This is a genomic window from Arthrobacter sp. 10N43, from assembly GCF_056394525.1.
This window is the reverse complement of the sequence record NZ_JBFTIA010000011.1, coordinates 56,483-109,699: the sequence shown is the minus strand read 5'-3', so window position 1 is coordinate 109,699 and position 53,217 is coordinate 56,483. Positions and strand designations below refer to the sequence as shown.

Here is a 53,217-nt window from a genome sequence, read left to right as displayed (position 1 = left end):
CCGCCGTGCGCCCTATACACACGACGGAAGGAGCCTAAGCCGGGTGGCCCCCAAGCACGCCACTACCGGCACCCAAGACCGCTAATGCGGGCTCTGCCCACCGGCCCCCAAACACACGACAGATGGACCCCAAAAAGGCGAATATTCATACGAACGCCAGCACCGGAGTCCCAGAGTTAGAGGCCACGCCGGCGGACACAATCAGCCCCACCATCAGGCCGATGAGAATCACGCGCTTATCCTGCTGACGAAGACTCATGACACGCACCTCATCGGGTAGCTGAACAGGTAATTGGGATAGTTTCTCAGCCTGTCCAGGCAGAGACCGTTGGCGGCGATGTAGAACGCAGCAGCTCCCACGACAGCCGAGGCAATGGGGCAGGCCCAGCCAGTCGTTCCGATACGGATTCCGGACACCACCCCGCCGGACATGCCAGACGCCACAGCTCCCTGGTCAGTTCGGTCGAGATCCACATACGGCTCGTACGCCCAGTTCTCGTCGTACCAGCCACTGGAAACAGCACTGGCGGCGCTGATATCGCCTAGCGCCAGTCCCCGGGCGAGGGCTAAAGCAACCAAAAGCTTTCTCATATATCGAGCGTGAGGCACGGGGGAGCGGCGGGGCAATTAAACAAATCAGGCCACGAATCGATTTAGATTCCGGGCCTGATTCTGTCCTTAAAAAAACCAAGGGTCGCTATATTCTGTGACCAGCCGGTGTCAGTCGGTTGGAGACTCTCTCTCCTGGCTGGCACCGGCCTTTAGTGTGCGGCCAGGTATTTCTCTACTACGTCAGCCTGGAGACGGCCACGAGTATTGACCTGGATACCGTTGTCAGCCGCCCAGAGCCGGACAGCCTTGGTATCGACACCACTAGTGGACTTGCCCTGGCGCTTAGTTGTGCCGCCTTCTTTTCGAGCGGCATCCTGGAAGCGACTCAGGAAGTCACGGAGTTCGGAAGCGTGGCCGGAATTGAGGTCAATCGCATAGGTGACGCCGTCGATACCAAAGCGGATAGTTTCATCGGCGTCGGAACCATCGAGGTCATCGAGAAGCCGGGTGTAAGTTTTGGTTGCCATATAAAAAGGCTATCACCGGATATGGCACGATAGGAGCATGAACGATCTGCCCATTATGTTTTTCCAGGTTGCAGCATCAGCTATCCCCACTCTTCTCATCGCTGTAGCCGTGGGCATCAAGCAGGGTGCAACCTATGCGAAGCAATACGGGCAGTTAGCGGCACGTGGGTTCAAGTTCAAGGCTATGGTATTGGGAATTACGGTGGCAATCGGACTGGCCATTGCCATGGGTGAGTTCGCCGCCTTGAGGGCCATAGCCAGGGGATCGGGCAACAGTGCAGAAGTCGAACTCGTTCTTACAGCCATCTTCATCTGCTTCCTGCTCATCGTTTTGGAGATGCTAGCGCCCTTTGCCGAGAGCATGACTCCCCAAAACCATATTCGGCTACTCACGGGAGTCTCTGGTATCTGGGTACTGTTCGCCGGGTACTATTTGTTGATTTCCAATGGCATCATCCCTCTCTAGGCTTGCCTGTTCACACTACTATTGATGTTAGTAGCGAGACACATACACCGGCTTGGCCGCAGCTTCACTAATCTCGCCAGCCAAGTCGGTGCTCAACCTGTAGCCGTCGGCCTTTTCCTTTAGGAACTCAGCGGCAGCTGCCTTGCGCTGGATTTGGGTGTAGTCCCGCTGCCAGGCTGGATAGGTTCTCAGTTCGTCGGCCAGCTCCGTCTTGCGGGCACGGAAGTCCTGCTCGTATTCGTAGACCTTTTCACCGATGATCCTGTTGGCCTCAGGCTGAACCTGCCGGGTCATAAAAACCTCGGGCATTTCCTCTACCCCCGCCTCAGCGAGAATCGACTTCACGAGGTGACGACGCTTCCCGATAGGCTCACCACGGTATTTGGGAGAGTTGAGCAGGGCTGAAAGCGAAGCTCGATAGGCAGCGCGGTACTGTTCGCGGTGCTCCTCTCGTTCAGCCTCGGATTCCACCTCAGCGTTTTCAAGCACGGCGTTTATCTTCTCCATCAGTTCGCCGGCCCAGTCGCAGCGGGCGCACCACTCATACGCTAAGCCTTGAGCTAGCCAGTTCACCGTGAGGGACATCATCGTGCCATCGTGCTTGTCGGCAGCCTTTAGAATCCGTTCTGCTGTCGGCGGCAATTCTTCGCCGTGTTCTGTTTCAAAGTAGATCCTGGTCATGTCGACCGAGAACGGCGTGGTCGAGACGCTAATGAAAGGAGCGCCCACTAGGACGGCTAGCTTGAGGGCGGCCTCGATATCGGCCACTTCGCTGTCCACCTCCACGTCTATTTCCTTTTTGACTTCGACGCCAGGAACGATTAAAAGGTCAGCGCTTGCCGCACGCCCGGGAATCGTGGTGTCGATTTTCGCCAGGTCGGCTGAGGTATAGGTGAAGGACATGGTTCAAATACTAGAGTGTGGTTCCGACAACTATTGGCAGCACTAGGGGATTGGCTCATAATGAGGGCAAATAACTGGGAACGCCATAGATGGCCGACAACACTCGAATCGACAATGGAACCACCGGCGACAATATAGCCACGGATGATGTTGGCGGCGTAACGCACCAACGGATGAAAGTCGAGTTCGGGGATGACGGTTCGGCGACCGACGTATCGGCCACCAACTTGCGCTGGTCGTTCGACCCTGTAAAGGGCTTCCCCTGGAATGGTTACTATCTATTCCGCCGCCCGTCGCGGCGCGGCGACGAGGATCGGATCTGCGTCAGCCGCTACCTGACGCAATATCGCGCTGGCGAGATAGGTGCGATGCAAGTGCAGCTGGGCCCTGGTGTACTCAGCAGCAATCAGCAACAGGTGTTCATCGACGATTTCGCGCCCGGGGGCGCGCCTGAAGTGGATCTCGACGACCGCGCGTCCATGCTTTATACGCTGCCCGCAGCAGACATCGCACAGTGCGTGGAGGCGACGATCGGCTTCCGCAAGACGCGGGGGCACGGCGAGCGCGTCTGCGTAGACTTCGACCGCGAGCAGCCGGGAACGGTCCCCAACCCTTTCGAGCGTGACGGAGCAACGTTTTGTGTCCACCAACTTCGACGGCTCGAAGCCACCCGACGGCCACCTGATGGCCCTTGGTGGAGCGGTCGGTTGGAACGTCGGCTTCCGTGGGCAGATCGATCTGCCATGCGAAGCGAGCACGGTGCAGGTTGTGATCGCGCACAGCGCGCGTGGCGCGCGACGATCTTAACTACGACGCCGAGACCAATACTGTTATCGCGCCGGAAGCTGTCCGCCCACAGCGCCGGCTGAAGAGTCCTGGACTGTCTTCCGCACACATGGTGCCTGGCAGCCATCCTGGCAGCCAGGCACCAGGCCAGCCACCACCCATTAGAGAGCCAACGCGACCCCTATCCGGAGCCTCACCCAGCGCGTACCCTGATGCCCATCAGAGTTGGTAGCTCGCCCTGGCCAGGCGCACGAAAATGGTGGGAGAGGTCATGGAATCGTATGTGAAGATCATCGGCGAACTCGTTCAGGGCATACAACGGGAGGGCTACAGCGGTCTCGTGCGGGCTGTGGCTCTCGACAACGACCCCGACCCGAACAGTCCAAACGCGGATTGTATTTCGGCTGCCGATGACGGCTTGAACTCAGCCTCAAGCCCGGAGGATTTCTGGGGTGCAGCCTTGGAAATGGCTAACTGCCTGAGAAGCACTCCTCCCGTCCTCGCCCCGGTAGACCCGGGCGAGCCGGAAGACCCGGAGCCTCCAGACCCGCCTGAGCCCCCAGATCAGCCTGGGCTTCCAGAGCCGCCGGCAAAGCCATCGCTTGGAGATTTAGTACTCGCCGCCCTCATAGCCCACCTTCGCGGAGGTAGCGAGAAGAGCTGACGGCAGTCGTTACGGTGAGGCGCGCCGCCGGGTCCGGACCATGGGGACCTGAGAACCCTTGATCGCAATTTCCTGGCCGCCCACCCGGCCGGCTTCGACGAGCTCATGCCCAAAACCCGAGCCACGGCCACCGTTGACCGGCTCCTGCACCACACCCAATCCCGCAGGCCAACCCATCTCTGGAGTCACTGCACGTCTGGTGCTCTTTCCGTCTTAAGAGGGTGTTCGCTGGTGGAGTCATGTCGCTGCCCCTCCGTAGCTCCCATGAACCCGTGAGCTCATCTGCTCACTCCATGGAATACGACGGACGGAGCACTAATGTTTTTCGCAGCGGTGGACCCGGGGATCACCCCGAACGCGAGCTTTCCCTTCCTGGAATCGCTCAAACAGATCGGCGGCGGCATCCTCGTCGGCGCTTTTATCGTCATTGCCATCGTGGCCATCATCGGTGCCGCGATGCTTCTGGCCGGCAAACTAAGCCAGTCCTCACGCCTTGCCTCCGGCGGCGGCGTGATCCTCCTGTGGACGGGGCCCGTTGCTGCCATCCTCGGCGGCATCAACGGCTACATCCTCTGGTCGCAGACCGCCTTCCCGCTCGGGTTTTAGCCCATGCCCGCTGAGTGCGATCTCAATGGATGGTGGCCGCCCGGCTGCGGTTTGGTCTCACAGGCCAACGACAACGCCATGGGTGCAGTCACGTCGCTCTTTGCGAACATCCTTCAGAACATGGCGTCATGGCTTTGGGCCTTCATCACCGGCGCCTTCACCGTGTCAGACGTCGACGACTCCCAATGGCTCTCCATCCGGGGGCTCACGAACTGGTGGGTCGTTGTCATGTTGACACCTCTCGTCGTCGTGATGATCCTTCAGGTACTGTCCGGCCTGGTTAGCCAGCAGCCGAGACGGATCGGACGGGCGATGCTCGGCGGAGCTGCTGCCATTCCGCTCGTTGGGGCGGCTGTGTATCTCGTCCGGCAACTGACGCGGGCGAGCGACTTAGCCTCGGCCGCGCTCCTCGAATCGATTGGCTCCGATCCCTACCTGGTGTTCATGAGACTCTTTGGCTTCGAGCGGGCACCAGAAGGAACAGGGCGAGAATGGAACCTAATCTCGCTGGCACCGGGGAACACCGGGGGCGCCCCTGGTGCCGTCGTCGTGACGGTGATGGCAGTCATAGTCGTCTGGATCCTTGCCTTCATCCTGATGTGCTCGATGATCTTCCGCTCCTTCGCGCTCGTCGTGTTGGCCGCCGTCGCCCCCGTTGCGCTCATGCTGCTTCCCTGGGACAAGACAAAATCCTGGGCGCGGCGATGGTGCGAGGTCGTCATTGCCTTGGTTCTGGCCAAGCCGTTGGCCGGAACAGTCTTGGCAGTCGCGGTGAAGCTCTTTGCCGAGTCCAAGTCCTTCGCAGGATTGGCAGCCGGCACAGTCGGCATGGTCCTCGCCTGCGGTGCACCAATGATGGCCCTGCGGCTGGTGAGCTTCGCCGGCGGGGAGCTCGCGGCCGCCGCCCAAACCGCAGGAGGCGGCCACATCCTGTCCAGGAGCAGCAATGTTGCGGCCCGCCAAATAAGCAGGCAGACGGGTGGCCGCATGACACTCGCGAGCCTGGTAAGTCGCTCCGCAATGACTCGGCCGATCAGCTCAAGCCGTAGCGCTTTCCCCACACAAGTGTTGGCATCCACTGTCCGCTCCGGAGCGTCTTCACCTGGCAGCGACGGGACTCGACTGGCTCTGAGCAGCGGAACCTCCGTTGGCGCTCCGACCGCCCCGCACCCCTCGGAGTCCCTGGGCTCAATGCGCGGCCATCCCCGTAGGCAAAACGGCACGGCCTCAGAATCTCCTCGGCAGGCACCTCTGAAAGAGGCCGAACGGAGAGCGCAGCCGAACGCCAGCGCACCAGCCCCAGCAAGAGTCCAACCTCCGAAACCCCAGCACCCAAGAATCGACCCTCCGAAGGGAGGTACTCCTCATGTCTGAGGATTCGCGCGTCCTTGAGGCCGTCAAGTTTCCAAGATACGAGCGCCGGGGATTCTTCCTCGGGCTCAAGTGGTACCAATTGCTGATCATCGCAGGGGGAGCGTCAGTCGCCATCGTGGCATCAGCCAGCGCTGGGCCGGCAGGCCTATTCCTCTCCGGACCTATGTGGCTCGGGCTCATGCTGCTCGGACTTCTCCAGTACTCCCGCATCCCTTACCCCGTGTGGGCGAAACAGATCGCTTTGTACTTTTACCGTGCGGCGACAGGCCAGACCCGTTTCCTCGCAAAGCCCGCAACGCCACAACTTGCTGGGCGGCTCGCCCTTCCGGGCGGTCTAGGCAATTTGGAGATCCGAACAACGGCCGGCGCCGAATGCTTTATCGTCGACCGCCACGGAAAGGAGGCGATCGCTCTGCTGCGATGCAGTACGCGATCGTTTGCGCTCCTGGACGCGGATGACAAGGCATGGGCCGTCCAGGCCTGGTCACGTGTCCAGGCCGGCATGGCCCAACGTCAGGGCGTGGCCCGGATCGCCATCCAGGATTACACCGTGCCCTACCCATCGTCGGCCCTCTGGGATTACTACAGAGGCAACGCCGAGCAGGCCGGAGCTGGCGGCGGGAAGCTCACGTGGGGGCAACGTGCATACGAGGACTTGCTGGGTGCTGCCGGGTCAACTATGAGCCATGAGCTTCTCGTGGTGGTGGTTTTGGACACCAGCAAGGCTCGACGGCGGATCAAGGAGTCAGGCGGGGGACTCACAGGCCTCGAAACCGTGTTGCGGCTTGAAGTCGAGGCCATACAAACGTCGCTGGGGACTCACAATGTCATGGTAGAGGAATGGGTCGGCGAAGCGGGGTTGCTGGGCATCATTCGTGGTGCATTCGATCCTGCGACCTTGCCGTCGGCGAGAGTGCCGGTGGCGACAACCCCGCCGCTGGACGAACCGGCAGGTAAGGCGACTGCTAACCTCGACCGGCATCGTCCGATGGCCGTGGAGGAACACTGGACGTACCTACGGACCGACACAGGGTTCCACCAGACTTTTTGGATCGCTGAATGGCCGCGACAAAAGGTCTTCCCGGGGTTCCTGCATCCCCTGATTTATGTCGGCGAGTTCCGCCACACCTTCACGGAAGTCATCCGGGCTGTACCCACGGCTGAAGCCCTGCGTGACATCCGGTCCGCGCAGGAGGCACATGAAACCCGCCGCCGCATCAACGCCCGCTTCGACAGGCCACTCACCCGTGAGCAAAAAGCCGAGGAGGAAGAAGTGATCCAGAGGGAGGAAGAGATCGTCGCCGGCCATGGTGATGTGCGCCCGGCGGCCTACATGACCGTCACGGCGACCTCGCTCGAGGACTTGGCGCGGCACCGCCAGGAACTTGAATCCGCCGCTGCTGGCGCATTCGTCGAGCTGCGGCTCCTATACGGACAGCAGTGGGCTGCGTTTGTCGCCGGCGGGCTGCCGCTTGGGAGGGGATTGCGTTGAAGCAGGAAACGAAGAGCCTTGAGTACGTCCCGTCGGGGAAGAACCGAAGCGAACGGAAGGCACGACGGCGGATCTCACCTCCCGGGGCAGCATGGGCGAGCGCAGCCGCAGAGGACAAGCAGAAGGATTTCCAGGCGTTTCGCTTCACAGGTGACTGGGGGAGCAAGGAGCAAAACTCGCTGCGTGGTCCGCACCGACTGCGTCCTGCGCCGCACCGTGCTTCGACGATGACATTTGCCGCCGCATATCCGTTCCTTACGGAGTCGGGCCTGGGGCACGAAGGGACTTACATTGGCACCGACGTGTTCGGGTCCGGGGCCTTCTCCTACGATCCGTGGATTCTGTATGACAAGGGGATCATCAGCGGCCCGTCCATCGTGGTGATCGGAACCGTCGGCACCGGCAAGTCCATGTGCGGCAAGTCGTTGGTGACGCGGTCCATCACCTTGGGGCGGAAGGCCGCCGTCGCGTCTGATCCCAAAGGCGAGTGGGTCGGCGTCGCCAAGACCGTGGGCGGCAAGGTGATCTCCGTTGGTCCCGGCCGACCTGCGAGGGTGAATCCCCTCGACGCCGGGCCCCGCCCGAGCGCCCTCACCGAGGCTCAATGGCAGGCGGTGGTGAGGCAACGGCGCCGCTATCTGCTGGTGGCCTTGGTCTCCCTCATGCGGCAGGGCACACCGCTCCGCCCCGTAGAGCACACGGCCTTGGACATCGCCCTCATGGAAACCATGGCCGAGAACTCAAACCCCACCTTGCCTATGGTGCTGGACCACTTGCTCAAACCCTCGAAAGAGATGACGGCCCTGGTCGGCGTCGAGGGAGGAACCGCCGTCAGCCACTCGTTGCGACGCACGGTATCCGGAGATCTCGAAGGTATGTTCGATGCCCCGTCCACTGTGGCCTTCGACGCGGACGCACCGATGATGGTGATGGATACGTCGGCGCTGATCGGGGCATCGGAGCAGGCCCTTTCGCTGGCGGCCGCCTGTGGCGCCACCTGGTTGGAAGCTGCCATTACAAATCCCGACGGCGGCAAACGGCTTGTGGTGTACGACGAGGGGTGGCGAATGCTCGCCGATCCGTACATGTTGGCCAAGATGAGCGAGCAGTGGCGGCTGGCCAGAACCTATGGGATCGCGAACCTGTTGATCATGCACAAGGTGGCGGACCTCAACGAGATCGGGGACAGTACCAGTGGGCATCGCCAGAAAGCCCTTGGCCTGCTGACCGAGGCAGACACCAGGATCATTTACAGGCAGAAGCATGACGCGATGCGCCTGACCAAGGAAGCGCTCGGCCTCACCGAAGCTGAATGCGAGCACGTGGAGAACCTTCCCAAAGGGGTCGGGCTCTGGAAGGTGGGAAACCGCTCTTTCATCGTTGCCAACCGGGTGACAACTGACGAGCTGGCTGTTTTCTCAACCGACGACAGGATGCTGTGAGAGCCCGCGGCAGCTCGCGGGCTGCGAGTGACAATCCGCTGGTCACCGCGGGTCTTGTTGCGGCGGCAGCCTACGTCTGTGTCTGTGCAGTGGTTCAAGCTGCAGCTCACGTAGCCGGCACTATGCGTTGCGGCAGTATGCCGCCGTCGCCCTTTAACCCGGCGGCCGCCGTCGGACTTCTCACCAACAGGATGGAATGGATACTTGTGCGCCCATCTGACTGTGAAGTCGGCGCAGACAGTGTCTGGTGGGTGCTGGCCCCGGCGCTACTCGTGGTCGGCGCGCTCGCGGTCGGGGGACTGGTCGCGTGGCGGCGATGGAAGCAATCAGGCGGGTGGCTGCGCCAGGACATCCTCAACCGCGACGGCGTAGCCCGCCGCGCCGAGGTTCTTCACGACTTCGGGGCGAGGGCTGTGCGCAAGAGAGGGAAGTTCACACGCCCAGGAGTCGTGAACCCCTCCGTGCAGGACCTGTCGTGGACGCTGGGCCGCTCCCGCGGGGTCACGGTCCACGTCTCCACGGAAGAGTCATTGGTGATTCAAGGCGCACCGAGATCCGGTAAGGGTCTGTACGTTGTCATCAACGCCATACTTGATGCGCCCGGCGCCGTCGTCACGACTTCCACGCGCGCGGACAACCTGGTTGTGACGTTGAAGGCCCGGGCGTCCGGCGGACGACCCGTGACAGTCTTTGATCCGCAAGGTATGTCCGGAATTCCATCGTCACTTCGCTGGTCGCCCGTGCGCGGGTGCGAGGACCCGGACATGGCTACCCGTCGTGGGCTAGTTATCACAGCGGACACTGAGATGAAGGGCGAGAACGCAGCATGGCAGAAGCGCTCGCTGATAGTCCTTCAGTGCCTGCTCCATGCTGCCGCGCTGTGCGGCGAGGGAGTGACGGCATTTCGACGCTGGTCTTCCAGCCCGGTACTCGCAAGGGAAGCACTCGAGGTGCTGGGCCGGCCCGGGGCCGCGCTGGGATGGCAAGCGGACTTGATGGGGATACTGGAAGACGACCCGCGGAACACGTCCAACTCGTGGATTGGGGTATCGGCGGCGGTGGCACCACTGTCGTCACCGAAAGTGCTGGCCGCCCTAAACCCACAGGACGAGTCCGAAGAGTTCGATCCGAAAGCCTTCATACGGGACCGGGGAACTCTTTATCTCATCGGCACCCGCGCTGGGGCGGCCGCTGCAGGGCCGTACCTGTCCGCACTGATCGATGACATCGACAATGCAGCGAGGGAGATGGCGTTCGTATCACCGGGAGGCCGGTTGGAGCCGCCCCTTTCGTTGATCCTCGATGAGATCGCGAACCTGGCTCCATGGCCCGGACTGCCTGTGGCACTCTCTGACGGCGGCGGCATTGGCATCTCGACACTCGTGGTTTTGCAATCCCTATCCCAGGCTCGTTCCGGCTGGTCCATTGATGAGGCGGCCACGATCTGGGACTCGGCCATCATCAAGGTGATCTTTGGGGGCGGATCCGACGAAAGGGACCTCCGCTCGCTGGCCGGATTGCTGGGGGAGCGGAGTCTTACGCTGACCACACGGTCGTGGTCCTCGCAGGGCCGGCAGGACGGTGAGCAAATACGCGAGAGTCCGGTCATTGCTCTGGACGAGATTCGACGCCTGCCTGTTGGAACAGCCCTCATGCTCGGCCGGCGCACCCGACCCATCCTGTTGGACCTCCTTGAGTGGCACAAGCGGAAGGACGCAGGGGAGTTGCGCCGCCTGAAAGCCGAGATGGAGCGCGAATTGGCGGACGGGCACCGGCAACGCCAACAGAAGAAGGAAGAGGCGCCGGATGCACAGCCATGACGACACGGACCAGTTTGATGTCCCGTCCTCGGCTTCCTTTGGGGACGACGAGCTCACCGCACAGTTGTTTAGGTCTGCGTTCCCCATCCCCGCTGGCCCCAAGAATGTGACCCGACGCTGGAGGGAGATGACGCCGGAGCAGTCGCAGGACGTCTGGGGGTCCCTCTTCACATGGGTGACATGGCTCGTCGCCACCTATCAATTGACGACCTCGGTGGTTCCGGATTGCTGGTGGCGGCACTCAGAGATCGTGGCTGAGCTTTACGCTCTGCAGCGCGCGGAGCTTGCCTCCTACACGGAGGACGACCCTGGATTCGGTCCGCTCGCCTTCCACGAAAGGCTCCCACACGCCGTCGAACGCTTGAGGACGCACACCAGGACCGCCGGATGCGTTGGTCTTCAGGTGCACAAGGAGCCTTCACCCCGCGTCCTGGCTAATGACGACCCCGCGTTCACCGAGTGGCGCAAGGATGCTCATCAGCTGGTTTCTGAATTCTGAGTCATGTCGCTCGTGGCAGTCCGAGCCATGAACGGGTGTCTGCGCAGCAAATACTGCGATCCAAGAAGCATGAAGGGTGGCTGTCGTGGCCGCTACATCCGAAGTTCCGTCCTCCATCGCCTCTGACCAGAGTTCCGCTCTGGCGGGACCGGGCGCTCGCCGTATGGCCCCTGAGGAGCGCGTTGCCGCCCTCATGGATGGTTTGCACTCAATCCTGGAGAACGCAGTTGAGTCACCCTCACATTGGCAGGTCTTGCTCGATGCTTCCGCCAACTTGTGGCGCTACTCGGGCGGGAACGTTGCCTTGCTGATGATGCAGATGGCGCAGCGGGGAACGGACGAGCCGACGCTCGTCGCGGGGTACAAGGAATGGGAACGACACGGCCGCACTGTCCTTCGCGGCGAGCATGCCCTATGGGTCATTGCACCCAGGATTGCCCGTGTCCAACAGATGCTGTTGCCCGACGGCACCCGTCAGCGCATTCCTGTGGGCGATAAGCTGCCCAGCGGTGCTGTCGATGAGGGGAAAAAGACGCTCATAACCGGCTGGCGCGGCCAGGCGGTCTTTGACGTTTCCCAGACCCAGGGCGCTCCGCTGCTGGTTCCTAGACCCGGCAACTCATCGGTGGAGGCGCCTCAGCTGTGGGCATCATTGGCTGGAGTTGCCCGCTCGCATGGTTTCTCGATTAACGTCACGGATGCGCAATACGGACTAACAAGCGGCTTCACCGACTTCGGTCAGCGCCAGGTGCAGGTGGGCGGGTGGCTGAACCCTGAGGAACGGATTGCCGTGCTGGCGCATGAGCTTGGGCATGTCTTACTGCATGGTCCGGACGACAATGTGGGCAAGCTCTATGGCAGCAGCGTGGACCACCGCGGGCTGGCTGAAATCGAGGCCGAGTCGGTTGCCTACACGGTGTTGAAGGCGCACGGGATTGATCGGGGCCCCCAGTCAGCAAGCTACTTGTCCGGCTGGGCTGACGCCGTGATCGCGGCGGAGCATTCAGCGAAGGGCCACGGCTCCTCCCGGAATCAGCCTGCTTCTCGCGTGGACATCGCGAAGTCCGTCCTGGGCCGCGTCACGGCGGCCGCCAAGCAAATCCTTGAAGTCACTGATCCTCCGGGACTCGGTGGGAAGGTCACTGCGGCTGAGATCTCTCCGACGGTTAGTAGTCCGGACACCTATGCAGGCCTGAAGCAGCCTGGTGAGCCGTCGCGTGGCTTGGAGATCTCGGGCCCATAACCGACCCCCAAAGCGTCGGACGGGACCGCCCCGTCTGCGAAGGAAAGGACAGAAGATATGAGCACCAAGATTCCGGTCAACATCGTCGGCAATCTCGTCGCCGATCCCGAGCTCACGTATGGGGAGTCGGGTGTGGCGCACGCCAGACTGCGGGTGGCTGTAAACCAGCGGATCCAAGGAGCAGACGGAATCTGGCAGGACGGAGAGCCTGTATTCCACAACGTCTCGGCATTCCGGGCGCTCGCCGAGAATTCCTCGACCTCCCTTAGGAAGGGCGACCCCGTCACCGTTTCGGGTGAACTCGAGTTCCGTGCCTTCGAAAAGGACGGGGAGAAGCGGGAAGCACGCCGCATCGTGGCTGAAACCATCGGTCCTGACCTCCGCTTCGGCACCGTACCAGCGTTCTCCACGAGCGGCGACTGCTCCCGAAGCTGAAGCGGGTGCGGGTCTGCAGGCGGCTCCTGAAGCGGCCCTACCTGCCTACAGCATTGCTACGAAGGGACCGGTTGAGTGGGCCCCTTTAGGCGGGCCGGCGCGGAACGAGATTAGCCTCTGAAGCAAGGCGTCCGTGGTTCCAGTGCCTTGAAAACTAAAAACGCGCTATGGCCTGGTCCTCTTTTGGGACCAGGCCATTACGTCATGCCTTCTAGGAGCTGTACGTCTGGATCGCGCTGTCAGCGCACTCGCTTTCGCTGACATAGATCGCTGCCGCTTTTGCCCCGGACCATCCACGTTCGGCTACAGCCTGCTACTGCCCTTCCAGTCATCTGGCTGCACACGTTTGATGCTCGAGGAGTGCGCCCACCCCATGTGGTACTTCCCGGAAGAATCCAGCCACTCAACGAGACCGTACTTGTGCGTCCACCCGACAGCCTTGCCATAGATGCCGCCGACGTACACGAGCGGCCGACCAAACTTCGGAAAGTCTCGGATAGGTGCGCGGTCATCTATTGGGCGGTTTGCCTCGGCGTCCATGCGAGCCATCATGCGCTCGACATCTTCAGGGGAGCCAGACTTGATCACGAAGACAAGTATAGAACATATGTTCGAATGCGGCTTGGAATTCCATCTGCTCGCACGTGCTGCTCGTCGCTCCAGCACGGCCCAAACGAGGCCGATCTGCTGCCAGACTGCATCCCAAGGGGCAAGCCGAGCGTGGCCAGTACTTCACGCCGCTTCAGCTAGCTCGCGTCGATTCCGGGTCTCCGCGGCTCCTCGACTGTGTGAGTCCAGCCAATCACTCAGCAGCAACTGGACCCGAGTTACGGGCCAACCGTTCCGGAAAAGGGGGACGCCTCGGTTCTTCGATCCTTGGTGCGGACGGTACTTTAGAGACATTCTGGATTCGAGGACACAGGGAGGCGGTCGCGCTAGGAGCGGCCGGGTTGGCACGACCGAAAGACAATCGCGCTGGGGGAAGGATGCATGAGCCTTACGGATCATTTGAGGAACTTCGGATCTCCCGTCCGCGCGTATCTCGACGGCGTCTCGCCGATCCTTGCAGGCATGCAGGGCAGGTCTAGTCGGGGCCAATCAATGGCCCGGGCACTTGGGCTCGAGGGTCTGGTCCGAAGCAGGACGGTTGTGCCTCCGCCACTCGGTGTCGACGCCGCCCGCTCAGGCACGGCGATCGACTTCCGTGCGCGAATCGCGCTCGGGGGCTTTGACCCCCATGACTCTGCCGCGGCCTTCGGCGTCGCCGTGCTGCCCCTCCATGAGGACGAGATTGAGAATGGCTCCCACCGCGCGCAGGTCCTCGCTGAGGCATTCGATGTAGCCGTTCGGATCGTCGAGAGCCCCTCGGACGCGGCTGAACTCGACCGTGCCGCGCTCGTGCTTGCGCACTGCGAGCAGGTCTACCGCCGTGGTGCCGCGGCTCTGAAGAGATCTCTCGGTGAGGCCTTGGATCTTGCTGACAATGGCCTCTCGTTTGCCATGGCCATCGACGAGCCTTCGCTCACCGATCTTCGAACGCTGATGGAGGCCAACGCCGGTCAGCTCGACGATTGGCAGGGGAGAAGCGCGGCGGGTGAGCGCTACGAACCGAACCCAGTCTTTGCCGGCTCCAATCTTGTTGGCGGCGCTGATGCCGACTGGCTGGTGGGGGACACGCTCATCGACAGCAAGGCCTATGGGAAGCTCACCGTCCCGACACTGAGAGACTTCCTCCGCCAACTGCTGGGTTACGTCATGCTCGACCTCGACGACGCCCTCGGCATCCGCAGCGTCGGGCTCTGGCTTCCGCGCCAGTGCCTGACGAAAGTCTGGAGCCTTGACCGTCTCCTCGGCGGGGACCCGGACAAGTTGCTGCCGAAGCTGCGTGAGGGTTTCCCGGGAGTCGCGGGCAGGCGGCAGCTGGCTGTGCGCGAAACCGTGACGCGACGCCGCAAGCACCAGATCCTTGCCGACAACAAGCACACCCCACGACGCATGCTTGTCGACTTGGCCCGAAATGATGACGCCGACATCCGCTTCCGTGTCGGACGAAACGCCGCCACCCCCGAGGAAACGGTGCGGGAGCTCGCCAAGGACAGGTACGCCAAGGCCCGCGAGGGTGTGGCACGGAACGAGCGCACGCCGGTCGACGTGCTTGAAGTGCTACTTCGAGACAGCAGCGTCGGCGTCCGAAGAGCAGCCGCAGCGAACCCCCGCACGCCGAAGGAGTCCGCGAGGGCCCTGGGCCGAGGCCGACCAGCAGCGACGCAAGATGCCCTTGAGGCATCGGTGACCGAAAGCACCGCTGTTCTCAGCACCAACGGAAATCACGCCGCAATGGTGCTCAGGCATGACCGCGACGACTTGTCTCTGGACTCATCATGGTTCGCCGACTTCCTGATCCTTACGCGGGCGGGCATGTCTTGGGGGCCAGAACACCGTATCCCAGTGCCGGAAGCGAGCCAGTACTGGGCCCGGAAAGCAGGGCGCTCGCTCGACGTTCCGAGATGGCTTAGAACAGGCCTCCCCGACGCGGTCAATCACAACCTCATGCGTGAGGGTCATCCGACGCGCGTGCGCCGAATCGTCGCGGATGGGTTGCCGATCTCGGAGCCCGCGGTGCGTGACAGACTCCTCGTGGACCCGGATCCCGAGATCCGATGGTCAGCACTCCGCCGCACGGCAGAGGCTCCGGATGCCTCCCTCGGCGAGCTGCTCGGGAAGCTCGCGACCGATCGGAAGGAGCGCACCCGCTTCCGGGCGGAAGGCGATGACCGTCCCGGCTGGGCGCGTGGCGGCACGCCAGCCGAGCGTGATGGAAACACCCTGCAGTTCGTCGCCTCCCACCCATCGACGCCGCTCTGGGCGCTTAGGGAACTCATGGGCACGAAGTCACCAGAGGTCCTCGTCGCCCTCATGCAGAACTTGGCACTCCCCGCGGAGGACCTGGATTCCCATCTCCCGAAACTGCGGGCGATGCGGTCCTTCGAGCCCCGCGAGCGATTGGCCGACTCTAGTCGGATCCCCGCAAGGGCAGCCGAAGTCCTCGTCGACGACCGCGACGTCCGCGTGCGCACCACACTCGCGAAGAACGAGGCGGTGCCCGTCGAAGCCCTGGCCAAGCTGGCCAGTGACCGCGAGCCGTCCGTGCGCCTGGCTGTGCTCGCGAACCCGCGCACTCCCGACGAGCTCGCCGCCTCCATCGCCGAATCTCTGATCGCCTCAAGTGCGGACGAGGCATTGTACAACGTCCTCAGAACGGTTGGCCGGCGCGACGATCTCGAACTTCCCATCGAAATGCTCGAAGGAGCGCTCGACAGGTTGTCAAAGAGCCGTGTGCGCGAGCCGGACATGCGGCTGGTCGCAGCGAGCGACGAGCGCACCGGTGCGCCGACGCTGGCTCGTCTCGCCCTGAGCACCGAGGGGCATGTCCGGCGTGCCGTCGCCGAGAACACCCGCGTCCCTTCCGAAACCTTGAAAGCCCTTTCGGAGGATCCGGATTCCTCGATCCGAGCCGCGGCAGCTTGCAACGAGGCGTTGGACGCCGGCCTCCTCCGGGCGCTTGCGCGCGACGACGATCCCGAAGTACGGGCAAGCGCTGCGAGAAGTGCGCGCCTCCATCCTGCGCTGCTCGGTGGACTGCTCTTCGACGACGACAAGTCCGTGGGGTTGGCCGCGTACAGGAACCCGGCCACAAGACCTGAGGACAAGGAGAAGGTGGCTGCCGAATGGGATCGAGCGTGGAGAGAGGCAGCGCCGAGTCGGAATGACCTCGAAGCGATGGTCGCCAGTCGGAGAGCGGAGGTGCGCCTGCAGGTCGCTTTCGACCCGCGCACGCCGCCGGACATCCTTGTTCTCCTTGGCGGGGAGCGGCGCAGCTCCCGGGTGCGGCGAGCCGTCGCGGCGAACCCGAACACGCCATCGGCCGCCCTGGCCTCGCTCGCCGAAGACAACGACGACGAAGTGCGTCAGGCGGTCGCTTTCAACAGCGCGACCCCGCCCGAGGTGCTCATCAAGCTCGCGGGCAGCCGCATGGACCTCGCCCTCATCGTCGCACTCAACCCCGATGCGCCGATCGAAATCCTCAACGCTTTGGTTGGGGACCCGGACGCCTTGGTGAACTTCGTTGCCTCGGGCGTCCGTGCGGAACGCGAGCGACAACTTGAACATCCACATCCGCCCCAGGCCCTCGCTGAGGACCGTCGTCAAACTTAGGATCCGTTCATCCGGATCCCTTGGCAAACCGATCTACACTTGGGCTGACAGCAGACGCCTCAGTTGGCCGCCCGTCAACCGGTGCCCATGCCAAGCAATCTCCGGCTCGGATGAAGTATGTGTCCGGCCAGGGCGCGCTGGGCGTCACCTGGGCTGGGTCCGGGGCGATGAGCAGAACGGCGCCGGGCCAAATCGGTTCTGGCAGCGCCTCCATCCAAGCCGGCTGAACATGGTTGAAGCGGTTCCACATGATGGTGACCCATGAACCGGTGGGTTGTATTGCGTTAACGCTCAGGAGCGTCAATTCGGTCGTAGTCCCGCTTGCCAGCTTGGCATTGTCGAAAGACCTCCATCTTTCCGTTGCGTCGGCCAGCCATGTACGGCGGTGGTTGACCCGTGTCCACCAAAACCCACCTAACAGCAGCGCAGCTGCCACCAAGAGGCCGCCAACAATAACCTTGAATACGGAAGGGACTTCGGCCGCATCGAAAGACACCAGAAAGAGGACAACGGCTATCAGTACAACGGTGCTGGTCGATACCAGCCCAGCTGTAGCAACTTTCGGTTTCACCGTGGGGTTTAGGACCATAGTCTCGCCTCTTCCATCAGCTTAGAGCTGCCAGCCAGCCCTGGTAAGGACGACCTGCTGGGAAAGGGGCATATTCAATGAACTGGTTTCTCGCTGAGGTGCTATTGGACAATTGCGAGCGCCATCAATCATTACTTGGAGTTTTTCCCTCTGATCCCGCTGTTCCCACTCGTAGTCAGCGGGAGTCGCTCCCAGTGGCAGGGGTGAGTCCGAGATCCCCCACCTGTCCCTGAATAGGGCGACGTCACGAATCAGTTGGCCTGACGCACCGCTGCCAAGGGAAACCGCCAAGACGCGTTTCCACTCAGGGTCCTCTGTCAGGGCAGTCATGGCTACGGTGTCGGTCCTCTGCCGGATGCGTTGGCGGACCTGATCGACCATCTCCGCTAAGTCAGGACGAGGAGTAGCAAGACCCTCAAGCAAGGGGTCGATCGACATTGTCGGCATCCCATTCACGAACCGACGCAACCGCATGCTGAGGATAGACGCGTGGTCGTTCGCACCAGTTTTGTCTCGGAGAGTCTCCTCTAAGACGCGTTCAGCCCCCTGAAGGCTGACGGCCGTGGCCTTCCGCCACGCCGCGACGGCCGCGCCCCACGCAGGTGACTTTTCGAGTTCGAGTGACGAGCCGCCGTCGTGCTTGCTCAAGTATTCCGTGAGACTTTGAGCAGCGGCTATTTGCGCCAAATAGTCATACTCCGCGTAGAGGCGTTCGAGGGTGTCTGACTTTTTGCGCTCCGCGTCGCGTACTTCATGGGCGGTCCGCTCAGCACCTTCCGCAGCGAGTACTTCGCCTAAGATGCTCCGCCACGACGGCTGCAGCGAGGGGTCAAGGGCAGGGTGCTCAGAGTCATCACCTTCGCTGACGTAGGCAAAGTTGCCGGACCGGCCCCGGGTCATGCTGACATAGAGGAGCTCGCGGGTGAGCCGGCCCTGGGTAACCACAGTGTGACCGGTGTCGACGGTGACGCCCTGGGAGCGATGTGCGGTGGTTGCATAGCCCAGCTCAACGTGCGACTCGAGGTACGTCCGGGGGAGTATGATCCTCGCTCCTGTTTGCCGCCGAACCGCTTGAAGTGAGGCGTCCCGCTTGCTGACACTTTCGACCTCGAACAGTGTTCCATTCCGGACGAAGTCACCGTTGCTGTCGACGAGCCTGCGGTCGTTTCCGCGGGCGATGATGGTGTCGCCGGAACCGGCGTATAGGCCATCGTTGAGCAGAACGCTCAGTTCGGGATCCACCTCGCCCTTGGCCACGAGGTCGGCTTGGGCGCGTTCGTTGAGCATGCCGACGGTGTCATTGTCGGCCGCGATAAGGATGGATGACTTGCCCGCGAGCGTATCGGCCTGCCACGCTAGGTACGCCCGGTGGACCATGTCCAAGTAGGTGCCGTGGCTGATCCGTCGATGCTTCTCATAGTCCAGAATCGCTGAGTAGTCTCCCCTCCGTAGCTTGAGGGATGATGCGCCCTCCCACTTCTCGTGAAATCTCCAGATGCTGCTGAGTCGGGTGGTCATTTCTTGCCGGTCCAGCCAGCCGAGAAAACCGCCGGCGTCGATTGCGTCCAGCTGGCCTGGGTCACCCACCAAGAGGATCTTCGCATGGGCCTCGCGGGCCTGCTGGACCAGGGCGGCGAGTTGGAACGTGGAAACCATGGAAGCTTCGTCGATAATTACGAGCTGATCCGGGTGAAAGCACCATCGCTGTTGAACGGCGGCGAGCCGGGCAGCTTCCTGCGCGAGTGCGATGCTCCGGCGGTCGTCGGTATGAGCCTTCGCCAGACGAGTCTGAACGTCGAAGAAGCGCCCAGCCCGTGAACTTGCCCCTGGGCCCACCGACTCGTGCAGCCACTTTGCGACGTTCTCTGTGGCCATGGAGAGTCCGCGGCCCAACACGTCCGCGCTTGCCGCCGCCGGGGCAAGCCCGAGCACGCTACCGGCACCGTGTTCCGCTTCCCATATCGCCTTGACGGCGCCGAGGGTCGTTGTCTTTCCCGCGCCGGCTGGGCCCACGATCGCGTCGAGGCCGTTGCCGCTGAGGAGGACGCTGGCGACGGCGGCACGCTGATCGGAGTGCAGTTCCGGCTTCTCCGGCTGTCGGATTCGGTCAAGCGAATCCATGATGACATCCGCGCGCACGACTGGGCCGCCGTCGTCGTTTCTTGCCGCCATGATGGCATCCTCGCAGGCGAGCGTTGACGTATCGGTGTAGAGGCGGGATCCGTGGAAGTCGAAGACGCTGCTTTGCCTGATGCGGACGTCCGGCGCGGCGTCTGGTGGGGCGGTGTAGCGGTACTCGTTGAGCGCCACGGACTGATGTTCGGCGGCCGTGGCGACGGCATCCATTAGTGCATTCCGGTCGGAAGCGGAGCGGCAACGGATCTGGGCGCAGACCCTTTCCGCTTCGGCGAGGAGGTTCCAGCGGTTCCAGGTTGAGCGCTTGGCGGCGACCCGTTCACGGGCAAGGGTTGCGACGGCGCCAATCCAATCGGGCGTGAGGTCCACGACCGAAAAGGCGGAAATCCGGGAGCGGTTGATCGTGGCGGCGAGGACGTCAGTTGGGTGGTAACCTCTGGCGATCGCTCGTGCCCGCCATTGGTCTGAGAGTTCACGCAGAGGCGCGGGGAGTTCGGCCTTTGGAACACGGGTAGCCAAAGTCGCGTGCTGACGAAGCTTGATGGTCGTTGCTGCGGTCGGAGGGTGACCGTGTTCCGTCTTCCATTCCGCCACGAGGCGGTCTGTTTCCACGTTGATGAGACGGGACCGGTTAGAAAACTCACGGATCAGTTCTTCGTCTATGCCGGTGAGTTGCTGGCTCGGATTGCGGGTGCTGGTGACGGGGATTCGGATATTGGTGTCGCTTCCGAGTTGTCGGTGGAGGGCGTCGAAGAGGAGTCCGTTGTAATGCTCGCTGGCGGCGACGGCGGCCTTGTATAGGGTGCGGGAGTCGAGCGTGACCCAAGCCCCGTCGGTGATGCGCTGGATGCGGTTGGCGATAACCACATGCGTGTGCAGCTGGGGGTCGCCAAGACGTGATTCCCAGTGGTCGAAGGCGGCGGCGATTGCACCCATCGCGCCTAGGTGGGCGACGCCGTTCCGTCCGGCGCGCGTGTGGACGACGTTCTCTTCGAGCCATGTAAGGGTCTCTGCGACGACGTCGTGATGGGTTCGCAGGATTCGGTCTTGGGTGCTTCGGGGGCTGAGTGCCCACAGGATGGACACCGATTTTGGCACACTGAAGGTCAGGTCGAAGCCGACGACGGCGTGCCTCACGGTCGATGGGCCGGTCTTGTTGTCGACGGCGGTGGGTTGGCTGTGCGGGCGACCCAGCGGCCCGCCCGTGTCGGGGTGAACTGCTAAGTCGAAGACTGCTTTCGCGTCAGTTTCGGAGACGGGTTCAGCGGCGGTTCTGTTGATTCCGCTGAGTCCACTGCCGATCCAGCGGCCTTCCGGTGTGCCGGCTTTCATGTAGTAGGTGGTGGCGTCCGGGGGAGAGGAGGCGAGGTCGTTCATCATCGTCGTCTTGAACAGGTAGCGCAGGCCGGATTGTGCCGAGAGCCGTGCGATGGACATTGTCATAGCCGCGGTGCTCCAGTTTGGCGCTTCGATGGATGCCACCCACGACGACGGAAAATTTCCAGGGTTGCTTGATCGAGCGCCACGCCCTTTGCCTGGGCAATGGAGACCAGCCAGGCAGAGACGTGCGCCAGATCCCGAACGTTGGTCCTTTGCGCGCGTTTGAGGCGAGAGACCTCTGACTGGAGGAGGTTGTTACTCATTCTTTGTTCCGAGTTCTCCGCTTCGAGACGATCGATCTCGCAGGCTTGAGAACGGAGCTTGGACTGGAGTACTTCGCGGTGCCGCTGGCATGATCTCGTTTTCGACTCCAGCTGTCGCTTGGTTGCTTCCAGTTGGGCTTTCAGGTCAGTGGCCAGCGAGTCCGCTTTGGGTGTTAGGGCAGGGCGGTGGCGAGTCCGACGTCGACGATCCCGCTGCCTGTTGCCACAGCGCGTCGAACAGAAGCGCTGTGTCCTGCGGGACGACTCGAAGCCTTCGGTGCACTCTTCGCATTTCTTGACAGTCACGTGTGTTCATCTGTGCTGGGCCGGCTATCGACATGACCCGACGTGGGCAACACTCACGCTGATGGCCTTGGATGCCAGAGGTGTGAGCAGTTGATTAGTGATGGACAGGATAGGGAGCAACGAGACTTAATGCCACTGCTCTCTTCTTTGGAGCGTGCGGACGGTTCAAGTCTCCTAGGGGGAGGCGGAGTGCTGATTAGTGCAACAGCTTGTTGCACGATTGCTGGTGCTATGAGGGCCGGCACAGCTGTTGCAGGGCGAGCTTCCATCCCGTAAGGGAGTCTCAAACTGTCCAGATGGCGTCTGGACAGTTTGAGGTTCTTCCTGTTTCGGTGCTCGGCGGAGTCCGCGTGCGACGTAGACCGTGACCTGCGTTTGGTGGACGGTTTTAGAGAATCTGTTTAGAGAGCAGCGGGCATTCAGGGCGGATATTTGACCACCAGGCTTTATGGACGGCGCGCGACCAAGGTGTCGTGTCCTCTCGTTCACCTTCGCACGATCTAATCGCGGAACTCCCGAGTTGTGCCGCATGGCACTTCATGGTCGACTCGAACGGTGTACTTGCCGTAATCGCGTTGTATGACCAGGATTCCCTGCCTGCGTTCAAGAGCGGTGGGAATGAGCCTGCTGATGGCACCGTTAAGCTTCTCGTCTCTGCTTTGGGGCTCCTCCAAAGTGATGACTTCAAGGGAAACAGGAAGCGCCGGGCTTCGGAACAGGCCGCTGCCCGTTAGCGAGAAGGCAGCGCTGGCTTCCCGCTCATGCAACTTGTAGGACACATGTCCTCCTTTACTAGGTCGACCGGCGAGTACGGTCGTAATTGCCGTTGATGTGGTTTCCTGCCGGAGCACCCCCTGATTGCAGTCCTCTCGTCTGGAAAAGCGGAAGCTTCCACCCGACTGCATATGAGGTCGAGTCCTGGGTCTCGTGCTGCAAGGAATTCAAGGACCGGCCGAGGACGTCAGATTGGGGTGGCCCCACTCACCCAGCCACTGACTGTTTCACACTTATAGTGGAGTCCGATCCAGGGTGACGCGATCAGCTCATAGTCGGGGGAGTCCTCCAGAGGTTCTTCTTTTCTGGATTCACTCGTTGTTTCATCCACTGTCTTTGCCTTCCCGGTGACGAGCCGCGCATAAGTTAGTGCCTAGCCGACTGTGCCTGGTCGAAGGAATGAAAGGCGCGCTATACATCCGACAGGGTGCTCACCGCGCAGACTGCACCTTCGGCGCTGCGCGCCTCGGCACCGTTTTCCAGACCATTCGGCCCCGGGACGATGGAGAATGTCTGAGGCTTGGTCATCGGGGAGGCAAGCCGGTAACCGAAGGTCTTCCCGACCAGGTCGATCCCTTCGCGGCGCATGTGTTCACCCATCATCAGAGCCAGGAGGGGCCCGTGGATGACGAGGCCATCGTAGCCCTCGTTCAGGCACCAGTCGCGGTCGTAGTGGATCCTGTGTGCGTTGTACGTCAACGCGGAGAACCGGAACAAAAGTCGTTCATCGACTGCTTGCCTCAACACTCGGCCCGCGGGCGGGGCCGGCGGGGTCGGGGGTTGGGGCAGGGAGCCGGTTCCTGAAGCGCGGTAGACGATGTCCTGTTCTTCACGGATCAGGAGCTCGTGGGCTTGGAAGATGTCATGGCGAACGGTAGTGAACGTCAGCGGTCCGGTCCGGCCGACCTTCTCGACTGACTTAGCCACGGAAATGACTTTTCTCGCCGGCGCACCAATCTTGAGCTGCCCGAAGGTCGAAACCCGACCACCGGCGAACATTCTGCGCCGGTCAGGTCCTGGAGGTGCCGGAATACCGACTGTGGGGTGCCCGTCCGGCCCGAGCTCACTCTCACGGCTGCGCTCCAAAAGGTAGAGCCAATGCCAGAGCGGAGGGACGGTAGCGCCGACATCGAAGGGTATGTCGATGTTTATGGCTGCAGCGAGGGATTCCACCGGTTCCGCAGCGACGTACTCCGAGCGTTCGATGCGGTCGTCGGTCAAGGTATTTGGTGTCATTTTTGGGTCTCTATCTTGGTCGCGTAGGTGGTAGCGCTGAGTGCCGCGATGAGGTTGTCGATGGTGGGTGAAGAATCAAGATTTTCCACTGCGTCGATGAGCTTCGCGGTCGTCTCTTCGCCGTAGGGGCGAAGGAGAGCACGTGCCTTGGCGACAACCTCGGCGTGCGTCATGGGGTTCTTTTCGGAGCCCTTGGCGTCCGTCGGATTCCCGGCCGGGAGAGTGATCTTTTCGCCGTCGATCAGCTCGAAATCAAGGCGAGGGCCGTCCTCGAGCTGGATCGATTCGTCGAGCACCATCGAGATCTTGGCGAAGATCTCCTGGATCCGGGGCTCTGCGATGCGGGGCGGGTCGAATTGCTCCAGCCCGACAGAACGGTTCTCCAGCGCCACGCTGATGGCGTAGGGCAGGCTGAACTGGGCATCGAACACTGTCTCGATGGGATCGACGTTGAGCATGTTGATCGCTGTCTCCCCGGCGGTCACTGTGATGGAGCGGATGTTGGCGGGCCGCAGATCACGTTCAGCGATCAGTTTCATCACTGCATCAACCGCTGAGTGGCTGCCTCGGCAACATGCGTAGGGCTTCAAATAGGACGTGGAGACATTGAAGGTCTCGCCAAGACGGCCAAGGACTCGTTCGGGGAAACCGTGGCCGTCCCCGTAGGTGGCATAGATTCCACCCCATGGTGCCTCGAAGATCCGATGGGGTCCGGTGACACCCGCCCTGGCGAGAAGGGCAGCGTCAATACCTGATTCTCCCGCTTTGCCCGGGTGCACACGCTTGGTCCAGGCGCCGTCCTCGATGAAGGCCCAGACCCCTCCTGTGAACGATCCGGCGATGCCAAGGGCATCGGCAAAGGTGGTCGTGTCAAGCTGGAAGATCTTGGCGCAGGCGGCCGCCGCGGCGAAGGTGCCGAAGGTACCGGTGGAATGCCAACCGCGGTCGGTGTGGGCAGCGAAACCGCCGATGCCCTGCAAGAGCCGATAGCTGATGTCGTATCCGGCGCAGGCGGCAACGATCAGTTCCTTGCCGCTGGAGCCACTGAGTTCTGCGGCAGCGATCGCGGCCGGCAGGGTGGCCGAGCCTGCATGTCCCGGGCCGCCACCGTCGTCGAAGTCCCGGGCGTGGGCCGAGGTTCCGTTGGCGAGTGCTGCGTGTGCGGGGTTCAGGCGTTCGGAGGTTCCCCAGACGAGGCTTGGGCCGCCGTTCGAGATGCCGGTGACGGCTTTACGGACGCGGCGTGACTCCTCTGAGGGGATGCCGGCCATGGCGACGGCGAGTGTGTCGAGGATGTGGTCTTTGATCCCGGAGACCACATCGGGTGGGAGGTCCTCGTAGCTGGTCTTGGACCAGTATTCGGCGAGCCGTTCGGTGAGGGACTGCTGCCGTTCAGATGTGAGTGACATGGAGTACCTTAGCCTCGGGGGCCCAGGTCGACGGTGAGCTGATTGATCGTCCACCGCCCGGCGGTCTGGCTTATGGCGGATTCGGAGTCGACGACGCGGGCCTGAGGGTAGTGGCGGACGAGGTGCCCGACTACTTCTTCGATCTCCACCTTGGCGAGTCCTTGTCCAAGGCAGTTGTGTGGGCCCGTGCTAAACGTGAGTGGCTGGTTCCGCTCGCGGCCCAGGACGAATTCACCGGGGTTCTCGAACCTCTCCGGGTCGCGGTTGGCGGACCATACGGCTACATGCATGTCAGTTCCGGCGGGGATGGTGATGCCTCCGACCTCGATGTCTTCCATGGCAATCTTGCTCACAACACCGGTTCGCGGATAAAGGCGAAGCGCTTCGATGACTGCGGTCGGGATCCAGGTGGGGTCGGCGACGATCTGCTCCCAGACTTCTCTGTTGCGCAGCAAATTCCACACCACCAGGCCGATCTGGTGACCCGTATTTACCGAACTCGCTTCGAGCATCGAGGTTGCTTCGTCGAAGAGTTCCTGCTCGGTGAGCTTGCCGTTGTCGGCGAGCGTCATCAGGTGGGAGAGCATATCGTCGCCGAGACCGTGGGCGCGCTTGCGTTCCATCAGATCCCCCAGATATTCGAACAGTTCGTCGTAGGCGGCGAGGATGTCGGGCTTCAGGCTGCGATCCCTGGCCAGCAGGGCCAGGGTTCGCTCGGAAAGTTCCTGCACTTTGGGGGCGTCGGTTCGCGGAGCACCGGCGAGATGGCAGTAGACCAGCGACGGGATGCGGCGATCTACGCCTGCGTGGAAGTCCACTGGCTTCGTGTCGTCGAGTTCCCCTACGATGCGGGTCACAATATCAGTGAGCATTTCACGGGTGTTCTGCACTGTCGCGGGGCCCATGAATCGGGCAAGCGGGGTGCGCAGGCGCAGCTGTTGCGCTCCGTCCTGCATGATGATGCTGCGAGCTCGAAAACCATGTACGGCACCATCGTTGATGCCGAACTCTTCCATCAGTCGCAGCGCAGAGTTCGCGAACCGTGGATTGCGCAGTACATCGGTGGCCAGTTGGTAGGACAGGACCGCGTAACCTTCGGGACCGGAGGCGATACCTCCGTCTGGAAGCGCGCCACCGGGGTGATCGGTCGCGTTTGGGGCGAAGAGTTCGAATGTGGGCACGGTATTCGTCATGATCGCGAGATCGCTCCCATCGGGCAGCAGAGGATGACTTCTTCGAGGTCGTCCTCGCGCTCATCCTCGACCTCGGAACGCAGCTGTTCGAGCGTGCCGTCCTGGTCGATCCGGAACACGTCGGGCATCAATGCAGCGCAGGTGCCGTTGGCATCGCAACGTTGCAGGTCCACGTTGAGTTTGATCATGGGAAAGTCGCCCTTCGTCAGGATTATCAGGCCGAGCAGCCCTTACTTCTGAGAAGGGACGCGATCGGCCGTGTCGTTCATGGTCTACCTTGCGGGCGCATGAGACATTTCACAAATACCAATATCGGGCCCTACCCATCTATTTCAGATATGCCATAGGTCACAGCCACTGTTATGGCGAGGCAGGTACGTGTGGGTCGACCGGGATCTGATCGTCGAAAAACAGTGCCGCGAACCGCTCGGCGACTGGAGTCACGACTCCTTCCCTTCGCCTCACGATTGCAATTGGCACGTTCGGCCACCCCCCGGTTACCGGGATTTGGGCGACGTCGGGGTGGAGCCGGGCCATCTCTAAACTGGAAAGAGATACGCCCACCCCAGCACCGACCAACTGCGCCGCAGTCATGACCGTGGGCACCGGAATAACCCCTGTCGGATTCGCCCCCGTCGACGCGAACTTGTCGGACCAGATCCGCCACAGGATGCGTACCCCCGGGATTCGGGCGGGCAGGATCCAGGTAGCGTCGGCCAGCGTCGCCACATCGAGTGGCGTGGTCTCATCGAGCCCCCAGGACTTGGGTGCGATAAGAGTCAGTGGAAGCTCGTCAACAATCTTCACGTCGAAATGCACCCCGTTGATAGGTTGGAGCGGCTCCTCGGCCACGACCGGCATGATCGCCAAGTCCAGGGTGCCGTCGGCGAGCCGGTCCAACTGCACCTTGGGATTGGCGTCGGTCAGATCCAGCGTCACGTTGCGGTAAATCGAGAGGAATTCAGAGATCTTGGTGCTGCCGATCCGCCACAGGCACATCGGTTCACACCCCAACTTGAGTTCGCCAGCGAGCCCTTGGCCCATGGATCGCAGCGTGTCCGCGATTCTGCGCTCCTCGGCGAGCAGGCGCTGACCGGCGTGGTGAAGGTACTCGCCGGCGGACGTTAGTTCGATGCCGCGGGGCTTGCGCTCGAACAATGTCACTCCGACCTCCTTCTCGAGTTTGGCCATCGCCATGCTCAACGGCGGCTGCGAGATGCGCAGGGCGTGGGACGCCTCGGTGATAGAGCCGTTCTCAGCAACGGCGATGAAATAGCGAACATTCCGAAGATCCATGCATTTAGCATATGGGAACCGCTACAAATTGGTATTTGATGTATGACTCGATCTGGGTGACGGTTGATGTGAGGGCGGCCACGCTCAACTTTCTAAGCACGTCCACAACGGAGGCAACATGACATACCAGCAGCAGGTGATCGTGGCCGGAGCCGGTCCTACGGGTCTGCTCAATGCGCTGGGCCTGGCACAGCAGGGACTCGACGTCACCGTCGTCGAACGCGCATCGGAGCCACAGGACGCCCCCCGGGCCATCCTCTACCACTGGTCCACTCTGGACGGGCTTGAACGGCTCGGCCTTTTCGAAGACGCTACCCAAGCCGGTTTCCTCAAGCAGGACTATGCCCATTACGTCCGGGACACGGGAGAAACCATCAACTACGGCCTGCAGGCGCTGGAGGGCCGCGTCACTCACCCCTATAACCTCCACCTGGGCCAGGATGCGTTGGCCAAGATCATCTTGCGCCACCTCGAGCAGTTCCCGAATGTGCGAGTGCTCTGGGGACACAAGGTCACCGGGGTCACGCAGGACCGCGAAGTGGTCACCGTCACCGCGGAACACGAGGGAAATCCCGTGAAGTTGCGCGCTCCGTGGCTTATCGCAGCCGATGGTGCAAGCTCCGCTGTCAGGAACGCCCTGGATCTTCCGTTCGAGGGATTCACGTGGCCCGAGCGGTTCGTTGCCGCCAACATCCGGTTCCCTGACGACCGTAGGGGCTGGGCCCAGACCACGTTCTATGTCGACGACGTCTTCGGGGCGATCATCGTAAAAATCGACAACTCGGGTCCGCACGGCCTGTGGCGCTACACATACATGGAAGACGCCGTCCTGCCCGAAGAAGGGGTCGTCGAACGGCTCCCGCGCTTCCTGGAGCAGATCTTCGGCCCCGAGGTGGCCGCGGGCACGACGCTGGACGCCATTGCCCCCTACCGCATGCATCAGCGCAGCGCTCCCACGTACCGCGTCGGCCGAGTCCTGCTGGCCGGCGACGCCGCTCACGCCACGAATCCCACGGGCGGCTTCGGACTGACCATGGGTCTGTTCGACTCCTATGTTCTCAACGAGGCCCTGGGCGCCGTGATCTCCGGGCAGGCGGACGATTCCGTCCTCGATGCGTACGCGGATTTGCGCCGCACCGCCTTCATAACAAAAGCCAGTCCCCGCGCCACGGCCAACAAACAGTTGATCTTTCACTCGTCGGATCCGGTCCGCAGGGACAAGGACCTGGAGGTGTTCCGGCGCATGAGCGCCGATCCTGAGCTCGCCGCGGAGGTCCTCTACTTCACTAAAACGCTGGAGACGCCCTCGCTGATGCGGGTCTAAGACTTTCTTCCAGCATCACCGAAACAGCCAGCCATCCGGCATCATCACGTCAGGAGTCTTTACATGCTTCCTCTGAGCGGCATCACCGTCGTCTCGCTCGAACAAGCAGTCGCCGCGCCGTTCGCAACGCGCCAACTTGCCGATCTGGGCGCTCGGGTCATCAAGATCGAGCGGCCCGGTCCGGGCGACTTTGCCCGCGGATACGACGAAACCGTCAAGGGCATGGCAAGCCACTTTGTCTGGTTGAACCGGTCTAAAGAATCGGTGGCACTGGATTTGAAGAGCCCGGAGGGCAATCATGCCGTTCACGAGTTGGTGCGCAGCGCGGATGTGTTCGTGCAGAACCTGGCTCCCGGTGCGGCAGAGCGTCTTGGGCTCGGCGCTGAAGCTCTGCGTGGCGAGCGTCCTGAGCTGATTCACGTCTCGATCTCCGGTTATGGCGCCGACGGCCCGTATTCATCGAAGAAGGCCTACGACCTGCTTGTGCAGTGCGAAGCCGGCCTGGTTTCCATCACCGGCACCGACGCAACCCCCTCCAAGGTCGGTATTTCGATTGCGGATATTGCCTCTGGCATGTACGCATACTCAGGCATCCTCACTGCCCTGATCCAACGCCAGCAGACCGGGGAGGGAGCCACCATCGAGTTATCCATGCTCGAGGCGCTGGGGGAGTGGATGGGCTTCCCGATGAACTATGCCGTGTACGGTGGGGCCGCGCCGAAACGCACAGGCGCCTCGCACGCTGCCATCGCCCCCTACGGTCCCTTCACTTGCGGCGACTCGAAGCAGGTCTTCTTAGGCATCCAAAACGAACGTGAGTGGGCTACTTTCTGCGATCGGGTCCTCGGCCGTCGAGAAGTGGCCGAGGACGAACGCTTCGTCCGCAATTCCCTGCGTGTTGAGCACTCCATGGACCTTACCTCGGTGATCGAGCAGGCCCTTGCCCGGCACACTGCAGATGAGGTCGTGGACTTGCTCGAGGACGCCGGCATCGCGAACGCCTTGCTACGCGACATGCAGGGGTTTGCGGACCACCCCCAGCTGGCGGCACGCAACAGATGGCGGGAATATGATTCACCAGCCGGACCCTTGCGGGCACTGATTCCGCCGGCGACCTTCGTGGGGCAGGAACCGGTAATGAACCGTGTCCCCGACGTGGGAGAGGACACTGAGCGGGTTTTGACCGAGTTCGGGGTGCTGGAAACCACATGAGACCGCTAAGCATTCAGGATCCTGTGGTCACACTCCAAAGCGCTCGTTCGTTTCTCTTCGTTCCGGGAGACCGGCCCGAGAGGTTCTCGAAGGCCGTGGCCTCCGGGACCGATGTGGTCGTCCTCGACCTGGAAGACGCTGTCAGCGCAGAGAACAAAGACGCGGCACTGCAAGCGGTCACTGCCTGGCTGTCAGGAACGGGTCATGCTCTGGTACGGATCGGACGGGACGAGGACCTCGAGGCTTTGACGGGGCTTCCCGGTCTTCTCGGAGTGATGGTCCCGAAGGCCGAGAACCCAGATGCTCTGTTAAGGATTTCCGAGGCGGTGGAGCGGCCCGTGATCGCGCTGATCGAATCGGCTTCCGGCGTCCTGGCGGCCAATTCTTTGGCAAGTGTCCCCGGAGTGGCCCGGTTGGCGTTTGGAGAGCTCGACCTGGCTGCGGACATCGCGGCCCAGCCGAACCAGCGCGCAATGCTGATGGCTCGATCGCTGTTGGTCCTTGCCTCCCGCTCGCAGGGCCTCCCCGGTCCGCTGGACGGCGTGACCTCAAAACTCGACGACGACTCTTTGCTAAACGATGACCTGCACGCCGCTCTCGAGTTGGGGATGTCCGGGAAGCTGCTCATACATCCGCGTCAGGTCGCCGTGACACACAGCGCTTTCCGTCCCAGCGATGACGAGATCACGTGGGCACGGCGCGTCGTGGAGTCCACCAAGGGGGGAGAAGCTGTGGTCAAAGTCGACGGGCAAATGGTCGATGCCCCCGTGCTGCTTCGTGCACAAGCCATTCTCGCGCGCCGGCCTGAATGCGTAAGCACGATCCCGACAAGCAGCTCTGCCGGCGCACCGTGACCTGCCGTTAACGGCATGCATGCAATCAAAAACCTCGACGGTAGATCGAGAAAAAGCGCCGTGAAGTTCACGGCCAAGGAGGACAGATGAGTAGGCACGTGAACGAGCGACCGGTCGCCGTGATCACCGGCGGTGGGGGTGGTCTTGGCAACGACATCGCGGATCATCTCGCGGATGACGGATTCGACCTTGCACTGCTTGATGTCTCCAAGGCGGCACTGGAAACCGCAGTGGACCGGCTTGGTGCCAGGTTCCCCGGTCTCAAGGTCCTTACCATAGCTGGGAACCTGTCCGACGAATCCATCGTCAACAAAGCATTCAATCGTATCGAAGACGAGTTCGGGCGAATCGATGCGCTCGTCAGCGCAGCTGGAGGCAGCGGCACCGCAATAGTGCGCGATCTATCCGAACTCAGCGGGGAAATCTGGCGCTCCGTGGTGGAAAGCAACCTGACCAGCACGTTCCTGTGCGCCCAGCACGCCGTTCCGATCATGTTGAAGCGCGGCTATGGGCGCATCGTAAACTTCTCTTCCCTCGTCGCCGACGGCCTCGATGGCCCTTCCGGAACCGTGGGGGCCCGTCTGGCTTACGCTGCCTCCAAGGGAGGCATCGTCAGCCTCACCAAGCAGCTCGGCAAGGACCTCGGCAGTACCGGAATCACCGTCAACGCCATCGCCCCGGGCCTCGTCCTCCCGACCACGGGCCGGGTTCGCGACTCGTTCGAATCCATGGGTGAGGAAGACAGAGCCGCCACCGCCGCCGCCATCCCCGTGGGCAGACCCGGAACCGGACACGAGATTGCCGCAGCCGTTGCCTACCTCGTCTCCGAGGCGGCCGCATTCACCTCCGGCACGGTGCTGCACGTCGACGGCGCCGCATCCTGACCACCACCCACCAATCGAAACGAGAATCCCCGTGACACACCCCCAGCTAGTTATGCTTCCGGCCCTGGGTGCCGATTCCCGCCTGTGGCAGCCGGTCATTGACGAACTCGGCGCCGAGTTCGACTGCACGGTCATTCGCGGTGAAGGGAAGACAATTGAGGCAATGGCAGACCATGTTCTGTCCAAAGCACCCAAGGAATTCATCCTCGTCGGGATCTCGATGGGCGGGTACCTCTCCCTTGAAATCGCACTGCGGAACACCGGTAGAGTGAAGGCGCTGGCGTTGTTCAACACCTCGGCCGTCGCCGCGCCTGAGGACCGCCGACAAAACTCGATCGACCTAATCTCCCTCGTCGAATCCGGCGCCTTCCAGAGGGCAATCGATCGCACGACTCCGGTCGTATCACGGGGCATTCCCGAGATCCAGCGCCTCGCGGCAGCGATGACCAAAGAACTCGGCCCGCGGGTGTTCGTCGACCAGCAGCGCGCCGTCCTTGGCCGTTCGGACCGACGTGCGGAACTGAACACCATCACATGCCCCACCCTCGTAGTGGGCAGCAACGAGGACACCATCACCCCGCCGAAGCTGAGCGAAGACCTGGCACACCGGCTCCCTAATGCGCGGCTTGTCCTTATCAAGGGCAGTGGGCACTTCACCCCGCTGGAACAGCCGGCCGAGGCCGCGGCTGCGCTGGCTGATTTCATTCGCGCTCTAACAGAAGATGCAGCTCAGAATGATCAAAAGATTGCGATCACATGAGTTTTCGTCACTGGTCAGGCCTGGTACTGGGCGGCCAGCACAACACCGGAGAACATCCGGGACGGCTGCGGCACCGCCTGGCGGATCCCGATCCAGAAGGGCCGGTCGCCGCTGATCGACCCCGGGTTACCCGTCATCCAAGCGTTTGCGGGGGACGCTGGGGCGGCCCGCCTTTTCCCAGCTCCGGCCTTCCACCCCGGATCCTGACGCACCTACAAAAGCCGACCTAAGGAAACGTCCACCATGACCACAGACCTGGGGCCTGAATCGCTCACCGCCGCTGTCGTCGGCAGCTTCAAAAACACGCCCGACCAACGGCTGAAAGCCGTGCTGGAAAGCCTCACCCACCACCTTCACGAGTTCGTCCGCGAAGTGGCCCCGAGCATACAGGAGTGGGAAGCAGCTATCGACTTCCTCACCGCCACCGGGCAGAAGTGCGACGACGTACGGCAGGAATTCATCCTGCTCTCCGATGTGCTCGGAGTCTCGATGCTGGTCGAGACGATCAACGACGAAGAAACCCCGGACGCAACAGATTCAACAGTCCTCGGCCCCTTTCACATGGTTCAGTCACCGGAACGGGTCCTGGGCGAAAACATCTCTGCCGAGAGCGAGGGCGACGTGTGCGTCGTCCGAGGAAGCATCACTTCGGTCACCGGGGAACCAGTGCCCGGCGCCAGGATCGATGTCTGGCAGGCCAACACCAAAGGCTTCTACGACGTCCAACAGCCCGGCATCCAAACCATCGGCAACGGGCGGGGTCTGTTCACAGCCGACGAACACGGCGAGTTCTACTTCCGCAGCGTCATCCCCAGCTACTACCCGATCCCAACCGACGGACCCGTGGGCGACCTTTTGCGCGCCACCGAGAGGCGCCCCTACCGCCCTGCCCACATCCACTTCATCGTCGCCGCACCCGACTACATGAAATTGACCACGCACATCTTCGTCGGCGGCAGCGAATACATCGACTCGGACGCAGTGTTTGCGGTAAAGGAAAGCCTCATCAAGCCCTTCACCACCAACGCGGATCCCGAAGCGGCCGCGGCCCTCGGAGTGGCGGCGCCCTTCGTCGAAGGCGTCATCGACATCGTCCTGCACCCCGAAGCCCGTCCCCACGAAGATAGCAATGAGACCGTCAAGGAGATCGTCCGATGAAGGACTTCCAGTACCAGGCCCTGCCGATGCGCGTCACCTTCGGAACCGGCTCGCTCAAGTCACTGCCCGACGAAGTCCGCCGCCTCGGCCTGCGGCGTGTACTGGTCCTCTCCACCTCCTTCCAGGAGGACCTGGCCCGGGAAGTCTCAGATCAGCTCGGGGAGCTCAGCGCCGGCGTGCACCCCGAAGCCCAGATGCACGTTCCGGTCGAATCTGCCCACCGCGCACGCGATGTCGCCAAGGCCGCCGGGGCCGACGGGTACGTCGCTGTGGGCGGCGGCTCCACGACCGGACTGGGCAAGGCCATCGCACTGGAGTTCGGGGCCCCCATCATCGCGGTACCCACCACCTACGCCGGTTCCGAAATGACTCCCATCTGGGGCCTCACCGCCGAGGGAGAGAAAAAGACCGGCCGCGATCCCAAGGTGCTGCCCACAAGCGTCATCTACGACCCCGAACTGACCCTGACCCTGCCCGTGGGCATGTCCGTCACCAGCGGATTCAACGCCATCGCCCACGCCGTCGAGGCGCTGTATGCGCCCGACGGATCCCCCATCATCTCCCTCATGGCAGAGGAAGGCACCCGCGCCCTGGTCAAGGCGCTGCCGAAGATCGCAGAGAACCCGGCCGACATTGAGGCCCGCTCGGACGCCCTCTACGGGGCCTGGCTCTGCGGAGCCACCCTGGGAGCCACAACCATGTCCCTCCACCACAAGCTCTGCCACACCCTCGGCGGAACCTTCAACCTGCCGCACGCCGAAACGCATACCGTCGTTCTGCCCTACGCACTGGCGTACAACTCCGCACACGCGCCGGAGGCCATCGCCGCGCTGCAACGCGCCACAGCAGCGCAGGAACCCGCCAGCTACCTTCGCCAGCTGAGCCTGGACCTCGGAGCGCCAGCGTCCCTGCGCGAACTCGGGCTCACCGACATCGACGTTGAGACGGTCGTCGAACAGGCCACCCGCAACCCCTACGCTAACCCGCGCGCGGTCACCGGCGACGGCATCCGCGCCCTCCTCACCGCCGCGCTCAACGGCGAAACCGTCTAACAACCGACCGAGAGCCGCCCGAACGGGAAAGGGCCAGCTGGGGGTCCTCGGCCCTCGGCAGCAGAGCCGCCGGGATGGGGCACACGTGACATCGGGCTCCGATACCGGGGTGGTCCGACAGGTGCTCAGGAGCCCGACCCGCAGTTCGTCTCACGAGGACGTCGCCTGCCGCCTCCGGGCGACGGGACTCAGCATGGCCGTTGTTCCACGCGAGTCGGCCCCCGCGAACTCTCAAGCACTGTCACCCCCTCATGCTCACCGGACAGGTCCGCGAGAGTACAAGGAACCGCGAACAGCCATACATAAAATAGATGGGAAGAGCGCAATATTGGTATTTGTGAAATGTCTCATATGGTCGCAAGGTGGAGAGGAAACACCGACATGGTCGTCGCATTCCTTCTCAGAAGTAAGGGCTGCTCGGCCTGATAATCCAGACGAAGGGCGACTTTCCCATGATCAAACTCAACGTGGACCTGCAACGTTGCGATGCCAACGGCACCTGCGCTGCTTTGATGCCCGACGTGTTCCGGATCGACCAGGACGGCACGCTCGAACAGCTGCGTTCCGAGGTCGAGGATGAGCGCGAGGACGACCTCGAAGAAGTCATCCTCTGCTGCCCGATGGGAGCGATCTCGCGATCATGACGAACACCCACTCTCAACTCTCAGAATCCAGTTAGGAAGTACGGCTATGCCCCAGACCGCTACCGACGTTGTCATCATAGGTGGATCCACGGCAGCACTGCGTGCTGCCGAAACCGTTACTCGGCAGGCCCCGGAACTGGACGTCACCATCATCAGTGAGGAGGCTCACCTGCCCTATGAGCTGCCGCCGTTGTCAAAGATTCCCTTGAAGGATCACGTCGATATCGAGTCTCTCGTCTACCCGGTCGCTCGTGAACTGCGAGAGAAGGGCGTCCATTACCGTCTCGGGGAGCGTGCCACGGCCATCGATCCGGCGCGCCGGGTCGTCACCACTGATACCGGCCAGGTCAGGTACCGGGCCGCTATCATCACGACCGGTTGCGAACCGATCGTGCCTCCGATGTTCCGAGGCCAGCAGGACGTGTACGTATTGCGCCGGTTCGACGACTCGGTGGCGCTGCGCCAAGCCGTCGAAGATCGTCAGCGCTCCGTGGCCATCGTCGGCGCCGGCTTCATCGGTGGCGAATTCGCTTCGACGTTGATCAGCGACGGTCGCAAGGTCTCGCTAATCGACCTGTCTGTGCACCCCTTGATCCGTTTCGGTGAAGAGGTCTCCGGCGTTTACGAAGAGCTCCACCGTTACAAGGGAGTCGCAACGTTTTTCGGCGTGGGAGCGACTGGGACGATCGAGCGAGATGGCAGCCGATTCTTGCAGCTCAGCGACGGCCGCGAGGTCGCAGCCGATGTGATTGTCGTGGGAGTCGGGGTGCGGCCAGCCGTTTCCTGGCTGGGTTCCTCGGGAATCCCGCTGGATAACGGCATCGTCGCCGATGAGTATCTCCATACCGTTGAGGGCGTGTTCGCTGCGGGCGACGCCGTCTGCTGGCCCAACGCCCGATTCAACGCCACCATGCGTATCGAGCACTGGACCACCGCCGCGGAGCAGGGGCGTGGAGCCGGACTGAATGCCGTGAAGTACCTCAAGGATGAGCCGCTCGTTCCCTTCGTGAACGTGCCCTTCTTCTGGTCGGATCAGCACGGTCAAAGAGTCCAGTGGGCCGGTCATCAGCTGGGAGGGGAGCAAGTGGTATTCAACCGGAACGAGGGCGGCGAGCTATTTCTCTTCCGCAAGGGTGATCTCGTCACCGGTGTCCTGGCCTTCGAACGGCGCCAGGAGTTTGTGCAATTGCGCGCGAAGCTCCGCCAACCCCTCGCATGGGACGTCGCCCTCGGTATTGCTTCGGGATTCGAGTCCACGGCCCGAGAGGTGCCAGTGCCGTGACTGTCCAAAGACGCCGCTATGTTTCCTGCCCTTGCGGCTCCCTCCTGGAAGGCGCCGATGATGACGAGCTCGTCAGCTCGGTACGTACACACCTGAGCGAAGTACATCCAGGATTGGACTACGACCGGGACCAAATCTTACTCATGGCCTACTGACCGCCGGGAGACGGACTCGAGGAACGCTCGCGCCGCGATGCCGGTCCGCCCGTACATCGGCTTCTGAGGAAGGCGGAGCGGTAGCGACCCGGAAGGTTGTTTCACGAGTCCGCGGAGTGTGGGATCCGGCATCTAACAAAAAGCGCGGTCCATCACGTTCCGAGCCATAGTGGGGCCCAAAGCCAGAATGGGCGTCGAGCGATGTCTGTCACAGCGACCTCGTCCTGGCCTTCAAACGAATCTCCTTCTGGAACCTGCAGACATAACTGCCTCATCCAGTGGGACCAAAGGCGCGTCGGTAAGTGGCTGAAGAGCGCTAATCCGATATCGAAGCGATCCATGAGTTTTTTCAATGAAAGTTCGAAACCAATAAGACGTCGCATCATCCCAGCGATACAGCGACATCAAATTCAGGAGTCTTAATGTCAGTCAACACGCCCACCAGCGCCCGAATGAAATCGGTACTCTTTTCGAGTTTTATGGGAAGCGCAATCGAATTCTACGATTTCCTGCTCTACGGCCTGGCCGCCAGCGTGGTGTTTGCCCCTCTCTACTTCGCAAACCTGTCTCCGGCAATGGGGATGATCGCATCCTTCGCGACGTTGGCCGTTGGATATCTGGCCAGGCCGCTGGGCGGACTGATCTTCGGCCCGTTCGGAGACCGCCTCGGACGAAAGAAGATGCTCGTCCTGACGATGCTCATGATGGGTGGTGCGAGCTTCTGCATCGGGCTGATCCCGACCCAGGCGGCCATAGGTCAGCTGGCACCCCTGCTGCTGATCGTCCTGCGCGTGATCCAGGGTATAGCCGTCGGTGGCGAGTGGGGCGGAGCAGCACTGATGGCTATGGAGCATTCAACGCGGGAACGCCGAGGCTTTTCCGCCAGTTTCGCCAACATGGGTGGCCCCGCGGGTGCCGCCTTGGCAACTGCCGTGTTCAGCCTGTGCAGCATGATGCCCGACGAAGCGTTCATGAGCTGGGGCTGGCGGGTGCCGTTCCTCCTCAGCGCAGCCCTTGTCGCCATTGGGCTGTTCGTTCGCCTCAAGGTCGCCGAATCACCGGTCTTCCTTGAAGCTCAGCGACAGGCAGCCTCGTCTCACGCGCGTCGGCGAAACCCGATCCTCGAGGTGGTCACCAAGTATCCGCGCGCCGTCATCATCGCTTGCCTGGCAACAATCATGGCCTTCGCCGTCCAGTCCCTGCTGGCCACCTTTGCCGTGCCGTACGCCGTCGCTTCAGGCCACAGCCGCTCCGAAGTCCTATGGATCAGCCTCGCGACCCAGGTGATCCATGTATTCACGATCCCGATGTTCGCAGCCCTCTCTGACAGGATCGGCCGTCGCAAGGTCATGGTGGCCGGCGTGATCGGCATGACCCTCATGATTCACCCCATCTGGCTAATGGTCGCCTCAGATAACCTCCTGCTGCTCTTCCTGGCATTCCTGATTGGCAACCCCGTGCTCCAAGCTATGGTTTACGGGCCCACCGCCGCATACATCTCTGAAATGTTCGGCGCCGAATCCCGCTACACCGGTGCCTCCTTGGCCTACCAATTGTCCTCGACTCTGGGCGGCGGTCTCGTCCCTCTCGCGGCCACCGCCCTGCTGGCAGCCCGCGGCGGAAACGACCCGGTATACGTCTCCGCCTTGGTCATGGCCATCGGACTGGTCAGCCTCCTCGCACTGTTCGCGCCTGCTCGTGGCTACAAGGACAAGACGCAAGAAGGGGCCAAGGCCGCGGTATCCGTGGAGTCGTGACAGGGCAGAGCGTCCCCCGCTGAAACTACGCCGGGGACGCTCTGCCAACAATTTAGACGCCTAAGACTCCACTGCCGAGACACGGTCAGGGGAGTGTGGCGGCGAGGGCAGCCGTTGCGTCGAGGTTCGGGGAAATGGGCCCTAAATGCGGGCCGGATCTGCACACGCCTGCTGGCAGATGCCTGAGTTGATGAGAGGATCTGATGATCTACGAACATGCTGACCTCCGGATAAATCCAGAAACCGAAACCGGGTTCCTCGTGGACTTTGCGGCTGTCAGGCGTTTGTTGCTCGAGGCAGAAGGATGCCTTTCCGTTGAGCTGTTGGTAAGTGTCGACACTCCAGCCGCGTATCTGCTTCGGGTGGGTTGGGAAAGAATTGAAGACCATACAGACACTTTTCCTGGCACCCTCCAAGCCAACGAACTGGGCAGAGTGCTGATGGCGCACTGCGCAACAGGACCGAACGTCATCCATTACAACGGTCAGGAAGTATAGTCACGGGAGTCGAATCCCTTGGTGGGCCATGAACCAGCCTAGATGATCGGGCTCGTCCCACACATCCATTTTTTGAATGCTCAATATTGCACCGCACTAATGCCATCCCGATCCGATGAGGGCATGGGGCAGCGCCCGGCATATCGAGAACGTATGGTAACGAGCGATAATTCGTATTTGTGTGATAGTTCGAAAGGGCTCAAGCTAAACCTAGTCTCGTTTGGAGAAGCTCCGGACGCAGTTTTAGTCCTGTGTTACCTGTTCCTTACCGAGGACGGGTCCCGGCTACGCTGCGAGACAAAACAATCCGCCCCGCTCAATGAGGAGTACCAAATGGGCAAGATCGGCATCTATCTCGAAAGAATCCTGCACCTGCGGCGAGTTCCGCCGAACAGCCCATATCCGCCCTCGCCACACTTTCACCCGTATGGGGCGTCTCTGCACCTGATGGCGTACCCATGGGTGGGATTGCACATCGAGGAAAGTGGTTAGCCTGGCCTGAGGACTGCAACAGTCGGGCGATGCCCAGCAGGGCAGGATTGTTTACCCCGCCCTAATCCGGCCGACGACCCAGGACGCGATTTGGGTGCGTGAGGTGAAGCCCAGCTTGGCCAACATCCGCTCGATGTGTCGACCGATTGTCCTGTGCGAGAGCACTAGCTCGGCGGCGATTTCCCTATTGCTCCGCCCTTGGGCAACGAGGGCCGCAACCTGCTCTTCCCGTTCGGTAAGTTGCGGGCCCCCGTGCTGGCTGTAAGGATCCACAAGCACCGATTTGACTGTACAGTGGGCTGCAGAATTTTTGTGACCCGCGGAGCCTTCTGCCTGCGGTGCTACATACGCGGCGCGCGCCGAGTTCAACGCGACCTCCACGGCCTGATCCATTGATAGCGCGGGCCGGCCGTCGAGGATGGACAGGTACCGGGCTTCCCCGAGTTCGTTCCGTACCTGGGCCGCAGTCTGCTCGAAGTCGGTTTCAAGAGGACCAAATGCAGAAATTGTGGTGCCAATTCCTTTCCATACCGACTGTGCCGCGTGAAAAAGAATTGCCGCTGATTCATAGCGCCCGTTCGAGGCAGCGGTCCATGACATCTGCTCGATGGTCAGTGCAATGCAGAGCCCGTCATGGAAGTCGCCTTGAATTTCCAGCGCGGCGATCTGGGAGCAGCGGGCCTCATCGAGTTGGCCCAGGTGCCACTGGCAGAGGCCCATGACTGCGTGCCCGTAAGCCTGGCTCCACCGCTCGCCTCGTTTGCCGCTTTCAGCCAGGACCTCCCGGCACGTTGCGAGGGCGTCCTCTATCCGGCCGGCGTACATTTGCGCCCAGGCCAAAAGGAAAAGCGCGGTAAGTTCTGATGCACTATCCCCTTCCCGGTGATGGACGGCAGCAGCGTTACGAAAGAGATCAATGGCGTGCTCAAGTCGTCCCCCGAAGACTTCTCTGAGAGCTTCCCAATGATCAACATGAGCAGCCAGCACCTGATGGTCCAGGTCACGAGCGATAACGCGGCACTCCCCAAGATATTGTTGCGCCGCTTCACCGTCCCCCTGAAGCAGGGATACCCAGGCGGCTACCCACAGCGCAGCCCCACGTTCCGGTGTGCAGTGCGTGTCCAGGCTCAGCATTCGGTCGAGCCATCGGCGGCCATCGCTGAGGTTGCCGCCGGCGATCCAGTGGTACCTGAGCAGAGCCGCAAGATTCATCCCTGCTAGTTCCTCTCCCGGCGTGGTCGCTGACCATTCCAGCGCTGAGAGGATATTCGTATGATCGCGCCTGGCCGCGGCGAGGCGGGTTGCCTGGTCCGGCCCGCACCAGAGCGCTACCGTTTCAGACGCCTTGCCGAGGTAGTGGTCGCGCTGGCGACGACGCAAGTCAGAAGATTCTCCGATGCTTTCAAGCAGGTTTGCACCGTACTCCCGGAAGGTCATCAGCTGGCGGTACCGTCTGCGCTGATCGCCAGCAACGGGTCCGTCAATGACGATTTCTGCAACGACCAGGGACTTCGCGACGAGATGATCCAACAGGTCAAGAACATCCCGTTTGTTGAGCTGGCCGAAACCGCAAACCTCCTCCACGGCCTCGACATCGAAGCCGGCCGGAAAGACTGCAAGCCTGGCCCACAACAGCTGCTCGTCCCGCGTGCAGAGTTCATAGCTCCAATCGATGAGCGCCCTCAGCGTTTGCTGCCGAGGAATCGCTGCCCGGCTTCCGCCCGTGAGGATATCGAAACGCCGGTCCAACCGTTCCACAAGCTGAACAACCGATAAGGAGCGCAGCCGCGCGGCAGCAAGTTCGATTGCGAGCGGGATTCCGTCGAGCATTTGGCATAGCCGGGCTACGGCGAGCCGGTTGCCGTCAGTGATTTCAAACCCGGCGTCCACACTTTGGGCCCGATCCACCAGCAACCGAACAGATTCAAAGGCCTCAATCGCACCCGCATGCCCGTTTGACACAACGGGGGCACTGAGGGGCGGTACTTGGTAAACCTGCTCGCCAAAGATCCTCAAGGGTTCCCTGCTCGTTGCAATGACACGCAATTCTGGTGCGAAGTCCAAAAGCATGACTGCCAGGGCTGATACTGCATCCAGAAGATGTTCGCAGTTGTCGAGGACCAGAAGCAGCTGTCGCTCCTGGACGTAGTCCGAAATCCTCTCCGTTGGAGAGCGGCTTGACTGGTCGGGGAGTCGGAGGGCGGCGGCGATCTGGGAACCGACCAAGGCGCTGTCATCCAGAGCCGCGAGTTCAACGGTCCACACTCCGTCGCGAAAGGCCTTCCGTGTCCGTGAGGACAGCTCCGCAGCGAGGCGGGTCTTGCCGACGCCGCCGGGACCGGCAAGGGTTAGGAGGCGGGAGCGTGACATCAGCTCGCGCGCATCGGCAAGTTCTCGCCGTCGTCCAATAAAGCTCGTCAGGTTATGGCCCCCTGTGGATCGAAAAACTACTGCTTCGGTGCCCATAACCCTCCTGTGATGCAGAAAACAATACACGTAGCGGGTTGGGTCATCTGACCCGTTTTAGATCCGGTCCAGGGGACCAGACTGGGTGCAGTCAGAACGATACTTTGAAGCAAGCGGAAGGCCAGGCGCGATGAGGCGCAGAGTAGCAGCGACAACCACGTGCCGGCGTGGCGCCGGCGGGACCCGTGCGGACAATTGCCCCGCAGCCCGCATTTCTGATTCGGGCCAAGGTTGCAGCGATTCCTTTGCTGTTTCGGATCACTGGACCGCGAAGGATCTCTGGCCAGACTGCCTTGATGCACAAGCCAGCGGATCATCTGCGATCTTCCCCGCTGAGGACAGCAATTCTTAACACCAGCCCAGGCTTCTTTGGCATATCTGCCCTTCACCTAAAGGAGGACAGGTCGAAATTGTGTTTCGCCGCCAAGATTTTTGGGGTCCATCCATCAACACATCCCACTACGAAAGAGGCACCATGACAGCGACGTCGCTCGCCGAATTGTCAGATATCAATGTTCCGAATGCTGGGTTGGTGGCTCGTGCCACTGATTTGGTGCCGTTGATCCGGGAGTTCGCCGGGCACGGTTCTGAAGCCCGGCGCGTGGCTCCGGAGGTGGTGTCGGCCTTGGAAGGTGCAGGGCTGTTCCGGATGCTGGTTCCTAAGCGATACGGCGGTATGGGTGCTTCGTTGCGTACTGCTGTGGAGGTAACGAAGGAAATTTCCCGCGGGGATGGTTCCACCGGGTGGGTTACGACGCTGATGATGGTCGGGACCGGTTTCGCCTCGACCTTTTCCCGGCAGGCCCAGGAGGATGTGTTCGGGAGCAATCCGTTGGCGAAGGTGGCCGGCACGTTCAGCCCGGGCAGCAAGAGTGAGCGGGTTGAAGGGGGCTATCTGATCAGTGGCAGGTGGCCGTATTCCTCCGGTTCCTTTGCTGCTGATTGGGCAACGCTTGGTGTCCTGCTTGACGGTGATGACCCGATGGCGCTGGCCCTCGTCCCGGCTGAGGCGTGGAGCATCGAGCCGACTTGGTTCGTCGCCGGGATGAAGGGCACCGGCAGCGACACGATCGTGGTCGAAAATCATTTTGTGCCCGAGCATCGCGTACAACGCCTCAGCAACATGCTGAGCTCAAATTTCCTCACCCCGTTCAAAGACGACCGCATGGCCAACGTTGCCTTCAATGCCGTCGCAGCCGCAATCCTCATTGCCCCGCAGATCGGCCTGGCCCGGCATGCGCTGGAAATCACCTTGGCGAAGCTGCCCGGCAAACCGGTCGCTTACACCATGTACGACAACGCCAAGAATTCACCCACCCACCAGCTCGCCGTGGCTAAGGCAGCCACGAACCTGCACATCTCAGAACTGCTGTTGAACCGGATGTGCCTGGACATCGACACGGCAGCCGACGCCGGCAAGCAGCTTGACCTGCCCACCCGGGCCCGGATCCGCAACGACACCGGCATCATCGCTGAACTGATCGGGCATGCCATCGATGCGCTGATGACCGCCAACGGTGCCGGCTCGTTCGCCGAGGCCAACGTGCTGAACCAGATCTGGCGCGACTCCGAAATCGCCGCCCGGCACGCCTTCGTCACCCCAGAAATCGGCAAAGAAGCCTACGGCCGGGTCCTGATGGGCCTAGAGCCAACCATCAACCTCTAAGGCAGGGCCAAAATGTCCACCCCCACGATCCCCCCAACACCGGCTGAGGACCCGGCACGAACTTACCGGCACGTCCTCGGACATGTCCCAACCAGCGTCGCGGTCGTCACCGCCGGCACCAGGTCCGGGCCTGTCGGAATGACCGTAGGCTCCTTCACTTCGGTCTCGCTGGAACCGCCCCTGGTGGCCTTCTTCGTTGACAAGGCCTCCAAAACATGGCCCCGCCTCTATGAAGCCAGCCACTTTGGCGTCAACATCCTCGGCCAGGACCAAACGGCGCTCTGCAAAGCATTCTCCCGCCGCTCCGAAGACCGCTTCGATGAAGTCGACTGGACCCCCTCGGACCGCGGAGTCCCATTACTGAACGACGCCATCGTCACCCTTGAATGCACCCGCTACAAAATCGATCTCATCGGCGACCACTACCAAGTCGTCGGACGCGTCGAATCCCTTGAACTACGCGCCACCAACCCACCCCTGATCTTCCTCCAAGGCAACTTCCTCAACCTCACGGTTTAGCGGCATGGACGGCGCCGGGAGGATACCTCCGCACGAATATGAAACAACGGGCCGGGCAAAGGCGCGGCCAGCAAGCCAATCGGCTCTAGCACGGGGTATCCAAATGAACATGCTAGTTGGATCTGACAAGCCGCGAAGCCGGAGAAAGCATCGCCCAGAAACGGCATCACCAAATCGATGGTGGACGATTTCACCGCTTTCATCCACCACGTATCAACGGATGTGACCCTGACCGAACCACAAGGGCACCAGCCCAGCGACGCGCTGTCGACCCCGAGGTCTAGCCCGAAACGCTGGCCACTCTGTCCGACACGTATGCGGGAGAAACCTTCTGGGACCCGCTCGGCTGACACCGAGTTCACTTGCAAGACGGTTCCCGCCAAAGAGGCCGGGAACAAACACCAGAAAGGAGGCCCCGAATTGGGCCGTATCATCATCAGTGGGGCATCAGGGGATCTTGGCCGCAGAGTCACAAAAATACTTCTTGCGGCTGACCCGGACATCGAATTAACACTTGTATCGCGCACACCAGAAAAGCTCTACAAGCACAAAACACATGGCATCCGCGTGATGCGCGGCGACTACCAGGAACCCGACTCCCTCAACGCTGCTTACACTGGCGGGGAAGTCCTCTTCCTCATCAGCGGCCTTAATCTTGGCCACCGAGTATCCGAAACGCGAAACGCAATCGCCGCAGCCAAACATGCTGGGATCCGCCACATCGTGTACACCTCGGTCGGGGGCATACACCCCAACAACCCCGCTCTTTCAGCCAGGGATCACTACCAGAGTGAACTGGATCTCAGGGCTTCCGGCTTGGACTACACATTCCTCCGTAACGCGCTCTACTCCGAGATCATCAGCAACGTCCTAGTTGCTCCTGCCACATCCAGCGGTGACATCTCACAGGCAACAGCCAAAGGGCGCTTGGCACCGGCGGCTAAAGCCGACGTCGCCCGCAGCGCTGCCACGGTCCTGCTTGAGTCCGCGAAGCATGTTGGTGCCGTCTATGAAATCACCGGACCTGAACTGTTGACCTTTGAAGAAATCGCGTACATCGGCTCGGAGGTGCATGACACTCCCATCAAGTACGTACCAATATCAGCTGATGAGCGCCTCGCCTTTTTTGACTCCATTGGTATTCCAAGGACGTACGACCCAAGCATGCCGCCAAGCGCCGATGGGCACATGTGGGCAAGCGATGAGTTGGTCACTGCCGAAGTCGCAATAGCTGAGGGTTACCAGACGGTCCTCTCCGGCCACGTGAAGCTGATAACAGGGCGTGATCCCGAATGCCTCCGGTCCGTGATGGAAAGCGTCAAGTCCGTTCGCTATGACCAGATCCCAGCAGAGGTTTCATAAGGACCATCAATAGGGACCTTGTGCGGAACGACGGCCTCGCTCCAAGCAAATTAGGGGCGAAGCCGTCTCCGTGCTCGTAACCAGGCTTGGGTTTGATCGAGCACTTTAGATATTTCGGCGCGCAGCTGGACTGTCAGGAGCCCAACCACAACATTCCATTGTGATGTGCTGTATACCGCTGTGAGATTCCACGCTATTTGAACCTGTTCCGATTTACATGAACAATCGTCCCGTTCTAGTTGAACCAGCGACTGATTCTGTGTGGTCGGAGGCTACTTGGCGGTTTGAACACCAGTTGGCGAAATGGGACTAGACGTTTGGCGAAGACCGGTTTAGTTGGCGGTACGGACGCTCGGGCTTAGTAGCAAGACTCGCAACTAAGCCCGAGTTTCTACGGGACTTTTCCCTGCCTTGCCCCCTCTTTAGTTGCCTTCACGGTCGAAGCCTGATGGCAGCGTTTGCGGGGGAGCGAATGCAGTTCGAGTCCCACCTCGGGCACAGCATTCCCCCTCGTCAGAGGGGGTTTTTGCTTTAACGTGTGTACATTGACCCTGCTCGGGTCCCTCTGACGCTTGTCGCGGCCTGAAGCCTGGCTGCCGCGTGGCCTATGAAGTTGTGTGGGTGGCGGGTCAAGTGCCCTGGCTGTGAGCCCTCTGCCTGCTGGGATCTGGGGTCATTCGGGGCTCCTCTCTGGCTTGTTCTGGCGGCCGTGGTTGGTCTTGTACCAATTCATGCCTGGGGGTTGTGGGGGTGACATGACCTGAGGGAGATTTCTTCCAAATTTTCGCCTCGACTAACCCTTCGGCTACCTGCCTGACGCCAAGCTGGTGTGTATCTAACCCTGACAGGGCGTGCTGCATATGTGCGGCATGAGTAATCGGTTATGTCGAACTCCTAAAAGGCCTCATGGTCCTCGGTGGACGAAGGGAATCATCGTGGTGAGCAGCCTTCTTACGCTTAGATCGTGGAAATGCAGCGCCGGTTTTACTGTGGTCGTTTCCGGAGGAGAAGCACCGCCAGGTCGCGAACTACGGCTTCGATGGAAGCCCTACGGCTTGCATGCTTCGCGCCGGCGGGCTTTTCGTGGTGTGCTGGTACCGGTGTTTGTTCGCCGGTTGGCTGAGGAATCCGGCCTACATCGGTATGGATGGGGTAGTAAAAGATGAGGTCGGTGCTCCGTCGACGGAATAGGATCTCGGGTGGCAGCGTGGGCTCCAAATGTTCTGGGCCGTCGTGGCAGTGTTGGACCGCACACGGGTACATCACGCCCAAGAGGGCCACGCTGTATTCCTGGGCACGATAGTGCTGCGCCGGCCAGTGGGTCGTGGAGACGTAGCTTGCGCCACTGCGCAATGCTCCCTTCCTGGCAAAGGCCCTCATTGTGTTCCTTTCTGACATCACGATTGTTCAGCTGTCCCTGACCGTGGGTTGACATGGCGAGTGGAGCGAACAGGCTTTGGGAAATCTCTTCGGATGCCTTGGAGTTCCAATGCCGGCGGGCTCGTCCTCATTTTTCACCCGTTTGGCCCCGTCACCTCGCAGCTCCGGCGTCCGTGCCCAAGACGGCGCTGCTGGCGGCATGGTTCCTCATACGGTCCGCCAGCACTTTGCTCTGGAACGTCAGAGTTCTTTGAGAACCGTTGCCAGGCGCGCGTGCCCTACCTCAATCCTTTCTGGGGTTTGCGATTCGCAGCAAAGTCGAAGTGCATTGCCGAAACTTCCGGAAACCGAGAAGGCGCGACCCGGGATGAAGGCTACGCCTTGGCACCTGCAACCTCGAACGGTTTTGAAGTGTCAATCGCGTTGTTGAAGGTGACCCATAGGAAGAAGCTGCCCTCTGGACTGGTCCACGTGGCTAGTGCGGTCGGCCCAGGGAATGTTAATGGCGGAGACTCAAGGCGTTGACATGTCATCCTCTTTTCTTGTGGCGGCTATTGCGCTGTGTATCCGCCGTCTATGGGCAACGAGGTGCCGGTGATGTAGGAGGCTTCATCCGAGGCCAGATATGCCACGGCTCCGGCCACGTCGCTTGGAAGTGCAAGCCGTTTAAGGGGGATTTGGTCAACAACCCTTGCTTCGGCCGCTGCTGGATCTGCATGCGTTTCCAGCCACTCGTCGTACAGCGGTGTCTTTGTCATGCCTGGGGCAACGGCGTTTACTCGGATGTTGTAGGGGGATAGGTCCACGGCTGCAGCCTTCGTCAGCGCCAGCATGCTCCCTTGCTGGCGCTGTAAATCCCCATGGTGGGCACTCCGATTGAGGCCAAACGTGAAGTGATGTTGATGATCGATCCGCCAGTGTCCTGCATGGTTCGGGCGGCCGCTTGCAGAAGGCGGATGGCAGCGAAAGTGTTGACTTCGAAGACTTCTCGGATCTCCTTGTCGGGAACTAACAGAAGGTCTCCCGTGTGATCGACCGCGGCGTTGTTGACCAGCACGTCGAGTCGACCAAAGCGTGAAACTGCTGCGGAGGTGAGGGCATTGCCTGATTCTTCGTCTTTGATGTCCGTGGAATAGAAGTGCAGATGGGAACCGAGTGCCGCTTCAAGTCGTTGCCCTCGCTCGATTGACCGCCCGGTTGCTAGCACCTGGGCACCTTCGGCTACCAGTCTGCGGGCGATTGTTTCCCCGATACCGGAAGTAGCGCCTGTGACCAACGCGACTTTGCCCGCGAGACGGGCGTTGGAAGTTGATTGCGATAGCACTTTGAATCCTCTCGTAGGCACATTTCTTGCGTGCCAGATGTCTTCGCCTCCGCTTTCCAAACATTCCCTATCGTTTGGTGCTCTACCGGGGTACAGGTTTTGATTCCTTAGATGCGAGGGCCGCAGTTGACTGCTACGAGTACGCGCGCACTGTCGACTGTGTTTGGAGTGGGCAGGCTGGTCCCTACTCACCGTCAGGAGGAGGCCGTGTTTGTATCGCTGCGGGCAATTTCCAGTGCCTGGTCGGCCAGTGTCAGGTGTTCGGGAGGAATGGCCGCCACCAGGGCGCCGAAGTTGTCTGCGTTGCGCCCGTCCTCGGGGACAAAGACGCGTACCACTTTGGTTTCGCCTACCTGCTGCCCAGGTTTCGCTGGAACCCGAGGCCACGTCCGGTGAGAATAACCACTCCTTTATTACACGGTGCCGATAAGGGCCCATATGTCGGGGAAAGGGGGAGGACCGCTAGGAGTGTCAGGTTGCGTCTGAGCCTTTGTGGTTCGTTGTCAGGAGAAGGAATCGAACCCTGAAGTACAGGGGCAGGCAACCAGCAGAGTGGGAAACCGGGATTTGCAGCAGTCGGTTTGGCTCTGTGATGGGCAGCGGAAGGCCGGCAATTGGGTGCACAGCCACCGGGCGGCGGTTTGCTTCGGCGTCAGATTCGGATTACCCGTGGAGGTGATTTTTTTCCTTTGACCTTTATTTAGTGGGGATTGCTGAGGACCTGCGCTCCGAGGGGTCGCCTCAATCAGCTGGTGTATTCCAGGATGCTGATCAATTGCCTGAAGCCGGCGGCGTGTGCCCGGCTGAGTTCGAGTGCAACCGGTTGCGGATAAGAGGAGAACTTCGCTATTACCGTGTCGCTGACGGGGTCAATCCAAATGAATTGGCCGTGGATGCCTGCAGCGTAGACCGTGCCTCGGCTATCTCCGGGGACCCACCATTGGTTCCGGTAGGAGCCGTTGGGGTGGACTTGCTGGTAGGCGGTTCCTCTGGCCAGTTGTGGGTCTCCGCCCCGCATCGTGTCGTTGATCCACCATGATGGGACGACCTGTTGCCCGTTGGCTTTCCCCTCGTCCAGCATGAGCTGTCCGATTTTGGCCAAGTCTCGTGCGGTGCAAGCGATTCCTCCGTTCGCAAATGCGAAACCACCGGAATCGGTGGTAATCAGTGCATCATCGAGTGTCCCAAGCTGGGACCACAGTTCGTCGGAGACGACTTCGGCGTATCGCTTTCCGCTGACGTTCTCGATGATCCATGCCAGCACGTCTGTACCGGCTGAGCAGTACTGGAATGATCGGCCGTGTTCTCCGGCAGCTTTGAGGAGCGTGAGGAATTCGTAAGTGTCCTCTGGGTCTGTTTCGAGCTTGGGGCGCCAGCCGGCGATCCTATCCTGCTGCTGGACTTCAGCGGCCGCATCCAGGTAGTTCTCGCTGTAGCGGACTGCGGCGGTCATGTCGAGTACTTGGCGGACCGTCGCGTTCCCGTAGGCGCTTCCCTTCAGCGGCGGGACGTAGTGGTGGACAGGCTGTTGCGGGTCTATGAGTCCCCGGCCCACCAAAATACCCATGGTAAGCGCGCAGACGGATTTGGAAACAGACATCAGGACGTGCCGGTCGTGCGGCTGGAAAGAGCCAAAATAGCGTTCCAGGACCAGTTTCCCGTGTTGAAGTACGACGATGGCATCTGTGTGCGTGGATTCCAGGAACTCCTCAACGCTGTGCCGCCTCTCCGCGTGTTCCGGTGTGGCTGACTCACTTCCAGTGGAGGGCCCGGATGCTCTGCCTCGACGGATCGTTGCGGTAGTGATGAGCTCACTGATGTGAACGAAGCCCCAGCGATTGAATGGGCTTTCCTGCCAGTTTTCCAGGGTGACGTGCTCATTGAAGTCCTGGCCGGCATAGCGGTCAACCTTGCCGGGGCTGGTCAGAAGGGAACCATTTGCTGTTGTCTCTAGCATGTTTAGTCGCTGCCTTGCGTGGTAAGGGTGGGGAGGGCGTGGGAGTCTGCCAATTCGGGCCGGGCGCGCCCTGGGGCTGCCTCGAGGAGTCTGCGGGTGTAGTCGTGCTGTGGATCGGTGAAGATCCGTTCGGCTGGTCCACTTTCTACGATCTTTCCGGTCTTCATGACAGCCACCTCATCGCTGAGATAGCGGACGACGTCCAGGTCGTGGGAGATGAGCAGATATGTGAGCCCTTTTTGTTGCTGCAGGTCCTGGAGCAGGTTCAGAATCTGGGCCTGGACGGAAACATCAAGGGCGCTGGTGGGTTCGTCCAGGATCAGGAGACGGGGCGAGGTGGCCAGGGCGCGTGCTATGCCGACGCGTTGGCACTGTCCTCCGGAGAGCTGGTGCGGGAGCCGATGGGCGTGCCCGGCTCCCAGCCCGACCTCGTCCAGCAGATTGTTTATTCTTGTTTGGAGGGCCTGCCCTTTCAGGGCAGTGTGGGCCAGAAGTGGCTCTGCCACTGAAGCGCCGATAGTCATACGTGGATTCAATGATGCCACTGGATTCTGAAGTACTATTCCCATCCGGGAACGGATGGTCCGCAGTGCCTTGGGTCCGAGTTTGCCGAGGTCATGTCCTTCAAATATGGCTCGCCCGGATGTTGGGCGCATCAGCTGCATGGCGCAGCGGGCGAGGGTACTTTTGCCGGAGCCGGATTCTCCGACAAGGCCGTAGACCGTACCTTCCTTGATGCTAAGGGAGACGTCGTCGACTGCGGTGAAGACTCGTCTGTGGTGCGGGAACGTTTTGACGATTTTTTCGAGGGTGAGAACGTTGGTCATAGTTCGCCTTCCTGGAGGCAGGCGACTGCCTGGTGTGGCCCGGTCTCGGTGAGCAGCGGGTCGGTGAGCGAGCAGTCGGTGACTGCATGTGAGCAACGGTTTCTGAAGGCGCACCCGGTGAGGGATAGGAGGTTTCCCGGCACTGTTCCAGAAATAGCGTTCAGTCGCTGGCCGTGGGTTCGCCCTGCTGGGAGGGCGCCGAGGAGGCCGCGGGTATATGGGTGGCGTGGATTGTTCATGACCGCTTCCACAGGTCCGGTTTCGATCACCCTGCCTGCGTAAAGGACCGCCACCCGGTCACAGACATCGCGGATGATGCCAAGGTTGTGGCTGATGAGCAGCACACCGAACCCAAACTTGTGTCGGAGTTCGTCAATGAGGACCAAAATTTGCCGGGCAACAGTAACGTCAAGAGCCGTTGTGGGCTCATCCAGGATCAAAAGCCGGGGCTGGCGTAGCAGAGCCATGGCAATCATGGCCCGCTGCAGCATCCCGCCGGACAATTGGTGCGGATAGCTGCGGTAGACCCGTTCAGGGTCCGGAAGGCCGACCAGGCTTAGATGACGTATGATTTCAGCTTTGCCTTCGGCCCTCGAGATCTGCCGGTGCCGGGCCAGGACATCGCTGAGTTGGCGGCCAAGCGTGAAGACGGGGTTGAAGGCAGTTCCAGGGTTCTGGAATACGATGGCCACCGAGCCACCTGGTTCTGACGAGTCCTGTAAGGGATCGTTGCCGATGGTCACTTGCCCCGTGCGCCGTGCACCGCGTGGAAGGATCCCCAAGGCTGCGAGTCCTGTCAGGGACTTGCCGCACCCCGTTTCCCCCACCAGGCCGAGGATTTCACCAGCGGAAACATCGAGGTCGATCCCGCGGACGGGGCGGTTGGTAAGCTTTCCCCGGTCGGTGAATTCGACGTTGAGGTCGCGGATGCTAAGAACATGTGTCATCGCTTTACCTGCCTGGGGTCAAGGAGGTCGCGCAGCGAATCTCCGAGGAGGTTGAATCCCAGGACGGCCAGAAAGATGGCCAGCCCCGGAAAGGTGGCTATCCACCAGGAACTGAATATGAGCCCGCGCCCTTCGGCGACCATCAGGCCCCAGTCGGGCAGGGGCGGCTGAGTTCCAAGACCGATAAATGCCAGGGACCCGGCGGCCAGGATCACAGTGCCGATGTCGACGGTAGCTTGGACGAGGATGGGCGTCATGCAGTTGCGAAGTACATGGCGGCTGATGATGAGCAGCTGCGGAATGCCCATGGCGCGGGCTGCTTCGACATAGGAGCGTTCCCGAAGGGATTTTGCTTCCGCTCGTACAAGGCGCGCATACCAGGGCCACCAGCTGATGGCCAAGGCGATGCCGGCGTTGGTCAGGCTGGGCCCAAGGATCGCAACGGTCACCATGGCCAGGAGCAGAGGCGGGAAAGCCTGGAAGATCTCGGTCACACGCATCAAGGCTTCGTCGAGCCAGCCACCGCGATATCCGGCGACAGCGCCGAGGGGAATGCCGATGAGGGCCGCAGCCGCGACAACGACGGCAGAGATGGTCAGCGCCGGGTTCGCGCCCATGATGATGCGGCTGAGAACGTCACGACCGAGCTGATCGGTGCCGAGCCAGTTCAACGCGTTGGGAGCGAGGTTTCGGGCAGAGGCATTGGTCGCCCCCATGCCCTGATCAGGGAAAGGTGCCAGCCATTGCCCAAAAACAGCAAGGATTACAACAAGGACTATGATCATCGCGCCAACAGCGGCCAAACGGTCACGGCCCAGGGTCTGTTTAAGTAGTTTGATCGGTTTAAGGGTGGCCTGTTCTCCGGCCGGCCCGGAACCGGTCGGGGCGGAGATTTGGGTCGTGGGGCTCATGACATGCTCACTCTGGGGTCGATTCGGGATTGCAGGATGTCCACCAGAAGGTTGGCCAGCAGGTATGCTGTGGCGCCCATGAGCGTAATTGCAATGATGGCTGGGTAGTCCACTGCAAGCATGGAAGATGTAGCGAACTGCCCAATTCCTGGCCAGTTGAAGACAGCTTCGACGAAGAATG

At 61.4% G+C, this 53,217-nt stretch carries 45 protein-coding genes and 1 pseudogene (1 of these 46 running past the window's edge); 26 read left to right on the top strand and 20 right to left on the bottom strand.

Annotated elements, in window-relative coordinates; translation table 11 throughout:
- Nucleotides 1-255: 255 nt before the first annotated feature.
- The gene (locus tag AC1DDO_RS18405) at nt 256-591 is read right to left on the bottom strand and encodes a hypothetical protein (protein ID WP_476972472.1); all 336 of its coding nucleotides are present in this window, start codon (nt 589-591) and stop codon (nt 256-258) included.
- A 170-nt stretch (nt 592-761) separates the two neighbouring features.
- On the bottom strand, nt 762-1,079 hold the full coding sequence (locus AC1DDO_RS18400; RefSeq protein WP_476964521.1) for a histone-like nucleoid-structuring protein Lsr2: 318 nt from the start codon (nt 1,077-1,079) through the stop codon (nt 762-764).
- Nucleotides 1,080-1,116: 37 nt separating this feature from the next.
- Here AC1DDO_RS18400 and AC1DDO_RS18395 point away from each other — a divergent pair, with 37 nt between their 5' ends.
- On the top strand, nt 1,117-1,545 hold the full coding sequence (locus AC1DDO_RS18395) for a hypothetical protein (protein WP_476964522.1): 429 nt from the start codon (nt 1,117-1,119) through the stop codon (nt 1,543-1,545).
- A gap of 27 nt (nt 1,546-1,572) precedes the next feature.
- On the opposite strand, the gene AC1DDO_RS18390 is transcribed toward AC1DDO_RS18395, so the two are convergent.
- Entirely contained in the window at nt 1,573-2,448 is an 876-nt protein-coding gene (locus tag AC1DDO_RS18390) for a hypothetical protein (protein WP_476972471.1), read from the bottom strand.
- Between the two features lie 89 nt (nt 2,449-2,537).
- Between AC1DDO_RS18390 and AC1DDO_RS18385 the strand changes: the two genes are divergently transcribed.
- The 10 genes from AC1DDO_RS18385 (at nt 2,538) to AC1DDO_RS18340 (ending at nt 12,809) form a co-directional block, all read left to right on the top strand.
- Nucleotides 2,538-3,317 (top strand): hypothetical protein, encoded by a 780-nt coding sequence (locus tag AC1DDO_RS18385; protein ID WP_476964524.1) that lies wholly within the window; start codon nt 2,538-2,540, stop codon nt 3,315-3,317.
- 200 nt (nt 3,318-3,517) lie between these two features.
- Complete coding sequence (locus AC1DDO_RS18380; RefSeq protein WP_476964525.1) at nt 3,518-3,898, top strand: hypothetical protein; 381 nt, start codon at nt 3,518-3,520, stop codon at nt 3,896-3,898.
- A gap of 318 nt (nt 3,899-4,216) precedes the next feature.
- Complete coding sequence (locus AC1DDO_RS18375) at nt 4,217-4,504, top strand: hypothetical protein (protein WP_476972470.1); 288 nt, start codon at nt 4,217-4,219, stop codon at nt 4,502-4,504.
- A gap of 78 nt (nt 4,505-4,582) precedes the next feature.
- Nucleotides 4,583-5,878: a type IV secretion system protein gene (locus AC1DDO_RS18370; RefSeq protein ID WP_476972469.1), complete on the top strand. Its 1,296-nt coding sequence runs from the start codon at nt 4,583-4,585 to the stop codon at nt 5,876-5,878.
- Nucleotides 5,871-7,370: an SCO6880 family protein gene (locus AC1DDO_RS18365; RefSeq protein ID WP_476972468.1), complete on the top strand. Its 1,500-nt coding sequence runs from the start codon at nt 5,871-5,873 to the stop codon at nt 7,368-7,370. The genes AC1DDO_RS18370 and AC1DDO_RS18365 overlap by 8 nt, the downstream gene beginning before the upstream one ends.
- Nucleotides 7,371-7,597: 227 nt before the next feature.
- Nucleotides 7,598-8,812 carry an ATP-binding protein gene (locus AC1DDO_RS18360; protein ID WP_476972467.1) on the top strand — a complete coding sequence of 405 codons (1,215 nt, stop codon included), beginning with the start codon at nt 7,598-7,600 and terminating at the stop codon, nt 8,810-8,812.
- Between the two features lie 137 nt (nt 8,813-8,949).
- Nucleotides 8,950-10,632, top strand: coding sequence for a type IV secretory system conjugative DNA transfer family protein (locus AC1DDO_RS18355; protein ID WP_476964529.1), 1,683 nt, complete (start codon nt 8,950-8,952; stop codon nt 10,630-10,632).
- Nucleotides 10,619-11,131, top strand: a complete 513-nt coding sequence (locus AC1DDO_RS18350) for a hypothetical protein (RefSeq protein WP_476945588.1) — start codon at nt 10,619-10,621, stop codon at nt 11,129-11,131. Before AC1DDO_RS18355 ends, AC1DDO_RS18350 begins: the two co-directional genes overlap by 14 nt.
- Before the next feature lie 163 nt (nt 11,132-11,294).
- Entirely contained in the window at nt 11,295-12,374 is a 1,080-nt protein-coding gene (locus AC1DDO_RS18345) for an ArdC-like ssDNA-binding domain-containing protein (RefSeq protein WP_476964530.1), read from the top strand.
- A gap of 57 nt (nt 12,375-12,431) precedes the next feature.
- Entirely contained in the window at nt 12,432-12,809 is a 378-nt protein-coding gene (locus AC1DDO_RS18340; RefSeq protein WP_476972466.1) for a single-stranded DNA-binding protein, read from the top strand.
- A gap of 303 nt (nt 12,810-13,112) precedes the next feature.
- On the opposite strand, the gene AC1DDO_RS18335 is transcribed toward AC1DDO_RS18340, so the two are convergent.
- Nucleotides 13,113-13,397, bottom strand: a complete 285-nt coding sequence (locus tag AC1DDO_RS18335; protein WP_476972465.1) for a hypothetical protein — start codon at nt 13,395-13,397, stop codon at nt 13,113-13,115.
- A 402-nt stretch (nt 13,398-13,799) separates the two neighbouring features.
- On the opposite strand from AC1DDO_RS18335, the gene AC1DDO_RS18330 reads away from it, so the two are divergent.
- On the top strand, nt 13,800-17,024 hold the full coding sequence (locus AC1DDO_RS18330) for a hypothetical protein (RefSeq protein WP_476972464.1): 3,225 nt from the start codon (nt 13,800-13,802) through the stop codon (nt 17,022-17,024).
- A 610-nt stretch (nt 17,025-17,634) separates the two neighbouring features.
- Here the strand turns inward: AC1DDO_RS18330 and mobF are convergent.
- The 7 genes from mobF to AC1DDO_RS18295 form a co-directional block, all read right to left on the bottom strand.
- On the bottom strand, nt 17,635-21,192 hold the full coding sequence (mobF, locus tag AC1DDO_RS18325) for a MobF family relaxase (RefSeq protein ID WP_476952648.1): 3,558 nt from the start codon (nt 21,190-21,192) through the stop codon (nt 17,635-17,637).
- A gap of 1,006 nt (nt 21,193-22,198) precedes the next feature.
- A complete protein-coding gene (locus AC1DDO_RS18320) occupies nt 22,199-22,477 on the bottom strand; it encodes a hypothetical protein (RefSeq protein WP_476952649.1) in 279 nt (92 codons plus the stop codon).
- Between the two features lie 406 nt (nt 22,478-22,883).
- Complete coding sequence (locus AC1DDO_RS18315) at nt 22,884-23,708, bottom strand: HTD2 family dehydratase (protein WP_476869415.1); 825 nt, start codon at nt 23,706-23,708, stop codon at nt 22,884-22,886.
- Entirely contained in the window at nt 23,705-25,117 is a 1,413-nt protein-coding gene (locus AC1DDO_RS18310; protein ID WP_476952651.1) for an MmgE/PrpD family protein, read from the bottom strand. Before AC1DDO_RS18310 ends, AC1DDO_RS18315 begins: the two co-directional genes overlap by 4 nt.
- Nucleotides 25,118-25,125: 8 nt before the next feature.
- Nucleotides 25,126-26,310: a cytochrome P450 gene (locus tag AC1DDO_RS18305; RefSeq protein ID WP_476869417.1), complete on the bottom strand. Its 1,185-nt coding sequence runs from the start codon at nt 26,308-26,310 to the stop codon at nt 25,126-25,128.
- Complete coding sequence (locus tag AC1DDO_RS18300) at nt 26,307-26,498, bottom strand: ferredoxin (RefSeq protein WP_476869418.1); 192 nt, start codon at nt 26,496-26,498, stop codon at nt 26,307-26,309. Before AC1DDO_RS18300 ends, AC1DDO_RS18305 begins: the two co-directional genes overlap by 4 nt.
- A 172-nt stretch (nt 26,499-26,670) precedes the next feature.
- Nucleotides 26,671-27,606, bottom strand: a complete 936-nt coding sequence (locus AC1DDO_RS18295) for a LysR family transcriptional regulator (protein WP_476945594.1) — start codon at nt 27,604-27,606, stop codon at nt 26,671-26,673.
- A 118-nt stretch (nt 27,607-27,724) separates the two neighbouring features.
- On the opposite strand from AC1DDO_RS18295, the gene AC1DDO_RS18290 reads away from it, so the two are divergent.
- The 5 genes from AC1DDO_RS18290 to AC1DDO_RS18270 all read left to right on the top strand — a co-directional run bounded on the left by AC1DDO_RS18290 (nt 27,725) and on the right by AC1DDO_RS18270 (nt 32,640).
- Nucleotides 27,725-28,930, top strand: coding sequence for an FAD-dependent oxidoreductase (locus AC1DDO_RS18290; protein WP_476869420.1), 1,206 nt, complete (start codon nt 27,725-27,727; stop codon nt 28,928-28,930).
- A gap of 63 nt (nt 28,931-28,993) precedes the next feature.
- Nucleotides 28,994-30,142 (top strand): CaiB/BaiF CoA transferase family protein, encoded by a 1,149-nt coding sequence (locus AC1DDO_RS18285; protein ID WP_476952653.1) that lies wholly within the window; start codon nt 28,994-28,996, stop codon nt 30,140-30,142.
- Nucleotides 30,139-30,996, top strand: coding sequence for an HpcH/HpaI aldolase/citrate lyase family protein (locus AC1DDO_RS18280; protein ID WP_476952654.1), 858 nt, complete (start codon nt 30,139-30,141; stop codon nt 30,994-30,996). The genes AC1DDO_RS18285 and AC1DDO_RS18280 overlap by 4 nt, the downstream gene beginning before the upstream one ends.
- An 86-nt stretch (nt 30,997-31,082) precedes the next feature.
- Nucleotides 31,083-31,880, top strand: coding sequence for an SDR family oxidoreductase (locus AC1DDO_RS18275; RefSeq protein ID WP_476869423.1), 798 nt, complete (start codon nt 31,083-31,085; stop codon nt 31,878-31,880).
- 52 nt (nt 31,881-31,932) lie between these two features.
- Nucleotides 31,933-32,640 carry an alpha/beta fold hydrolase gene (locus AC1DDO_RS18270; RefSeq protein ID WP_476869424.1) on the top strand — a complete coding sequence of 236 codons (708 nt, stop codon included), beginning with the start codon at nt 31,933-31,935 and terminating at the stop codon, nt 32,638-32,640.
- Nucleotides 32,641-32,654: 14 nt separating this feature from the next.
- On the opposite strand, the gene AC1DDO_RS18265 is transcribed toward AC1DDO_RS18270, so the two are convergent.
- On the bottom strand, nt 32,655-32,777 hold the full coding sequence (locus tag AC1DDO_RS18265; RefSeq protein WP_476869425.1) for a hypothetical protein: 123 nt from the start codon (nt 32,775-32,777) through the stop codon (nt 32,655-32,657).
- A 106-nt stretch (nt 32,778-32,883) separates the two neighbouring features.
- Between AC1DDO_RS18265 and AC1DDO_RS18260 the strand changes: the two genes are divergently transcribed.
- The 6 genes from AC1DDO_RS18260 to AC1DDO_RS18235 all read left to right on the top strand — a co-directional run bounded on the left by AC1DDO_RS18260 (nt 32,884) and on the right by AC1DDO_RS18235 (nt 39,185).
- A complete protein-coding gene (locus AC1DDO_RS18260) occupies nt 32,884-33,798 on the top strand; it encodes a dioxygenase family protein (RefSeq protein ID WP_476869426.1) in 915 nt (304 codons plus the stop codon).
- A complete protein-coding gene (locus AC1DDO_RS18255; protein WP_476972463.1) occupies nt 33,795-34,850 on the top strand; it encodes a maleylacetate reductase in 1,056 nt (351 codons plus the stop codon). Before AC1DDO_RS18260 ends, AC1DDO_RS18255 begins: the two co-directional genes overlap by 4 nt.
- 452 nt (nt 34,851-35,302) lie before the next feature.
- Nucleotides 35,303-35,494, top strand: coding sequence for a ferredoxin (locus AC1DDO_RS18250; RefSeq protein ID WP_476869418.1), 192 nt, complete (start codon nt 35,303-35,305; stop codon nt 35,492-35,494).
- A gap of 46 nt (nt 35,495-35,540) precedes the next feature.
- Nucleotides 35,541-36,776, top strand: coding sequence for an NAD(P)/FAD-dependent oxidoreductase (locus tag AC1DDO_RS18245; protein WP_476952656.1), 1,236 nt, complete (start codon nt 35,541-35,543; stop codon nt 36,774-36,776).
- A 634-nt stretch (nt 36,777-37,410) separates the two neighbouring features.
- Nucleotides 37,411-38,688, top strand: a complete 1,278-nt coding sequence (locus AC1DDO_RS18240) for an MFS transporter (RefSeq protein WP_476965435.1) — start codon at nt 37,411-37,413, stop codon at nt 38,686-38,688.
- Nucleotides 38,689-38,891: 203 nt separating this feature from the next.
- Nucleotides 38,892-39,185, top strand: coding sequence for an antibiotic biosynthesis monooxygenase family protein (locus tag AC1DDO_RS18235; RefSeq protein ID WP_476972462.1), 294 nt, complete (start codon nt 38,892-38,894; stop codon nt 39,183-39,185).
- A gap of 543 nt (nt 39,186-39,728) precedes the next feature.
- Here the strand turns inward: AC1DDO_RS18235 and AC1DDO_RS18230 are convergent.
- Nucleotides 39,729-42,143 (bottom strand): ATP-binding protein, encoded by a 2,415-nt coding sequence (locus AC1DDO_RS18230; protein ID WP_476952657.1) that lies wholly within the window; start codon nt 42,141-42,143, stop codon nt 39,729-39,731.
- A 475-nt stretch (nt 42,144-42,618) separates the two neighbouring features.
- Here AC1DDO_RS18230 and AC1DDO_RS18225 point away from each other — a divergent pair, with 475 nt between their 5' ends.
- From AC1DDO_RS18225 to AC1DDO_RS18215, 3 genes are all read left to right on the top strand, one after another.
- A complete protein-coding gene (locus AC1DDO_RS18225) occupies nt 42,619-43,809 on the top strand; it encodes an acyl-CoA dehydrogenase family protein (protein WP_476972461.1) in 1,191 nt (396 codons plus the stop codon).
- Between the two features lie 12 nt (nt 43,810-43,821).
- Nucleotides 43,822-44,328, top strand: coding sequence for a flavin reductase family protein (locus AC1DDO_RS18220; protein WP_476945603.1), 507 nt, complete (start codon nt 43,822-43,824; stop codon nt 44,326-44,328).
- Between the two features lie 420 nt (nt 44,329-44,748).
- Nucleotides 44,749-45,690, top strand: a complete 942-nt coding sequence (locus AC1DDO_RS18215; protein WP_476945604.1) for an NAD(P)H-binding protein — start codon at nt 44,749-44,751, stop codon at nt 45,688-45,690.
- A gap of 1,931 nt (nt 45,691-47,621) precedes the next feature.
- Here the strand turns inward: AC1DDO_RS18215 and AC1DDO_RS18210 are convergent.
- From AC1DDO_RS18210 to AC1DDO_RS18180, 7 genes and pseudogenes are all read right to left on the bottom strand, one after another.
- A pseudogene (locus AC1DDO_RS18210) lies at nt 47,622-48,394 on the bottom strand (SDR family NAD(P)-dependent oxidoreductase).
- Nucleotides 48,395-48,588: 194 nt separating this feature from the next.
- Complete coding sequence (locus tag AC1DDO_RS18205) at nt 48,589-48,732, bottom strand: hypothetical protein (protein WP_476952660.1); 144 nt, start codon at nt 48,730-48,732, stop codon at nt 48,589-48,591.
- A gap of 407 nt (nt 48,733-49,139) precedes the next feature.
- Nucleotides 49,140-50,351: a serine hydrolase domain-containing protein gene (locus tag AC1DDO_RS18200; protein WP_476945607.1), complete on the bottom strand. Its 1,212-nt coding sequence runs from the start codon at nt 50,349-50,351 to the stop codon at nt 49,140-49,142.
- Nucleotides 50,352-50,353: 2 nt separating this feature from the next.
- Nucleotides 50,354-51,178, bottom strand: a complete 825-nt coding sequence (locus AC1DDO_RS18195) for an ABC transporter ATP-binding protein (RefSeq protein ID WP_476945608.1) — start codon at nt 51,176-51,178, stop codon at nt 50,354-50,356.
- Entirely contained in the window at nt 51,175-52,125 is a 951-nt protein-coding gene (locus AC1DDO_RS18190; RefSeq protein WP_476952661.1) for an ABC transporter ATP-binding protein, read from the bottom strand. Before AC1DDO_RS18190 ends, AC1DDO_RS18195 begins: the two co-directional genes overlap by 4 nt.
- Nucleotides 52,122-53,036 (bottom strand): ABC transporter permease, encoded by a 915-nt coding sequence (locus tag AC1DDO_RS18185; protein WP_476945610.1) that lies wholly within the window; start codon nt 53,034-53,036, stop codon nt 52,122-52,124. The genes AC1DDO_RS18190 and AC1DDO_RS18185 overlap by 4 nt, the downstream gene beginning before the upstream one ends.
- A protein-coding gene (locus AC1DDO_RS18180; protein ID WP_476945611.1) for an ABC transporter permease crosses the window boundary here: on the bottom strand, nt 53,033-53,217 show its 3' portion. Its footprint extends 832 nt past the window's final position; 185 of the gene's 1,017 nt are visible here — the last part of the coding sequence; the start codon falls outside the window, past its right edge; its stop codon occupies nt 53,033-53,035. Before AC1DDO_RS18180 ends, AC1DDO_RS18185 begins: the two co-directional genes overlap by 4 nt.

What these genes read in the sequence shown, in the direction of transcription:
- AC1DDO_RS18405 (WP_476972472.1), bottom strand. Translation starts at nt 591, where the DNA reads ATGAGAAAGCTTTTGGTTGCTTTAGCCCTCGCCCGGGGACTGGCGCTA.
- AC1DDO_RS18400 (WP_476964521.1), bottom strand. Translation starts at nt 1,079, where the DNA reads ATGGCAACCAAAACTTACACCCGGCTTCTCGATGACCTCGATGGTTCC.
- AC1DDO_RS18395 (WP_476964522.1), top strand. Translation starts at nt 1,117, where the DNA reads ATGAACGATCTGCCCATTATGTTTTTCCAGGTTGCAGCATCAGCTATC.
- AC1DDO_RS18390 (WP_476972471.1), bottom strand. Translation starts at nt 2,448, where the DNA reads ATGTCCTTCACCTATACCTCAGCCGACCTGGCGAAAATCGACACCACG.
- AC1DDO_RS18385 (WP_476964524.1), top strand. Translation starts at nt 2,538, where the DNA reads ATGGCCGACAACACTCGAATCGACAATGGAACCACCGGCGACAATATA.
- AC1DDO_RS18375 (WP_476972470.1), top strand. Translation starts at nt 4,217, where the DNA reads ATGTTTTTCGCAGCGGTGGACCCGGGGATCACCCCGAACGCGAGCTTT.
- AC1DDO_RS18370 (WP_476972469.1), top strand. Translation starts at nt 4,583, where the DNA reads ATGGGTGCAGTCACGTCGCTCTTTGCGAACATCCTTCAGAACATGGCG.
- AC1DDO_RS18365 (WP_476972468.1), top strand. Translation starts at nt 5,871, where the DNA reads ATGTCTGAGGATTCGCGCGTCCTTGAGGCCGTCAAGTTTCCAAGATAC.
- AC1DDO_RS18360 (WP_476972467.1), top strand. Translation starts at nt 7,598, where the DNA reads ATGACATTTGCCGCCGCATATCCGTTCCTTACGGAGTCGGGCCTGGGG.
- AC1DDO_RS18355 (WP_476964529.1), top strand. Translation starts at nt 8,950, where the DNA reads ATGCCGCCGTCGCCCTTTAACCCGGCGGCCGCCGTCGGACTTCTCACC.
- AC1DDO_RS18350 (WP_476945588.1), top strand. Translation starts at nt 10,619, where the DNA reads ATGCACAGCCATGACGACACGGACCAGTTTGATGTCCCGTCCTCGGCT.
- AC1DDO_RS18345 (WP_476964530.1), top strand. Translation starts at nt 11,295, where the DNA reads ATGGCCCCTGAGGAGCGCGTTGCCGCCCTCATGGATGGTTTGCACTCA.
- AC1DDO_RS18340 (WP_476972466.1), top strand. Translation starts at nt 12,432, where the DNA reads ATGAGCACCAAGATTCCGGTCAACATCGTCGGCAATCTCGTCGCCGAT.
- AC1DDO_RS18330 (WP_476972464.1), top strand. Translation starts at nt 13,800, where the DNA reads ATGAGCCTTACGGATCATTTGAGGAACTTCGGATCTCCCGTCCGCGCG.
- mobF (WP_476952648.1), bottom strand. Translation starts at nt 21,192, where the DNA reads ATGACAATGTCCATCGCACGGCTCTCGGCACAATCCGGCCTGCGCTAC.
- AC1DDO_RS18315 (WP_476869415.1), bottom strand. Translation starts at nt 23,708, where the DNA reads ATGACACCAAATACCTTGACCGACGACCGCATCGAACGCTCGGAGTAC.
- AC1DDO_RS18310 (WP_476952651.1), bottom strand. Translation starts at nt 25,117, where the DNA reads ATGTCACTCACATCTGAACGGCAGCAGTCCCTCACCGAACGGCTCGCC.
- AC1DDO_RS18305 (WP_476869417.1), bottom strand. Translation starts at nt 26,310, where the DNA reads ATGACGAATACCGTGCCCACATTCGAACTCTTCGCCCCAAACGCGACC.
- AC1DDO_RS18300 (WP_476869418.1), bottom strand. Translation starts at nt 26,498, where the DNA reads ATGATCAAACTCAACGTGGACCTGCAACGTTGCGATGCCAACGGCACC.
- AC1DDO_RS18295 (WP_476945594.1), bottom strand. Translation starts at nt 27,606, where the DNA reads ATGGATCTTCGGAATGTTCGCTATTTCATCGCCGTTGCTGAGAACGGC.
- AC1DDO_RS18290 (WP_476869420.1), top strand. Translation starts at nt 27,725, where the DNA reads ATGACATACCAGCAGCAGGTGATCGTGGCCGGAGCCGGTCCTACGGGT.
- AC1DDO_RS18285 (WP_476952653.1), top strand. Translation starts at nt 28,994, where the DNA reads ATGCTTCCTCTGAGCGGCATCACCGTCGTCTCGCTCGAACAAGCAGTC.
- AC1DDO_RS18280 (WP_476952654.1), top strand. Translation starts at nt 30,139, where the DNA reads ATGAGACCGCTAAGCATTCAGGATCCTGTGGTCACACTCCAAAGCGCT.
- AC1DDO_RS18275 (WP_476869423.1), top strand. Translation starts at nt 31,083, where the DNA reads ATGAGTAGGCACGTGAACGAGCGACCGGTCGCCGTGATCACCGGCGGT.
- AC1DDO_RS18270 (WP_476869424.1), top strand. Translation starts at nt 31,933, where the DNA reads ATGCTTCCGGCCCTGGGTGCCGATTCCCGCCTGTGGCAGCCGGTCATT.
- AC1DDO_RS18265 (WP_476869425.1), bottom strand. Translation starts at nt 32,777, where the DNA reads ATGACGGGTAACCCGGGGTCGATCAGCGGCGACCGGCCCTTCTGGATC.
- AC1DDO_RS18260 (WP_476869426.1), top strand. Translation starts at nt 32,884, where the DNA reads ATGACCACAGACCTGGGGCCTGAATCGCTCACCGCCGCTGTCGTCGGC.
- AC1DDO_RS18255 (WP_476972463.1), top strand. Translation starts at nt 33,795, where the DNA reads ATGAAGGACTTCCAGTACCAGGCCCTGCCGATGCGCGTCACCTTCGGA.
- AC1DDO_RS18250 (WP_476869418.1), top strand. Translation starts at nt 35,303, where the DNA reads ATGATCAAACTCAACGTGGACCTGCAACGTTGCGATGCCAACGGCACC.
- AC1DDO_RS18245 (WP_476952656.1), top strand. Translation starts at nt 35,541, where the DNA reads ATGCCCCAGACCGCTACCGACGTTGTCATCATAGGTGGATCCACGGCA.
- AC1DDO_RS18240 (WP_476965435.1), top strand. Translation starts at nt 37,411, where the DNA reads ATGGGAAGCGCAATCGAATTCTACGATTTCCTGCTCTACGGCCTGGCC.
- AC1DDO_RS18235 (WP_476972462.1), top strand. Translation starts at nt 38,892, where the DNA reads ATGATCTACGAACATGCTGACCTCCGGATAAATCCAGAAACCGAAACC.
- AC1DDO_RS18230 (WP_476952657.1), bottom strand. Translation starts at nt 42,143, where the DNA reads ATGGGCACCGAAGCAGTAGTTTTTCGATCCACAGGGGGCCATAACCTG.
- AC1DDO_RS18225 (WP_476972461.1), top strand. Translation starts at nt 42,619, where the DNA reads ATGACAGCGACGTCGCTCGCCGAATTGTCAGATATCAATGTTCCGAAT.
- AC1DDO_RS18220 (WP_476945603.1), top strand. Translation starts at nt 43,822, where the DNA reads ATGTCCACCCCCACGATCCCCCCAACACCGGCTGAGGACCCGGCACGA.
- AC1DDO_RS18200 (WP_476945607.1), bottom strand. Translation starts at nt 50,351, where the DNA reads ATGCTAGAGACAACAGCAAATGGTTCCCTTCTGACCAGCCCCGGCAAG.
- AC1DDO_RS18195 (WP_476945608.1), bottom strand. Translation starts at nt 51,178, where the DNA reads ATGACCAACGTTCTCACCCTCGAAAAAATCGTCAAAACGTTCCCGCAC.
- AC1DDO_RS18190 (WP_476952661.1), bottom strand. Translation starts at nt 52,125, where the DNA reads ATGACACATGTTCTTAGCATCCGCGACCTCAACGTCGAATTCACCGAC.
- AC1DDO_RS18185 (WP_476945610.1), bottom strand. Translation starts at nt 53,036, where the DNA reads ATGAGCCCCACGACCCAAATCTCCGCCCCGACCGGTTCCGGGCCGGCC.